54 protein-coding genes and 1 tRNA gene (1 of these 55 only partly in view) are annotated in these 52,655 nt (G+C 53.8%); 46 read left to right on the top strand and 9 right to left on the bottom strand.

Annotation, left to right across the window (positions count from 1 at the left end; translation table 11 throughout):
• The first annotated feature begins 445 nt into the window (after positions 1-445).
• From VFA09_18230 to VFA09_18220, 3 genes are all read left to right on the top strand, one after another.
• Complete coding sequence (locus tag VFA09_18230) at positions 446-1,003, top strand: hypothetical protein (protein ID HZU69220.1); 558 nt, start codon at positions 446-448, stop codon at positions 1,001-1,003.
• Between the two features lie 407 nt (positions 1,004-1,410).
• Positions 1,411-1,944: a hypothetical protein gene (locus VFA09_18225; protein ID HZU69219.1), complete on the top strand. Its 534-nt coding sequence runs from the start codon at positions 1,411-1,413 to the stop codon at positions 1,942-1,944.
• Positions 1,945-2,056: 112 nt separating this feature from the next.
• Complete coding sequence (locus tag VFA09_18220) at positions 2,057-2,734, top strand: RecX family transcriptional regulator (protein HZU69218.1); 678 nt, start codon at positions 2,057-2,059, stop codon at positions 2,732-2,734.
• 277 nt (positions 2,735-3,011) lie between these two features.
• On the opposite strand, the gene VFA09_18215 is transcribed toward VFA09_18220, so the two are convergent.
• Complete coding sequence (locus VFA09_18215; GenBank protein HZU69217.1) at positions 3,012-5,132, bottom strand: serine/threonine-protein kinase; 2,121 nt, start codon at positions 5,130-5,132, stop codon at positions 3,012-3,014.
• A gap of 412 nt (positions 5,133-5,544) precedes the next feature.
• Between VFA09_18215 and coxB the strand changes: the two genes are divergently transcribed.
• The 22 genes from coxB (at position 5,545) to VFA09_18105 (ending at position 23,427) form a co-directional block, all read left to right on the top strand.
• Positions 5,545-6,645: a cytochrome c oxidase subunit II gene (gene coxB / locus VFA09_18210; protein ID HZU69216.1), complete on the top strand. Its 1,101-nt coding sequence runs from the start codon at positions 5,545-5,547 to the stop codon at positions 6,643-6,645.
• Between the two features lie 45 nt (positions 6,646-6,690).
• Entirely contained in the window at positions 6,691-8,379 is a 1,689-nt protein-coding gene (gene ctaD, locus VFA09_18205) for a cytochrome c oxidase subunit I (protein ID HZU69215.1), read from the top strand.
• 86 nt (positions 8,380-8,465) lie between these two features.
• Positions 8,466-8,687, top strand: a complete 222-nt coding sequence (locus VFA09_18200) for a cytochrome c oxidase subunit 4 (GenBank protein ID HZU69214.1) — start codon at positions 8,466-8,468, stop codon at positions 8,685-8,687.
• Between the two features lie 171 nt (positions 8,688-8,858).
• A complete protein-coding gene (locus VFA09_18195; protein HZU69213.1) occupies positions 8,859-9,464 on the top strand; it encodes a heme-copper oxidase subunit III in 606 nt (201 codons plus the stop codon).
• Between the two features lie 250 nt (positions 9,465-9,714).
• Positions 9,715-10,134, top strand: a complete 420-nt coding sequence (locus VFA09_18190; protein HZU69212.1) for a hypothetical protein — start codon at positions 9,715-9,717, stop codon at positions 10,132-10,134.
• 76 nt (positions 10,135-10,210) lie between these two features.
• On the top strand, positions 10,211-12,202 hold the full coding sequence (locus VFA09_18185; GenBank protein ID HZU69211.1) for an ATP-binding protein: 1,992 nt from the start codon (positions 10,211-10,213) through the stop codon (positions 12,200-12,202).
• A 222-nt stretch (positions 12,203-12,424) separates the two neighbouring features.
• On the top strand, positions 12,425-13,078 hold the full coding sequence (locus VFA09_18180; GenBank protein HZU69210.1) for a hypothetical protein: 654 nt from the start codon (positions 12,425-12,427) through the stop codon (positions 13,076-13,078).
• 183 nt (positions 13,079-13,261) lie between these two features.
• On the top strand, positions 13,262-13,828 hold the full coding sequence (locus VFA09_18175; GenBank protein HZU69209.1) for a type 1 glutamine amidotransferase domain-containing protein: 567 nt from the start codon (positions 13,262-13,264) through the stop codon (positions 13,826-13,828).
• A gap of 28 nt (positions 13,829-13,856) precedes the next feature.
• Positions 13,857-14,042: a hypothetical protein gene (locus VFA09_18170; GenBank protein ID HZU69208.1), complete on the top strand. Its 186-nt coding sequence runs from the start codon at positions 13,857-13,859 to the stop codon at positions 14,040-14,042.
• A 13-nt stretch (positions 14,043-14,055) separates the two neighbouring features.
• The gene (locus VFA09_18165; GenBank protein ID HZU69207.1) at positions 14,056-14,286 is read left to right on the top strand and encodes a hypothetical protein; all 231 of its coding nucleotides are present in this window, start codon (positions 14,056-14,058) and stop codon (positions 14,284-14,286) included.
• Positions 14,287-14,480: 194 nt separating this feature from the next.
• Positions 14,481-15,113, top strand: coding sequence for a redoxin domain-containing protein (locus VFA09_18160; GenBank protein ID HZU69206.1), 633 nt, complete (start codon positions 14,481-14,483; stop codon positions 15,111-15,113).
• Between the two features lie 117 nt (positions 15,114-15,230).
• Positions 15,231-15,689: a CopD family protein gene (locus tag VFA09_18155; protein HZU69205.1), complete on the top strand. Its 459-nt coding sequence runs from the start codon at positions 15,231-15,233 to the stop codon at positions 15,687-15,689.
• 14 nt (positions 15,690-15,703) lie between these two features.
• The gene (locus VFA09_18150; GenBank protein HZU69204.1) at positions 15,704-16,168 is read left to right on the top strand and encodes a cytochrome c maturation protein CcmE; all 465 of its coding nucleotides are present in this window, start codon (positions 15,704-15,706) and stop codon (positions 16,166-16,168) included.
• A gap of 16 nt (positions 16,169-16,184) precedes the next feature.
• Complete coding sequence (locus VFA09_18145) at positions 16,185-18,293, top strand: heme lyase CcmF/NrfE family subunit (GenBank protein ID HZU69203.1); 2,109 nt, start codon at positions 16,185-16,187, stop codon at positions 18,291-18,293.
• Positions 18,290-18,832: a cytochrome c-type biogenesis protein gene (locus VFA09_18140; protein ID HZU69202.1), complete on the top strand. Its 543-nt coding sequence runs from the start codon at positions 18,290-18,292 to the stop codon at positions 18,830-18,832. The genes VFA09_18145 and VFA09_18140 overlap by 4 nt, the downstream gene beginning before the upstream one ends.
• Positions 18,832-19,248, top strand: coding sequence for a hypothetical protein (locus VFA09_18135; GenBank protein ID HZU69201.1), 417 nt, complete (start codon positions 18,832-18,834; stop codon positions 19,246-19,248). The genes VFA09_18140 and VFA09_18135 overlap by 1 nt, the downstream gene beginning before the upstream one ends.
• Before the next feature lie 28 nt (positions 19,249-19,276).
• Positions 19,277-20,611 (top strand): hypothetical protein, encoded by a 1,335-nt coding sequence (locus tag VFA09_18130; GenBank protein HZU69200.1) that lies wholly within the window; start codon positions 19,277-19,279, stop codon positions 20,609-20,611.
• On the top strand, positions 20,608-21,330 hold the full coding sequence (gene ccmA, locus VFA09_18125; GenBank protein ID HZU69199.1) for a heme ABC exporter ATP-binding protein CcmA: 723 nt from the start codon (positions 20,608-20,610) through the stop codon (positions 21,328-21,330). Before VFA09_18130 ends, ccmA begins: the two co-directional genes overlap by 4 nt.
• On the top strand, positions 21,327-21,989 hold the full coding sequence (locus VFA09_18120; GenBank protein ID HZU69198.1) for a heme exporter protein CcmB: 663 nt from the start codon (positions 21,327-21,329) through the stop codon (positions 21,987-21,989). The genes ccmA and VFA09_18120 overlap by 4 nt, the downstream gene beginning before the upstream one ends.
• Positions 21,990-21,993: 4 nt before the next feature.
• On the top strand, positions 21,994-22,737 hold the full coding sequence (ccsA, locus tag VFA09_18115; GenBank protein ID HZU69197.1) for a cytochrome c biogenesis protein CcsA: 744 nt from the start codon (positions 21,994-21,996) through the stop codon (positions 22,735-22,737).
• 17 nt (positions 22,738-22,754) lie between these two features.
• Positions 22,755-22,919, top strand: coding sequence for a CcmD family protein (locus VFA09_18110; protein ID HZU69196.1), 165 nt, complete (start codon positions 22,755-22,757; stop codon positions 22,917-22,919).
• Positions 22,912-23,427 (top strand): DUF3054 domain-containing protein, encoded by a 516-nt coding sequence (locus VFA09_18105; protein HZU69195.1) that lies wholly within the window; start codon positions 22,912-22,914, stop codon positions 23,425-23,427. Before VFA09_18110 ends, VFA09_18105 begins: the two co-directional genes overlap by 8 nt.
• Positions 23,428-23,528: 101 nt before the next feature.
• Here VFA09_18105 and VFA09_18100 read toward each other — a convergent pair whose 3' ends face one another.
• Both VFA09_18100 and VFA09_18095 read right to left on the bottom strand, forming a co-directional pair.
• Entirely contained in the window at positions 23,529-23,915 is a 387-nt protein-coding gene (locus VFA09_18100) for a hypothetical protein (GenBank protein HZU69194.1), read from the bottom strand.
• Positions 23,916-24,157: 242 nt separating this feature from the next.
• Complete coding sequence (locus tag VFA09_18095; GenBank protein ID HZU69193.1) at positions 24,158-24,334, bottom strand: hypothetical protein; 177 nt, start codon at positions 24,332-24,334, stop codon at positions 24,158-24,160.
• A gap of 205 nt (positions 24,335-24,539) precedes the next feature.
• Here VFA09_18095 and VFA09_18090 point away from each other — a divergent pair, with 205 nt between their 5' ends.
• The 4 genes from VFA09_18090 to VFA09_18075 all read left to right on the top strand — a co-directional run bounded on the left by VFA09_18090 (position 24,540) and on the right by VFA09_18075 (position 27,512).
• Positions 24,540-24,920, top strand: a complete 381-nt coding sequence (locus VFA09_18090; protein HZU69192.1) for a VOC family protein — start codon at positions 24,540-24,542, stop codon at positions 24,918-24,920.
• A gap of 139 nt (positions 24,921-25,059) precedes the next feature.
• A complete protein-coding gene (locus VFA09_18085; GenBank protein HZU69191.1) occupies positions 25,060-25,428 on the top strand; it encodes a metalloregulator ArsR/SmtB family transcription factor in 369 nt (122 codons plus the stop codon).
• Positions 25,425-25,991 (top strand): SRPBCC family protein, encoded by a 567-nt coding sequence (locus tag VFA09_18080; protein HZU69190.1) that lies wholly within the window; start codon positions 25,425-25,427, stop codon positions 25,989-25,991. The genes VFA09_18085 and VFA09_18080 overlap by 4 nt, the downstream gene beginning before the upstream one ends.
• 186 nt (positions 25,992-26,177) lie before the next feature.
• Positions 26,178-27,512, top strand: coding sequence for an Nramp family divalent metal transporter (locus VFA09_18075; protein ID HZU69189.1), 1,335 nt, complete (start codon positions 26,178-26,180; stop codon positions 27,510-27,512).
• A gap of 30 nt (positions 27,513-27,542) precedes the next feature.
• On the opposite strand, the gene VFA09_18070 is transcribed toward VFA09_18075, so the two are convergent.
• From VFA09_18070 to VFA09_18060, 3 genes are read right to left on the bottom strand one after another with little or no spacing between them, the layout of a single operon-like run.
• Entirely contained in the window at positions 27,543-28,595 is a 1,053-nt protein-coding gene (locus VFA09_18070; protein ID HZU69188.1) for a hypothetical protein, read from the bottom strand.
• A 28-nt stretch (positions 28,596-28,623) separates the two neighbouring features.
• The gene (locus VFA09_18065) at positions 28,624-29,217 is read right to left on the bottom strand and encodes an HD domain-containing phosphohydrolase (protein ID HZU69187.1); all 594 of its coding nucleotides are present in this window, start codon (positions 29,215-29,217) and stop codon (positions 28,624-28,626) included.
• 14 nt (positions 29,218-29,231) lie between these two features.
• Positions 29,232-30,035 carry an inositol monophosphatase gene (locus VFA09_18060; protein HZU69186.1) on the bottom strand — a complete coding sequence of 268 codons (804 nt, stop codon included), beginning with the start codon at positions 30,033-30,035 and terminating at the stop codon, positions 29,232-29,234.
• Between the two features lie 938 nt (positions 30,036-30,973).
• On the opposite strand from VFA09_18060, the gene accC reads away from it, so the two are divergent.
• From accC to VFA09_17990, 14 genes are all read left to right on the top strand, one after another.
• Positions 30,974-32,329: an acetyl-CoA carboxylase biotin carboxylase subunit gene (accC, locus tag VFA09_18055; GenBank protein ID HZU69185.1), complete on the top strand. Its 1,356-nt coding sequence runs from the start codon at positions 30,974-30,976 to the stop codon at positions 32,327-32,329.
• Positions 32,330-32,375: 46 nt separating this feature from the next.
• Positions 32,376-33,614, top strand: coding sequence for a beta-ketoacyl-ACP synthase II (gene fabF, locus VFA09_18050; GenBank protein ID HZU69184.1), 1,239 nt, complete (start codon positions 32,376-32,378; stop codon positions 33,612-33,614).
• Between the two features lie 76 nt (positions 33,615-33,690).
• Positions 33,691-34,170 (top strand): biotin/lipoyl-containing protein, encoded by a 480-nt coding sequence (locus VFA09_18045; GenBank protein HZU69183.1) that lies wholly within the window; start codon positions 33,691-33,693, stop codon positions 34,168-34,170.
• Between the two features lie 744 nt (positions 34,171-34,914).
• Positions 34,915-36,858, top strand: a complete 1,944-nt coding sequence (gene mgtE, locus VFA09_18040; protein ID HZU69182.1) for a magnesium transporter — start codon at positions 34,915-34,917, stop codon at positions 36,856-36,858.
• Between the two features lie 89 nt (positions 36,859-36,947).
• A tRNA-Asn gene (locus tag VFA09_18035) sits at positions 36,948-37,022 on the top strand.
• Positions 37,023-37,334: 312 nt separating this feature from the next.
• Positions 37,335-38,918 carry a VCBS repeat-containing protein gene (locus VFA09_18030; GenBank protein HZU69181.1) on the top strand — a complete coding sequence of 528 codons (1,584 nt, stop codon included), beginning with the start codon at positions 37,335-37,337 and terminating at the stop codon, positions 38,916-38,918.
• A 420-nt stretch (positions 38,919-39,338) separates the two neighbouring features.
• Positions 39,339-40,325 (top strand): GAF domain-containing protein, encoded by a 987-nt coding sequence (locus VFA09_18025; GenBank protein HZU69180.1) that lies wholly within the window; start codon positions 39,339-39,341, stop codon positions 40,323-40,325.
• 56 nt (positions 40,326-40,381) lie between these two features.
• The gene (locus VFA09_18020; GenBank protein HZU69179.1) at positions 40,382-41,245 is read left to right on the top strand and encodes a class I SAM-dependent methyltransferase; all 864 of its coding nucleotides are present in this window, start codon (positions 40,382-40,384) and stop codon (positions 41,243-41,245) included.
• A 10-nt stretch (positions 41,246-41,255) separates the two neighbouring features.
• Positions 41,256-41,855 carry a GNAT family N-acetyltransferase gene (locus VFA09_18015; protein ID HZU69178.1) on the top strand — a complete coding sequence of 200 codons (600 nt, stop codon included), beginning with the start codon at positions 41,256-41,258 and terminating at the stop codon, positions 41,853-41,855.
• An 11-nt stretch (positions 41,856-41,866) separates the two neighbouring features.
• Positions 41,867-42,985, top strand: a complete 1,119-nt coding sequence (locus VFA09_18010) for an ATP-binding protein (protein ID HZU69177.1) — start codon at positions 41,867-41,869, stop codon at positions 42,983-42,985.
• Positions 42,986-43,434: 449 nt separating this feature from the next.
• The gene (locus VFA09_18005; GenBank protein HZU69176.1) at positions 43,435-43,824 is read left to right on the top strand and encodes a response regulator; all 390 of its coding nucleotides are present in this window, start codon (positions 43,435-43,437) and stop codon (positions 43,822-43,824) included.
• 14 nt (positions 43,825-43,838) lie between these two features.
• Positions 43,839-44,396, top strand: a complete 558-nt coding sequence (locus VFA09_18000; protein HZU69175.1) for a chemotaxis protein CheW — start codon at positions 43,839-43,841, stop codon at positions 44,394-44,396.
• Entirely contained in the window at positions 44,389-46,731 is a 2,343-nt protein-coding gene (locus VFA09_17995) for a response regulator (GenBank protein ID HZU69174.1), read from the top strand. Before VFA09_18000 ends, VFA09_17995 begins: the two co-directional genes overlap by 8 nt.
• A gap of 209 nt (positions 46,732-46,940) precedes the next feature.
• Positions 46,941-47,633 carry a MerR family transcriptional regulator gene (locus VFA09_17990; protein ID HZU69173.1) on the top strand — a complete coding sequence of 231 codons (693 nt, stop codon included), beginning with the start codon at positions 46,941-46,943 and terminating at the stop codon, positions 47,631-47,633.
• 76 nt (positions 47,634-47,709) lie between these two features.
• Here the strand turns inward: VFA09_17990 and lgt are convergent, their stop codons facing one another.
• The gene (lgt, locus tag VFA09_17985; protein ID HZU69172.1) at positions 47,710-48,753 is read right to left on the bottom strand and encodes a prolipoprotein diacylglyceryl transferase; all 1,044 of its coding nucleotides are present in this window, start codon (positions 48,751-48,753) and stop codon (positions 47,710-47,712) included.
• A 263-nt stretch (positions 48,754-49,016) separates the two neighbouring features.
• On the opposite strand from lgt, the gene VFA09_17980 reads away from it, so the two are divergent.
• Both VFA09_17980 and VFA09_17975 read left to right on the top strand, forming a co-directional pair.
• The gene (locus tag VFA09_17980; GenBank protein HZU69171.1) at positions 49,017-49,934 is read left to right on the top strand and encodes an EamA family transporter; all 918 of its coding nucleotides are present in this window, start codon (positions 49,017-49,019) and stop codon (positions 49,932-49,934) included.
• A gap of 65 nt (positions 49,935-49,999) precedes the next feature.
• On the top strand, positions 50,000-50,698 hold the full coding sequence (locus VFA09_17975; protein HZU69170.1) for an alpha/beta hydrolase: 699 nt from the start codon (positions 50,000-50,002) through the stop codon (positions 50,696-50,698).
• Here VFA09_17975 and VFA09_17970 read toward each other — a convergent pair.
• Together VFA09_17970 and VFA09_17965 are read right to left on the bottom strand one after the other, a co-directional pair.
• Positions 50,673-51,170, bottom strand: a complete 498-nt coding sequence (locus tag VFA09_17970) for a DinB family protein (GenBank protein HZU69169.1) — start codon at positions 51,168-51,170, stop codon at positions 50,673-50,675. The genes VFA09_17975 and VFA09_17970 overlap by 26 nt on opposite strands.
• Before the next feature lie 14 nt (positions 51,171-51,184).
• The gene (locus tag VFA09_17965; GenBank protein ID HZU69168.1) at positions 51,185-52,312 is read right to left on the bottom strand and encodes a CoA transferase; all 1,128 of its coding nucleotides are present in this window, start codon (positions 52,310-52,312) and stop codon (positions 51,185-51,187) included.
• Positions 52,313-52,505: 193 nt separating this feature from the next.
• On the opposite strand from VFA09_17965, the gene VFA09_17960 reads away from it, so the two are divergent.
• Positions 52,506-52,655, top strand: the 5' end (the start) of a protein-coding gene (locus tag VFA09_17960) for an AMP-binding protein (protein HZU69167.1). Its footprint extends 1,596 nt past the window's final position; 150 of the gene's 1,746 nt are visible here — the first part of the coding sequence; the start codon lies at positions 52,506-52,508; the stop codon falls past the right edge of the window.

Below are 52,655 nucleotides of genomic sequence, written 5' to 3'. Positions count from 1 at the left end.
CTTGCTCGCTGCTGAGAGCAGGGAGGACACATTGGCGTGCGATACACTCCATGAGAGGCAACTCCTTGAGACAAGATTTGATGGATATCGCTATCTTCTCTCTCGTGAGAAGCCTCTCTCAGCAATCATTCACAAGCCCTGGTACCGATTGCGCCTCATGGCTGTTTTATTAGCAACCGTCACGGGTTGAAGCTATCAAAATTCATATTTGCCTCATCTGTTAGTTTCATATAAGTAATCTGCTACGAGTATCAGTCCGAAATTTGATGGGTAGAAAGAGATTTTTTATTGAAAGATGTTCGAAATAAAAAAGAATGATAAAAAATTTAAGTATAAAAAAATTTCATCATTTAGGTCTTGACAAATCTACGCTTTCTTGGTTATTATTAAATTGCAGACTTTATTACGTTGATTGCCTACCCTGAAGGAGAGGGAGGTAACACCTATGCAGATGAAGCAGCCTGGCAATCTTCGCCCAACAGCTTGTTCCATTCTAGGCGATAGCTCTATCACGGCCCTGTTTGTATTGTTGTTATTCCTCGGCTCATTTTTTCTTTTCACCAAATCAGCCTTAGCGAAGGCCACCACCATGACACCTCAGAATCCTCTGAGTGGGCTCTGCAGTAAGCCTATAGAAGGACACTGTTATGCTATCATTGATTGGTATGGAAATACTGGTGGAACTAACACACTTATCAATCCTTATGGGGCATTGAATTGCCAGGGCTGCAGTGGCTTCATTAATGATGAAATGTGGTTTTCAGATACTAAAAGTTCACAATGTCTGGCTGTTGGTACGTGCTGGGTAGAAGCAGGAGTATCTACCTGGCCAGCAAACCAGGAACATAATTGTAATCAAGGGCATGATTCTACATGCCTCTTCTGGGCGGACAATCGACCAGGTGGAGGAGGATACCATCAATGGGGGAATATGTATTACTTTGGTGCAGATGGAGTAGAACGATCTTACGCCATATCTTATCTATATTACTATCGTCAATAATGACTCATTTTCTTCAAGTGGTTCTAATTGGGATGTGGAAACAAATATCTATAAGAACGGAAGCTATGTCGCTGGACCTGGTGCAGAATCGAAAAGTAATAGCATGAATGTTAATGATATTACCATTGGTTCTGAATTAGCAGATTCGAAAGCATCTGCCGGGACATTCTACTTTCAGTATAATCAGTGGATGGATGGCAGCGGTAATTGGAAGTATCAAACGACGGCAGGAAAGAATAATAGTACTCCTCCCCCTCCTCATGGGTTTTGGGAGGTCTACCCTTGTAGTTGCCAGGGTAACACTGGCGGGTCATGGGGAACATATGATTAGTTGAAGCACGGAACTTAATTGAGAAGAAAATCGTCTTTTTATTGAGAGAATATTCTTAGGAAAGGAGGGTGAGAATATGTTGCGGTTCAGATTAGTTTGTGGTGCTGGCATCTTGCTTGCTCTTGCGATTGTCGGAATTGCGTGGTTTACGAATGCAGCCACAGCTACTTCTGTTAAACCTCCAGCTCCGCCACCTGTCCACCGTGCGTTTCAAATTTCGCAGACCTATCTTGCCGGTGATCCTGCTATCCATCCACATTTGGCACAGAACGGATCGGGGCCAGCCTTCACACAAGATGATGTCATTGCTTTTTTCAATACAAATGGGTTCTTTGCCGGGCCTGTCGTGCCGGGCGCGCACTTAAAAATCTTGACTATTCAGTTTGTAACTGCCAGACAAGCCAGCCAATTGATGCGTGGAGAGAGTGTTGGCCGCCCTGATAACGCCTTAGTCTGCTATGTCAAAGTCCAGGGACCATTTCTCCTCACTAATATACGTGGAGCGCCACCTCGGCCAAATGTCAAAGCCCCAACGACGGCAGAGTACGGTGATGCAGTTTTTGATGCCCATACCGGAAATCTACTCATTTGGGGTGTTTATTATCAATAATAAAATCCTCTGTTGCGCACGCGGCTCTACATCTTCTATTTTATACATACATAGCCGCATGTGTTCTGTTGGTTTCTCCTCATCCTGCACCGCCATGTGATAGAATACTTTCATGCGTATAACAGCTATTGAACCACAGGCTCACGATGCTGAGCGTTTCAACCTCTACGTTGACGGGCGTTTCCTGCTCGGCGTCAACGCTTCTATCGTGATGCAGATGGGACTGCAAGTACAGCAGGAATTGCTCCCCGAACAACTGGAGCAGCTGCACAGCGCCGAGCTTGAGCAACAGGCTGTGGACCGCGCCCTGAACTACCTCTCATTTCGACCGCGCAGCCGCGAAGAGGTCAGGCGTTACCTGCGCCGCAAAGAAACTCCGCCCGAAATTATCGAAGTGGCGCTGGCCCGCCTGGATCGTCTCGACTTCGTCAATGATCGCAACTTCGCCTCGTTCTGGATAGAGACACGAGAGCAGTTCAATCCCCGTGGCGCCCGCGCGCTCAAAAACGAGCTGCGTATGAAAGGCGTCAACCGCGAAATGGTTGATGAACTGGTGGATGACGAACAGGACGAGGAACGCGCCTTGCGCGCCGGTCGCAAAAAGGCTCTCTCGCTCGTCAACATCCCCGGCATGGATTACACCACGTTTCGCAACCGCCTCGGTTCGTTCTTGCAGCGACGCGGTTTCGGCTACCAGGTCTCTACCCATACCGTTCGCCAGCTCTGGCAAGAATTGCGCGAAGATGAATCAGCAGAGCCGGAGAATGATGACGCGGCGGATCCAGATTGAGGGCTGCATTCCTGTAAAGGAGGGATTGCGCGCGCAATCCCCTTCAAAATTTGGCGAGAATAGTGTATAATAGTAGTAAGACGAAAAAATTCCAGGATTGCACCGTTCGGGGTGGGCTATGCTTCGCCCCTGCAAAGAAGATGTTTTTGGCTTCGTGCCGGTTTAATGGCCCCATCCCAGGGCGCGATGAATCCGGCTCTACGCCTTGACAGACCTTTCGCTCATTTGCAGGGGTGTGAAAGCTAACCCACCCTTTTTTCCGCGCTTAATCCAGTCCCTATCCTCCTCCCGCGGTGGGGGTACTCGCGGGTGTGGCAGGCGCCGGGATAGTTTGCAAATCAAAGCTGGGGTAGGTCGTAGGCTCAGTATCTTTCACGCTGATATGCTGCGCATCCGCCGGCAGCGTTGTACTGTATCCCTGCGTAAAGTGGATCATAATTGTGTTGGGATCAATCCCGGGTTGTCGCGCAATATAGGCCTGGGCCGCGCTGACTGTCAATCCCTCCAGGTGCCTCTGAATATCATGTACCTCAGCCTGCGGCAAAGCGTACAGTTCGGCTCCGCCGGCTGCGATCTTGATCCTCACTACCCCGTTGTTGTCTATGCCCTCGATCACAGGCTCACCGATCTGGATAGTGGAATCGATGAAGTGATAGCCCTTGTTCACCTGCCGGCTCAGCAATTGCCGCGCCAGCTCCTGCGCGTCCTTCTTCGCAATATAGCCTACCGTCGCCTGCTCGACCAGCGTCACCGTTACCGTTTTGCCTTCTGAGCCTACATTCGGATTCGCCGACGACGAGGCATCATTGAAAGAGATGGCACCTACCTGTATGCCACCTGCCGCCTGAATCTGGTTCTGCAGATCTTGCGTCAGCTTTGGCATCAGGTTGGAATGTATTGCTGTCTCCAGCTTGCTGACATCAGTGGTTGAGACTGCTTGCTGGCAATCGATAAAGCCAAGAATACAATTGATCTGCCCGGTCGTCATCCCTTGCATCATACCCTGCTCGTGGACCTGGGCCGGCTTTACAGGAATAACTTTGGAAGCGACATTTATGCTGGTTGCCTGTGCTGTAGCCGAGATGGTATAGACCTGGTTAACTACCGAAATTTTCGGGCCAAAACTGACGGAAACCGCGGTTATCGCGATAGACTGGTAGCCATAGTACAGGATACCTGCGATGATAATCAGCGTGGTAACCATCACGATAAAAATCGGAACCAGCAGCGAGCGGCCGCGTCGTTTGCGACGGCGCTTTGTCGTGGGCGCGGGTTTAGCCGCCGCTACCGGCGGGCTGTGTGGTTTTGCCTGTACCTGTTGCCTGGGAGGCTCGAAAGCCGTTGTGGGCGCGCCGAAATCGTTCTGCCCAAATTCCCCGGTTGCTTCCAGCTCGAGGACGGGTATCTCGTCCTCGTTCAAGAGCGATACGTACTCATTCTCATCTGCTGTCGCTAACTCGGAGTCGTCGAATACCTGCTGGTTATGTACTGCCGACCTCACCGGCGAACTTGGAGAGTTTCTAAACCGCCCCTGCGATGGCCGTGAGACTCCGACGGCAGCTGCTGGAAGCACCTGTTGTGGTGGTGAGGCGATCAGTTGCTGGTAGGCGCGTTCGAATGCTTGCAACAGCTCTTCCGCGGTCGCGAAACGGTCCTCCGGGCGAGGAGCGATGCTGCGCCGCACCACGTATTCCAGCTGTTCTGGCAGCCGGTGATGCATCTGTGGCGTTGGAAAATGCCCGGTGAGCATCTGGTAGAGGATCACGCCAAGCGAGAAGATGTCGTTGCTCGGCGCGGCCACGCCGGAGAGCCGTTCGGGGGCCATATACGCGACGGTGCCTAGCTCATGCCCGGCGGTGGTCAAGGGCGCGCTGGCTAACTGCCCTTGCAGCGAGGCGATGCCGAAATCGATCAAGCGCACGTATATTTGCCCATCCTGGGAGTCGAGCAGGATATTGGTTGGCTTGAGGTCGCGGTGGATGACGCCGCGCCGGTGAATATAGGCCACAGCCTGCGCCAGCGGCACAAACAGGTGATGCACTTCTCGCAGTGATAAGGGGCCGCTCTGCAAACGGCGTGCCAGCGTTCCGCCCTCAATATAAGGCGTCACCAGAAAGAGCCGGCCCTGGTCTTCGTTGAACTCGATGAGTGGCAGGATATGTTCATGCTGGAGGTGCGCGCTGACCTGAGCCTCGCGCAGGAAACGCGCGCGTGCTGTGAAATCATGCACCAGGTCGGAACGAATAATTTTAAACGCCACCTTGCGGCCAAACGCTGACCGCTGGCGCGCCAGGTAAACCTCGCCCATCCCTCCGACGTCAATACGCTCGATCAGGTCGTAATTGCCGAAACGCAGGCTGCTCGGTTCTTCCATCATTGGCCCATGTTGCTCTCTCATAGGTCTGCTCTCAATATGGGCGACGACTTGCCTCGCCCTGGAACGGGCATCTCTATATTAATAGACGTTCATACGCCTGATTTTGTCAAATGTTGTGATACGTTCTCATGCAAAGATGTATAGCAGACCAGGATGAAATACGCTGACAACGTATCGAGTCGAGCAAAGTATAGCATTTATCCGCTGTACAGGCAAGGGAAGTAGTTCACAAAACACGTGTGATCTTGTTGATAAATCCATGGAGCGGAAGATTTACATTCAGGTCATTGTAAGGTCATGATCAAAAACCGCAAGTCCCATTTCAGGGACGCTCACTACACTACGAGGCATACAATGGTAAGAGTGTCACTATCGGTACGACGCTATTGTCCATCTCTTAACCAATTACTATTTAGGAGAATGAGCAGTGAGGATGCCTTTATTTCGCGGCAAGAAACCAAAACGCTGGGGCCTGGCGCTCACAGCCCTGGTTTTTTTATCGCTCTTTCTTGCATCTTGTGATCAGTATACTCCATCGATATTGAATCCCCAGGGGCCGGTGGCTTCTAAAGAGTCTGGCCTGTTCTGGTTCATCCTGGTCGTCGCCACCATTGTTTTCGTGGCCGTCGAGGGCATGCTGATCTATTCCATCATTCGCTTCCGCGAGCGTCCAAATTCGCCCACGCCGAGGCAGATTCATGGTAATAATACGCTCGAAATTGCCTGGACGGTTGCTCCCTCTATCTTCCTGTTCGCCGTGCTGATCGGCACTATCTACACGATGTTCAGCCTCGCGCAGCCTGCCGGGCCAAATGTCGAGGTAAAGGTGGTTGGACACCAGTGGTGGTGGGAGTTCGATTACGTCCACGAGAACTTCGTTACCGCCGATGAGCTGGTCGTTCCCCAGGGGACAACCATCCAGCTAGACCTGTACTCAAGCAACGTCATTCACAGCTTCTGGATTCCGCAGTTGACGGGCAAGACCGATGTCATTCCCGGCCACAACAACCACATGTGGTTTGAGGCGGATAACGTCACCACCACGCCCTATCGCGGTGAATGCGCCGAATTCTGCGGCGACCAGCACGCGCACATGGACTTCAGCGTGACCGTCCTGCCAAAAGATGCGTACCAGACCTGGGTCAGCTCCCAACAGCAGGCAGCAGCGGCCAAACCAACCGACCCAACAGCCCTTGCGGGTCAACAAGTCTTTTTAGGTGCGGGTGGATGCCAGGCATGCCATGGCATTGTCGGTGTCAACCTGACGAGTTTTAATGATCCCAAAGCGCAATCGCAGATTGGTCCAAACCTGACTCATTTTGGCAGCCGCCACCTGATAGCGGGTGGGGTGCTGACATGGGACCCATCAACCTGCCAGGTCGTCAACGGCAAGCTGGTGAATCAGAACTCCTGCGGCCTGTATCAATGGCTGCATGATCCGCAGGGCATCAAGCCGTTTAGCGATATGGTTATCGGGCAACTTACAGATACGCAGATCGCCCAACTGGTTGCATACCTGGAGACTTTAAAATAAGCTGTGACCCCTCTCAAATGGGGCTGGATTTTGGAGGAATTGCCCATGGCAACCCGCACAGTCGTTGAAGGCGTCACGCTAGAACGCCGGAGACGCTTTAGCGAAACCTATTTTGGCGAGTGGGTCATGACGACCGACCATAAGAAGCTCGGTATCATGTACATCGTCACCGCCTTCTTCTTTTTCCTGGTAGGCGGGATGGAGGCCCTGCTTGTCCGCACCCAGCTGGCGGTGCCGGATGGAAAAGTATTGAACGCCGAACAATATAACCAGGTCTTCACCATGCATGGCACGACCATGATCTTCCTGTTCGTCATGCCCATACTGGTCGGCTTCGGCAACTACGTCGTGCCGCTGATGATCGGGGCGCGCGATATGGCGTTCCCGCGCCTGAATGCGTTCGGTTACTGGATCGTCCTCTTCGGCGGCTTCTTCCTGACTTCGAGCTTCCTGTTCGGGCAGGCGCCCAACGCCGGTTGGTTCAGCTATGCTCCTCTGACCGAACTGACCTCTAATTGTGGTCCCACGGCGGTTCGCTGTACGCCTGACCTGAACATGGACTTCTGGGCGCTTGGTATCCTGATGCTCGGTATCTCCTCGATTTCGGGTGCGCTCAACTTTGTCGTGACCATCCTCAAATTGCGCGCGCCCGGCATGACGATCAACCGCATGCCGCTGTTCACCTGGATGACGCTGGTCACCTCGTTCCTGCTGCTCTTCGCCATTCCGAGCGTGACCGCTGCTGCCCTTTTGCTGCTCCTCGACCGTCACCTGGGCACGCACTTCTACCAGGCCGGGGCCGGAGGTGATCCGCTGCTGTGGCAGCACCTGTTCTGGTCGTTCGGCCATCCAGAGGTATACATCCTGATCTTACCGGCCTTCGGCATGATCTCGGAGATCTTACCCGTCTTTTCGCGCAAACCGCTCTTCGGCTATACTTTTGTGGCATGGTCGGGCGTGGCTATTGGCTTCCTGAGCTTCACCGTCTGGGCGCACCACATGTTCGCCGTCGGTCTGCCGCCGGTAGCGCAGGCATTTTTTGCCACCAGCACCACGTTGATCGCCATTCCCACGGCGGTAAAAATCTTCAACTGGGTGGCGACCGTTTATGGCGGCAAGCTGAGCTTCAAAGTGCCTATGCTCTTCGCGCTTGGCTTTGTAGCTATGTTCCTGATCGGCGGCCTGAATGGTGTGGCGCTGGCCGTGGTGCCGTTCGACTACCAGGTGACGGACTCCTACTTCGTTGTCTCGCACCTGCACTATGTGCTCTTCGGTGGCACTGTCTTCGCCGTCTTCGCGGGCATCTTCTACTGGTTCCCCAAGATGACCGGCAAATTGCTCAACGAGCGCCTGGGTCAGATACAGTTCTGGCTGATGCTCATCGGCGTCAACCTGACATTCTTCCCCATGCACATCCTGGGCCTGCTGGGCATGCCGCGCCGTATCTACACCTATCCGGGCAACCTTGGCTGGAATGAGTTGAACCTGCTGGCGACGATTGGCGCCTTTATTATTGCCGTTGCCATCCTGGTCTTCCTGTGGAACTTCATCATCACGCTGCGCAGCGGCGAGCCGGCCGGCGATGATCCCTGGGATGCATTCACGCTTGAATGGGATACCTCATCTCCGCCCAAGCCGTACAACTTCCTGGTGCTGCCCGTTGTGCGCAGCCGCCGCCCGTTCTACGACAAGAAGAACCCGGAAACTGCCGACTGGAAAACGGCAACGCATTAATTCTAAACGAACGTATTCGCCCTGTAAGGAGAGCGTCTTGGGCCTGTCCTCGCGGGGTTCCAGGATACTAGAAAACGAGGAAGGTTGTGGCCGAGGAACAGGCCCAAAGCAAACAGGTACGCAGCAAACAAAGGCGCCTGGCGGCCGTAGAAGAAACGAGCGGTCCTCAGTTGAGCTACTGGCCCTTTGTGCTGGCCGTGGCGCTGATGATCGCCTTTGTAGGCATTGTGATCCACCCTATCCTTTTAGGCATAGGGGTGGTGCTGACCGCTGTGGCAGTCATTGGCTGGGGGCTTGAACGTCGTTGAGCGTGGCGGGCCGATCAATCGGCGGTGTGTACGGTGAACCAGCCCCTACGGCTTCGCCGTGGTGTATTCATCGCCCGGCGGTGTCGTAGGCCCCGATTGATCGGCCCTGGAATTAACCGATTCATTTGTTAAAATCGATTAGCCCTTATTTGAGCGATAGGGAGAAAAAATATGAGCGTCACACATGGCGAGCAAATCAGGACACTGGAGGAACACGAAGCGCCCGGAAGAAGTCTGGGCTGGTGGGGCATGATCTTCTTCATCGCCTCAGAAGCGTTGATCTTCGCGAACCTGATCGCCGCTTACCTCTACCTGGAAATTCGCAACGGTAACTGGCCGGTGCCATCGGAACTCTGGTTCCCGCTGGTCAATACAATTATCCTGCTCGCCAGCAGTTTCCCCGTACACTGGGCAGGTACCAGCGCGGCAAAAGGCAATATGCGCAATGTAAAACTTGGCTTTCTGGCGTCAATCATTATGGGCGCTTATTTCCTGGGAGGCCAGATTTATGAATATTCCGGGCTGTTCGGCAAACATTTTACGCCGCAGTCCAGTGTCGCCGGCTCGGCCTTCTTTACACTGACCGGGTTCCACGGCGCGCACGTCACCGTCGGACTGATCTTCTTATTCATTATCTGGCTGCGTACCATGCGCGGCAACTTTACCGCCAAGCGCCATTTCCCCATAGAAGCTGCCGAAATGTACTGGCACTTCGTCGATGGCGTCTGGGTCATTGTGTTCAGTACCGTCTACCTGCTGCCACTGCTACGCGGGTAGCAATGATGCAAGGGATAAAGCAAGGAATTCCTCGATGCCCGCCGCGGCGGGCATCGAGGAATTCCTTGCTTTATCCCTTGCATTTGCGCAATTTTCGGCCTACCCGATTTCTCCCGCAAATTCCTCTTACTACCACAGATTTATTGCGAAGAATGTGGTAGAATCAAAACAGAAATTGGTTGATTAGCTGCATGTTTGTTCCACATAGAAGAAGAAGAGTGAAAAACGGGCAGAGAAAGGATAGCGAGCGGTGAAAGATACGATGCATGGCGGTGAGCCAACTGTCCAAACCCAACGAGGTAATGCACGCAAGCTGGGAAGACGTATTACCGCCCGCTGTTCAATTTGTACGCATTATACCTGGTTTACCGCGGTTCCTATCGTGGAACCGCCAGGGGCGCCAGAACCCCGGCAGGTCTGGACACTCTGCACCGAATGCCACGCGGCGCTGCTCGAGGAGATGCGCCGTTCGCCAATTCGCTCCCCACTCCGCCTGCGCATTGCCATGGGTCTTGTTGCCGCCGAACGCGCTCCCCAGTCCCAGCCGCCTTTAGAGGGCGGTGCGATGAGCGACCATCGTTGGATCGTCGTCCTCGCCTGGGGTTTCGGCATCGCGATGGTGCTCCACCTCATCTTGATCGTCATGCTCGCCTATGTCGCAGGGCACTGATTCCCCAGCCTTGACCCATTTGTTAGAATATCAATAGCACGAGCTAGCTGAACAAACGGGAAAGGTATTTGTCGGTATGGATCTGACCACAGGGAATGGGTCGGATACGGATAATGATAGCTGGTGGCCTGAAGAGAACGCTTTACCCACACCACCTACTTCATCAGAGACAGCGCGGGGAACCGGAGAGCTTTATGCCCTGTCGAAAGACTTTGAACAGGAGCATTCTATTCTCACAGGCATCGCGGCCAATATGCGTAGCGGCTTCATTCTGTTGAATGCCGCCGAACAGGTTGCCTATTCAAATCCAGGCGCGGAGCGGCTGCTGGGCATCAATGGCAGTATACTCCGGCAGCAGGGAAGTTTTGACGTGCGCAAACGGCTCGTCTCCCTGGCCGTCGACCCCAATAGCGCACAAACCGAGCTTGACCGCATCTGGCATCATCCAGAGCAAGAGGGTTTCACCGACCTGGCACTGGCCGATGCCGCCGTGCGCTGGCTGCGCGTGCTCAGCTTTCCGGTGCGTGATGATCCCGGTCGATTGCTGGGCCGCGGCGTCCTGCTGGACGATATAACACTCGAACGCGCGGCCACGCAGACGCGTAACGAGACGCTGGCCCTTGCCGCCCACGAATTGAAAACCCCCTTAGCCATCATCAAGGGCTGCGCCACGACGCTGCTGGGCAGTTCTACGCGCTGGGACCCATCTATGCTGCGCGAAATGCTGCAAATGATCGATACTCAGACCGATCGGTTACACGACATACTCAATACGCTATTGGATGTCTGGAAGCTTGACGCCGGGGCGCACAACCTGAGACTTTCCCAGGTAAATATCGCCTGGTTGCTCAAGCAGGTCATAGAGGGATGGCACAAACACGCGCCCGGCCATCGCTTTGTCCTGCGTGTGCCAGAGGAAGATATACTCGTTCACTGCGATGCCCTGCGTATTGAGCAGGCGCTCCACCACTTGCTCAATAACGCCGTGACCTATTCTCCCGCTGGCAGCGTCATCAGACTTGAGCTGGAAACGAACGATATCGAAATTCGTATCAGTGTCAAAGATCAGGGCGCCGGCATCGCGCCTGAACATCTTGAGCGTATCTTTGATCGTTTCTATCGCATCCCGCGTGGCGAGGGTTCCGGCGCCGGCAACGGGCTGGGGCTGTCGGTAGTACGCGTGACCATAGAGGCGCATGGCGGCAAGATATGGGCCGAGTCACCTGGCAGCGGTCAGGGAAGCACTTTTTTCTTCACCCTGCCCTTCACACCCTCATTGCAGGCCGCCGGGTTGCCACAGGCCGGAATAAATGCGTCAACTGCCGCGTCGCGCAGCCCCTTGTCCTCATCTCGCGCAGGTCTCCTGCACCAGGGCCAGCGTGTTAAAGTGCTGGTTGCCGAAAATGATGCGCGTATAGCTCGCTACCTGCGCGCGCATCTCGAAGAACAACAATATCGTGTTCATGTCACCGCTCATGGCATACAATTTCTGCGCCAGCTCGATCTCGAAGATTTCGATATCCTGATGCTGTCGGCGCGCCTGGCCGATATGAGCGGCCTCGAATTGCTGCAAAGGCTGCGCGAATTTTCCCAGGCCCCCGTCATCATGCTCTGTGACGAGTGCGACGAAGACGAACGGGTGCGCTATCTCGATCTTGGAGCCGATGACCTGGTTAGCAAGCCTTTTCACATGCAGGAATTACTGGCCCGCGTCCGTGTCCTTTTGCGCCGCAAAGCGCCGGATAGAGAGCAGCCGGCGAGCGAGGCGATCTTTACCACCGGCGAGCTCACGATAGACTATGCCCAGCACCAGGTATTACTGGAGGATCGCCCGGTACAGCTCAGCCGCACCGAATACAAGTTGCTCAGCACACTGGCCCAGAACGCTGGCCGCGTCATGACCCACGAACTCTTGCTGGAGCGTGTCTGGGGCGCCGAATATAACCGCGAAGTCGATTTCATCTGGGTCTACATCAGCCGCCTGCGCCGGAAAATCGAGGACGATCCGCGCCACCCGCGCTATATATTGACGGTGCCGGATGTAGGGTATAAGCTGGCGAAGCTATGAGCTGCTAAATGTAGTTCTCAGCAAGTTTGCAAGCTGCTCTATTCTCCCGCTCAGCAAGCATTCACAGACCCTGTTTTCTAGTGATTATCCTCCATTCAGGTCATTGTAAGGCCTGCGACGATTTTATCAAAGGAACCGTAATGTATAACAGGTATGCTTCCGGCAAAGCGTAGTTAGAGGTTTGCGAGGATTGATTCGCCATTTTCATCCACGGAGAAACACATGCAGCACCTGACCGGGGAAACTATCCTCCTCATTGAAGCCGATGCCTCGTTGCGACGTTTAATCACACTGGGCCTGCAGCAGCGCGGCATGCACGTAATAGGCATCAGTTCTCCTGAAGCGCTTCCCATGCTCGAAACATTGTCACCAGGCCTGGTGGTACTCGACATAGATGGCGAAGCAGGCAGTGATCATTCTTTGCTCACCGTCATTCGCGAAACTCCCGCTTTATGTGATACTCCAGCAATCGTGCTGGCCTGGGATTGCCTGCTACCGGAAACCATTCCGCAAGATAGATCACAGGCGCAGCTAACCTGTCTCACCAAGCCCTTTGATGCTCGCACGCTGCACACCACTATTGAGCGCATACTGGCGGCAAATAAAGCCGGAACCGTTGCGAGAGAACAGGGAGTATTACTGGCGGCCCGTTCAGCAACCCCGGCTCCCAGCATCTGGCCGCTTGTGACGGCCACGGGATTGCTCCTGCTCATCATCGGACTCATGGTTCAAATCGCTATTGCCGCCCTGGGATTGCTTGTTGTCCTCGTTGCTCTGCTTTTATGGACGCTTGGCTCAAAGCCCGAACAGAAGCCAATCGCGCTTGAAGTGCGAGAGGCATGGCGCGGGCAGGCTCCCCCCCTGCATATTAGTTAAAACCGCTCTCCTGTCTCAAAATCACTGGCTGATACGTGTAATACATGTCTCAGTCGAATCGATTAGAAATCTCATCCTTTCCATCAATAGGCAATGAGATTTTGCATTTCCGCGGCATTTCACGGGGAAGATGTCGCCTGATCAGGCGGCATCGATGCATGTTGTAATGGAGTTGAAAGGAGAATGATGATGCAAGGAAAACAACTGAACGGTTTACGTGTTGCAATAATGGTGGCCGATGATTTCGAGCAGGTTGAGTTGACCGAGCCGAAGAAAGCGCTTGAGCAGGCGGGAGCGACCACGAAGATCATATCCACGCATAGCGGGCAGGTCACCGGCATGAACCACGATGTAAAGGCCGATTCTTTCAATGTAGATATGACGTTGGACCAGGCGAATCCCAACGACTTTGACGCGCTCATGCTTCCAGGGGGCGCTCTAAACGCCGATAAACTGAGAATGGAGCCGAAGGCCCGCCAGTTTGTGCAGGAATTCCAGAAGGCGGGCAAACCGATGGCCGTCATTTGTCACGCGCCCTGGCTGCTCGTCTCATCGGGCGTAGTAAGAGGCAGGACGTTGACCAGCTACTATACCATTCAGGACGATATCCGCAATGCCGGTGGCAACTGGGTGGACCAGGAGATGGTGCGCGACGGCAACCTGGTGACCAGCCGCAGTCCTAAGGACCTGCCCGCGTTCAACCCGGCGATGATCCAGCTGTTCTCTGAAGCCAGGGTTCCACAGCGCTAGAAGGCGCCAGGTAAGGGAGGAAAGAACTATGGCCGGAGGCAAGACACAAAGGGAAGTCCAGCAGGCGCAGGAGAAAGAAGGAACGGTCAACAAGGTAAAGACCAGGCCGGAGAAAGGGAGGAAGAGAAAGAGTACGGTTTATGCACAGGTTGGGGAGAAAAACGAATTTCTCCCTGATGATGTGCAGACAACTCCCAAGGAAACAGAACACTAGAGGAAGGTCAGTTATGAATCAGGGAAAAAATCACCGGCTCGAACATAAACCGGCTGGTGTGAGGAAAGAAAAGACCAGGGGTATCCAGTTCAGGAACAGGCACCGGCCCTCCCAGAACATTTTTGAGAACGGAGCAAATGAACAAAGCGCGCACGCCCGGCCATCTAACGAGGTGACCGAGCGCGAGAGGGTTCACGACCCGCGCTATGTTCATGATATCGAGGTCAAAACCGAGAAACACTAAAACCGTTCCATTCAAGAGACAAGACGGGCAGCACCGCGATTGTGCGACGCACAATCGCGGTGCTGCCCGTCTTGTCTCTTGAACATTCAGGCTCTTGTAAGGTCTCCTTCGCAAGCTGCAAGCCGGTTATCAGGCACAGGCACAATAATCACTCTGATATCATCTCTACTTATTTGCGGGAACACGTAGAAAATATGGAAGTCAAAGATAGAACCGGTCTGCCTGGAGAAACGGCGATAGAATCAGAAAAGCGTGTGGAGAAGCCAAAGCGCAAAGGTTCGCGCAAGCGCAGCATTACCATCTTTGCGATTGTGAGCGTGGTCAATGTGGGACTGCTGGTCTTTCTCTGGACGCAGCTGCTCACGCCTGCTTCGAATACGAGTGGTCAGGACCCGTTAATTGGTCATGCCGCCCCGAATTTTACGCTGGCCTTGCTTGGCAGCCGTTCAACAGCGGCAAGTATTTCTACGGCCAGCTACAAAGGGAAGCCGTTCATCGTCAATTTCTGGAACTCGACATGCGGCCCATGCATCGATGAAGCGCCGCTCTTACAGCAAGAGTGGACGCGGTTGCAAAAGCAGGGGATTGGCCTGATCGGCGTCGATTTCCAGGATACAACGAGCGGTGGCCTTGGCTTTTTGCAGAAGTATGGCATTACGTACCCGAATGTCATGGACTCAAGCGGCTCGACAGCCATCAACTATGGTGTAACGGGTACGCCGGAGACGCTTTTCATCAACCGCCAGGGGATTGTTGTGAGCCGTGTAAGCGGCGAACTCTCCCCGCAAACCTGGCAGCAAAACCTGCAATTAATGTTACAATCCTGAACGGGTTCAGGAAAGGACCTGGATTCTGCTGCTTTCCTGCCGGGACAGTAGAGCGGCCAAACCCGAACATAACAAGTGTAAATGCGCTAGTAGGGAAACAGGTGGGCTTGCAGGTGCATGTTAGAAATTCGAGTCATTGTGCGGACGCTGCATATTCTGGCCGCCACGGCATGGGTAGGTGGAAACATCCTGTATCTTGTCGCCATCGTGCCAGCCTTGCGCGGCGCCGGTCCGGCTCCGGGAGTAGCAGCGCAGATCGCAGCCCATTTCCGCCGCCTGGTCAATATCTGTGTAGGGGTGCTGCTGCTAACCGGAGTCTACCTGGCATTCGACCGCCTGACAACGACCAACCTGGGCTGGCCCTACCTGGTCGTGTTGGGAGTGAAAATAGTTATCGCGCTGGCAATGTTTATGCTGGCAATCTATATTGGACAGAGTAATATACGCCGGCTGGCCAAACGCACGACGCGTTTCTCGAAGGCCGCGCCACAGCTTGTGCTGGCGCTTGGAATACTGGTATTTTTGCTGAGCGCGCTGCTTACCGGTCTCTTCGAGGCCAGTATCGCGCCGAATTAACCGGAGGTTGTATTGTGCAACCGGATGTGACTACACTGGATGAACCAATTGAAGAGGAGAGACCATCGCCATCGCGCAAGCGCAGGCGACGCTGGCCAATCAGCTTTGTGATTGGCGGGCTTGTCATTCTAGGTGCGGTGGTCTATCTTATTTATGCCAATACGCAGGCCAATGCCATGTATTATATGACCGTCTCGGAGCTGCACCACTGCACCATCTGTACCACGCAGTCGGTACGCGTTGCCGGAACGGTGCAGAAAGGAACGGTCGTGCATAACGGCACGCAAATCCGCTTTGTGATCTCCGATACCAATGGGCAATCGCTTCCGGTCGTTTATAGCGGTATCGTGCCGGATATCTTTGCGCCCGGCATCCAGGTCGTAGTAGAGGGACACTACACGGGTCAAGGGCCATTTCAAGCACAAACGCTGCTCGCTAAATGCCCCTCGAAGTTCACAGCCGCCACGCCGACTCCATAAAGAATAAGGAATCATCGTGCATTTCTCAGACTTAGGCAGCATCTCACTCATATTAGCGTTGGGGTTCGCCATCCTGACGATTGTGGTAGCCGTACTTGGGGCGACGCGTAACATACCGCAACTGGTCGCGAGCGCGCGGCGCTGCGTCCTGGTCGTTGCTTTCTTCCTGGTGCTGGCCTCGGCATCCCTCATTGCCTCGTTTCTCACGCATGATTTTGGCCTGACCTATGTCGCCCAGCATTCGAGCCTGTCGATGCCCTGGTACTATACGACCGCGGCTTTCTATGGCGGGCAGGAAGGCTCGCTACTCTACTGGGCGATGATGCTCTCGGTCTTTTCGGCCATATTCGTCTTCACATCGCGGCGAGCCCCTGCCATGCTGGTTCCCTATGTTATGGCTACCCTGATGGGTATCGAGACGTTCTTTTTAATCATGTTGACGACCATCTCCAGCCCGTTTGTGCGCCTGCCCGTCCCGTTGCCGGATGGCGTTGGGCTGAACCCGCTGCTGATGGACCCCGGCATGTTGATCCACCCACCCATACTGCTGATGGGCTACATGAGCTTCTCGCTGCCTTTTGCTTTCGCCGTCGCCGCCATGATAACCGGCAAACTGGACAGTGACTGGCTGCGCTCGATCCGGCGCTGGACGCTGGCGGCGTGGTCGATTCAGACGGCGGGCCTGGTGCTTGGCGCGTGGTGGGCCTATCATGTACTCGGCTGGGGTGGATACTGGGGCTGGGACCCGGTCGAGAATGCCGCCCTTTTCCCCTGGCTAACATCAACCGCGTTCCTGCACTCCGCAATGGTTCAGGAGCGGCGCGGGATGCTCAAAGTATGGAACCTTGGCCTCGTCATTGCCTCGTTCGCGCTCTCGATCTTCGGCACCTTCGAGGTGCGCAGCGGCCTCATCAGCTCGGTTCACTCGTTTGCCTATTCCGCCATTGGTGGCTATTTCCTTGGTTTCCTGTGCATTGTCATCCTCTTCAGCACCGGCCTCTTTATCTATCGCATGCCCAGGCTGCGGCCCGAGCACGAATTCGAATCCGTAGTTTCGCGCGAAGGCAGCTTCCTGCTCAACAACCTGCTGCTGGTCGGCATCACCTTCGCTACCCTGTGGGGCACGCTTTTTCCACTGATCTCACAGGCTTTGAGCAAGCAGACGCAGACGGTAGGGCCGCCTTTCTATAACTCGGTTGATGGGCCGCTCTTCATAGCGCTGGTACTTGCCATGGGTATCGGTCCGCTGCTCGCGTGGCGGCGTACATCGACGCGCACCCTGTGGCGCAACCTTGGCATACCCGCGCTTGCCGCTGCCGCCTGCGCCTCTATTCTGCCGCTTGCGGGCATTCGTGATATCTGGCCTAACGTTGCGTTCGCCGTCTGCGCGTTTACTGCCGGGGCCATTCTCTACGAAATCTGGCGCGGCGTGCGCGTCCGGCACAGTCACGGCGAACCGTACCCGCTGGCGATCTACATGCTCATTCACCGCTATCGCCAGCGTTACGGCGGCTATATTGTTCACCTGGGATTGGTCATGCTGGCCGTGGGCGTTATCGGCTCGCATTTCTTTCAGGCGCAGGCAAGCGCTACGCTGAAACCCGGACAGGAAATCGATATCGCCGGCTATAAGCTCGTCTACTTCGGCAACATCGCGCAGAAATATCCGAATGTACAGGTAGAGACGGCCCAGGTCCAGGTATGGAGCAACGGCCAGCTACAGGAATATATCTATCCCGGTCGCGAATTCTATGCCAACTACAGCAACGAGCCTTCCAGCCTGATTCCTATCACCACCTTCGGCCTGACCGACCTGTACGTTTTCCTGGACAACTGGAATGGCCCGGCCCAGGCAACCTTCGATGTCTTTGTCAATCCGCTGGTTCCCCTCGTCTGGTATGGAGCCCTGCTGATGCTGCTCGGCGGCATCACCTGCTGGTGGCCCGAAAAACGCAGGCAGCGCATCGCCCGGTCAATGCCATCAGAAGCCATTCCCGCTACTGTAGGGGTGGGGGTGGAGACGGGTGGAGAGGGAACCATTGTGGTCGCCCGTCTCGGCCAGATCGAGGAAATCGACGCTGACCCTGTTGAGGAGCGCAGTAGTGAGGAGGGAGCCATCACATGAAACAAAAACGCTCGCTCCTCGTCATTCTTGCAGTCGTGGCTATTTTAGGAGCCACCTGGTCGCACGTCCTGCTGACAACGCCGCCGCAAAAAACGCTTGACCAGGAAGCGCAGGATGTCGGCTCGCAATTGAAATGCCTCGTCTGCCAGGGTGAATCGGTCGCCGACTCGCCCGCTTTGCTGGCCCAGCAAATGCGTGTCGTCATTCGCCAGCAATTGCAGTCCGGCAAATCGGAACAGGATGTGATCCAGTATTTTCAAGCGCGTTACGGCGATAAGATACTCTTCGCTCCCCCGCAGCGTGGCTTCGATCTGCTGGCATGGCTGGTTCCTATAGCTATGCTGCTGGCCGGTGCGCTTTTCCTCTTCTTTGTAGTACGCGACTGGCATACCAGTTCGCGTGGTGGGGCCGCGGAGGAGGATTCAGATCTCACAGACGTGGATGAGGCCGAACTGGAACACTATCGCCGGCAACTGGAGCAGGAGTTAGCGGAGGACGACCCGTTATTTGCCCAGACCAGGATCGAGGAGGCAGGTTGATGCAGGTGTTACCGTTCCTTGTCGCGCTACTATTAGGGCTTGCGGCGCTGGCCTTTGTACTCTATCCACTCTATCGCGAGAATTTTGTCAGGGCATGGCCGGGGCATGAAGAAGAAACTGCATTGAGCAATGGCACGTCGCAAAATGGCGCTCATGGCATCGCCTCAGGCTCCATAGTCAATGCGGCAGAGCGCGAGCAGATGGCCAGGGCTGCTTTACAGGAGGTCGAACTAGATTACCAGCTCGGTAACCTGGAAAAAGCCGATTATCGTTCATGGAAAGAGCGCTATACGCGCCGGGCAATTCTGGCTATGAAGTCACGCCAGAATCACGAACAGGAACTCGATCAATTGATCGAGGCGCAGTTGCGGCGTATGAAAGAGGGAAAAGTCGCGGAGGAACATGATGAGGAATGATATGCAAGCAAGGCGTAGGGGCCAGATCATGCCGTTTGATAAAATATTGCGGCCAATGCTGGCTCTCTCTATCACTCTGGTCGCTCTGTTCTTTATAATATCTGCTTTCATAGCATTTCCTCTCCCTGCCTCAGCGCACTCCTACGCAAACGGCACGGCAACAGGCCGCATCTATGGTCAGCTATTGAATGGGACAAAGAAAAACGCGCCGGTCGCGGGACAGAGCGTTACTTTGCAGATGGCGCAGGGCAACAATTCCAGCGATCTCACAAAGGTGACCACGGACGCGCAGGGCAGGTATTCGTTTAGCGACCTGAAAACGGATAAGGCCATCAATTATGCCGTTTACACCCTCTACCAGGGGGCGCAATATGTTACGGATTTGATTGATCTGAGTAGCAAGCCTGTTCAGCAGGTCAACCTGACCGTCTACGATGCCACAACCAGCACCGGCAACATTGCCGTTGTGCAGGCCAGCGTCCTGGTCGGGCAAGCGAATGCGCAAAATGGCCTTATCACTATTTCGGAAAGTTTCTTTTTTGAGAATCTGGGAAATACAACCTATGTGGGATCGCTGCAGGCCAGCGGGGGGAAACCGAACGCGCTGCGTTTCGCGCTGCCAGCGGGGGCGCGCAAATTAACACTGAGCGATGGCTTCGCCGGTTACCAGGTTATCCAGGTTGACCCCGGTTTCGCGACCGATGCCGCTATTCCGCCGGGCACGTCGCAGTTCGCCTTCTCGTTCCAGGTGCCCTATACCTCAACGTCCTACGATTTCAGCTACACGGCGGTCTATCCTACTGTGTACTTCTCGCTGCTGCTGCCACTGGACATCCATGCCACTTCTAGCGGGTTGAATTCTGAAGGCCCGAAAACTACCCAGCAAGGCACCTTTCAATTGCTCGACACCAAAGAATTGACGGCAGGTAACCAGGTTCATGCGACCCTCGATGGCCTGCCGGCTCCCAAAACTGCCCCCGCGTCAACTTCATCAAGCCAGAATTATCTCTGGATCATCGCGGGACTGTTGATTATGCTGGCAATCATCGTCGTAACTTCTTTCGTGTATCGCGCGACGCGCCGCCAGCCACATGCGCACCAGAAACGTGCAGCGGCAGGTAAAGCAGGCTCGCACAAGCAAAAATCTTACGTTCAACCAGCTTCTAAGGGGGCCAGAAAGAGAGAGGAAGCGGCACAGGATCGCCAGCAGGCCCTCTTACAGGAACTTTTAGAGCTTGATACAGCCTATGAAGCCGGTAAAATTAAAAAGGCCGAATACCAGGAGCGCCGGGCCAGAACCAAAGCCGAGTTGCGCGCATTGATGAGCATGGAGACGCAGAAGGCGGGCAAGGGAAGATCATGAGCTACCTTTCCATCAAAGGTCTCAAAAAAAGCTATACGTTTAAACCCATTTTGCGCGGCATCGACCTCGATCTTTGCAAGGGCGAGCGCCTTGCCTTGCTGGGAGCGAACGGCACGGGCAAAACTACCCTGCTGCGCATCATAGCCGGCCTCACTAAACCGGGCGCCGGCAGTATCACCATCAACGGACTGGATATCGTCCAGAATGCCCAGCAGGCGAGGCAGCTCGTTGGTTTTGTCGCTCACCAGCCCTACCTGTACGACGAACTGACCGCGCTGGAGAATCTGGTCTTCTTCGGTCGCATGTACAATGTGAAAGAGGCGCATGAGCGCGCAGCCGCATTGCTGGAAAGGGTTGGCCTGGCCAGGCGTGCTAAAGAGCGCGTCAGTGCCCTCTCGCGCGGTCAGGTGCAGCGCCTCTCGCTTGCCCGCGCCCTGCTGCATTCGCCCCAACTGCTCCTGCTCGATGAGCCTGATACCGGTCTTGACGAAGATGGAAACGAACTGCTGGCGGATATCTTGCATGAACACAGCGAACGCGGCTGCGCAACGCTGTTCACCACGCACAACCTTGAACATGCCTTGACATGGAGTGGTCGCACCGCGATTTTGCATGCTGGACGCATAGTATATACTCGAGAGACAGAAGGGCTGGAACTGGAAGACCTGCAAGAAGCCTACCGCGAGGTCCTGAAGCCCAGGGCGAAGATTTTATCATGATTTTTCTCAAACAGGTACTGACAATTCTATGGAAAGACATACGCTGCGAGCTGCGCAGCAAGCAGACCTGGATGGGCATGGGATTGTTCGCGCTGCTCGTGCTGGTGATCTTCAACTTCGCCTTCGACCTGCGCGTGGATAACAAGGCCGCGATTGCCCCGGGTGTGCTGTGGGTGGCGTTTGTTTTCGCCAGCCTGTTGGGATTGGGCCGTACTATCGCTGCCGAACGCGAAAAAGGCTCGCTGGATCGCCTGTTGCTCTGCCCGGTGAACCGCAAGGCCATCTATCTTGCAAAACTGCTGGGCAATTTGCTATTTATCGGAGTAGTAGAAATTGTAGCGTTGCCAATTTTCGCCGCGCTGTTCGACGTACCGTTGTTTGGCGCGTTGCTTCCCATCGTCCTGCTTGGAACATTGGGCATAGCAGCCGTCGGCACGCTGTTTTCGGCTATGGCAGCGGCGACCCAGGCGCGAGAATTATTGTTGCCGGTACTCGTATTTCCGTTGATCGTGCCGGTTGTTATCAGCGCCGTCCGTGCCACCGGTACCCTGATGGTGCCTGCGGCGAACGAGCCGCCCTGGTTAGGCCTGATGGCGGCATTCGACATCATTTTCCTGAGCGCATCGATGCTCACGTTTGAATATGTGATTGAGGAATAATCATATGGCATTAGTCAATCAAGAAACTGGCCTCACACAGCAAGAGGCTGCCGTAAAAACAAGGCCGCGAGGGCCAGGCTTTCCAGTAGCCTCGCTGGTACTCGGCGCGCTGTCGCTGATCGGCATGATGATCTCTATCTGGATGATCTTCCTGTATGCGCCGACCGATGCCATTGAGGGGCAGCCGCAGCGCATCTTCTATTTCCACGTGCCCATAGCCTGGATCGCTATGCTGGCTTTCGTAGTGGTCGCCGTGGCGGGTATAGGTTACCTGTGGAAGAAGGATGAGCGGTGGGATTGGGTAGCGCGTGCCGCCGCTGAACTCGGCACGGTCTTCGCCACGCTTACCCTTATCACCGGCTCCATCTGGGGCAGAACCACCTGGGGCACGTGGTGGACGTGGGATGCACGACTGACCACGACCCTGATCCTGTGGTTCATCTACATTGGCTACCTGATGCTGCGCAGCTATATGGGACGTACCCACGAGAGCGCGCGAGCGGGCGCGGTGCTGGCGATCATCGGTGTTATCGATATCCCCATCATTTACGAATCCGTCAACTGGTGGCGCACGTTGCACCCGCAGGCCGAGGTCGGCACGCCGGGCGCTTTACCGCCGTCCGTTGTGCTGACTCTGATGATTTCGCTGGCTACGTTTACACTGTTTTATAGTTTCCTGATGATCCAACTGTACCAGCTACAGCGCATACAGGCCCTGGCTCAGCGTTTGCGCGCAGGCATGGAATAAAAAAGGATGGTATACTTATGCAAGGAGTTTCTTACCTGGTCGCGGCCTACGCTATCGTCTGGCTGGGCCTGTTCGCCTATATAGCATTCGTCGCGCTACGTATCCGCAGTGTGCGCACCGAACTCGCTGCCGTCGAAGAACTTGTGCGCGAACAGAACGAAAAACAGGATTCACATGCCTAAAATACGAGAGACAAAGAACCAGGCAACCGCCGAGGGCGCTCCTGCTGCCCAAAAAGATGCGTACAAACTGAATCCAATGTCGCCCAGGCGTCGTGTGATAACGCTGGTGGTAGGCGATATCTTCGTCTTCCTTGTCTTTGCTTCGATTGGCCAGAACAGCCACGGGGAAGCGCTTTCCATACCCGGCATCATCTACGTTGCTCTGCCGTTCGCGCTGGGCTGGTTTCTAGTTGCGCCGTTCGTAGGAGCATTTCGCGGCGATATCGTCTCGAATCCGCGCCGCATGGCGAATCGCACTATTCAGGCCTGGTTTCTCTCGTGGCCGGTCGCGATGCTGCTGCGCTGGCTGCTCGTGGATCGCACGCGCAATACCTCGCTCACCGGTTTCCTGACGTTTGCTTTTGTTGTGTTGACGGTCAACGTCGTACTCTTACTGCTATGGCGCTGGCCCTTCGCTTTCAATAACAGTATTCGAGAGCGCGAGAGACAACAGCGCGAATCCGCATGACGTTGTCATGTCAAGAAGCCAGGGCGAGCGCCCCAATATCCTTACATAACCGCCTAGGTCCCCTGGCGCAGGCCTTTCCGGGTTGCTAATGAATGGAACCTCTAGTCATCCGGCTGCACTGTGATAGTCAGGTTCATCCCCGGCATCGTTGCGCTGGTGACGTTATAGGTGCCTTCGAGTGTGAAGACAACATCTGCTGCCTGGCCTGGGGCAATGCGCAGACCTGGCCCTTTCAACGCCGGTGGGTCGAAAGCGTACCTGCTGCACACTTTATCCTCGCCCAGGCATAGCATCTGGGTAACACCTGTAGATGGATTCACGAAATGGACGGTATCGCCCGCCTGGATGGTGATGCTGGTCTGCGAGAAGCCATGAGGCGTCAAATCTACCTCTGGCGGTTTCTGATTCGCTCTATTGATAACCGCTACCGCACCGATGGCAAGCATCACGCATATGAATACAATAGATATGATGGTCGACTTTTTCATCGAAATGCCTTCTTGGTGTTCATGAGAATAAATATCCTGACGTAATGTTAGCATGGTTCGGTATTTTCGGCAACAATGGAACCGGGGCATGTCATTCTGAGTATGGCGCTTTCCAGCCACCTGGCACGTCTCATTTTTCGACAACAACGGAACCGGGGCATGTCATTCTGAGCGCAGCGAAGAATCTCTCATGCGCTCCTAAGACAGCGCAGGCTCCTCTCTTCCTGGTGACTGCCTAGCAGTCACCAGGGGTTCGTTCCAGCCAGGGGCAAACAAAACGTAAAACATGCTCCCTGCCCTGGCTGGCTCTCTACTGCTTTGACGATGCTTTCCTCAATCACCATGGGGCTGCGTGCCAGGTAGAGCTGACCGGCGCGGATTTTTGTTGGAAAAGGCGGGAAATTCCAGGTAATTACCATCGTATATGCCTTGACAAGTATATACCCTATGAGGTATACTAAGAGAGTGGAACACATGTTTGAATTCGTTGCGGATATATGCGGATATATTCGAACGCCACTTCGACCGCATGGATCAAGCAATGCCAACGAAAAGGAAGATCAGGAGAAGACGACGCGGCTCAAACCGCGAACGTGACAAAGGAGAAATGAAATGAAAATCAAATTGACTAGTGTATACGTAGACGACCAGGACAAGGCCCTGCGCTTCTATACCGAGGTATTGGGCTTTGTCAAGAAGACCGATGTCAGCCAGGGTCCATATCGCTGGCTGACCGTGGCCTCGCCTGAGGAACCGGACGGCACTGAGCTGCAGCTGGCGCTGAACAACAACCCGGCAGCCAGGGCGTACCAGCAGGCGATCTTTCAACAGGGCCAGCCTGCGGCCATGTTTTTCACTGACGACATCAAGGGCGACTATGAGCGGATTCAGGCCCGCGGCGCTGAGTTCACGATGCCGCCTACCGGCGTGACCGGCTCGACCATTGCGATGCTGAACGACACCTGCGGCAACCTCATCCAGCTCACCCAGCTCACACGCTATTAAAGGCGACTGTTCAGCAGGATGGCAGCCCGGCGGGCGTCGACGACCGCAGCCTAAATGGTGGCCGCCGGCGCTCCTGGTGCTGGACCATCCAGGGATTCACCGGTCGCCGTGGACGATCTAAGGAGTGTACTATAAGAGCATGGAATCCGTGTTCGAAATCATTGCGGAACCGAACCGCCGCGCGATATTGAGCCTTCTGGCCTCGTCACAACAGTCGGTTGGAGAGATCGGGCGCCAGCTTCATATGTCGCAGCCAACCGTGTCAAAGCACCTGCGCGTGCTGCGCGAGGCCGGGTTCGTGGAAGCCACAGTGGACGCGCAGCGCCGTCTCTACCGGCTGAAACCGGAACCGCTTCAAGAGGTGGATTCCTGGCTGGCCCCGTTCCGCCGGTTCTGGTCCGCGCACGTGGATGCGCTCGAGCGCCACCTCGACCACATGGATCAATCAACCCCAACGAAGCCGCGTGAATCACTACCAACGAAAAGGAAGGCAAGGAGAAGACAATGACCAATCGCGAGCAGTACACGCCAGGTCCTGCCAGCGGAGCGCATGTACGAAAGGACGGAGAGAAGTGGACGCTCATTCTCGTGCGAGAACTGCGCCACCCGCCGGAAAAAGTCTGGCAGGCGCTGACCGACCCTGCGCACCTGCGCGAGTGGGCTCCTTTTGAAGCCGATAGGAGCCTGGGTACGGCTGGAGTCACAGTGAAGCTCACCAACGTGGGAGCGCCCACGTCGCCGGTTTCCGAAACAAAAGTGACGCGAGCCGACGCGCCTTCGGTGCTTGAGTACAACTGGGGCGGCTACGCTATGCGGTGGGAACTCGAAGCCTTTAATGGTGGCACGCGCCTGACGCTGTGGCACGACATCAATCGCCGCTTCATCTCAATGGGTGCTGCCGGGTGGCACATTTGTTTGGATGTTCTGGATCACCTTCTCAGCGGAACTCCCATTGGCCGCATCGTTGGTGGCGAGGCGATGAAGTTCGGTTGGTCCCGGCTCAATGCGGAGTACGCCCAGCAATTCGGTATTGAAGTTCCGAGCCCCCCACCCAACGTCGCCCAATCCTGAAATGGTTCAAGCGCAAAATTACCATATCCGGAGAATCCCCCTGGAGAGCTGGAGTTCCACATTCCGGCTCTCCAATAGCTTGCCCTGACCCCCTCTGGCGTGTTACTATCCTTCAGGAAGAATAGTTTGCGATAACCAAATAGCTCAGATTATCTGCATAACCACCCATACCCGGATGGATTCCTGATGAAAACTCCAGATCAGCAAGCACCAGCAACCAGCTTACAAGACCGCGCTCAGTCCAGAAGACGCGAACGCTCCCGCCCGCGTTTTCGTCGCATGTCGCCCATTTTCCGGCTCTTAGCCATTCTGGGGCCAGGCATCATCGCCGCCAACGCGGGAAATGATGCCGGCGGAGTAGCAACCTATTCCTCGGCAGGAGCCAGCTATGGATACAATCTGCTGTGGGCGCTCGCGATCACCGCCGTCTTTGTGGGCATCGTACAGGAGATGTGCGCGCGTATGGGGGCCGTAACCGGCAAAGGGCTATCCGACCTGATCCGCGAGCAGTTTGGAGTCCGCTGGACGGTGCTGGCAATGCTGGCGCTACTGGTCGCCAATACCGGCGTAACAATCTCAGAGTTTATCGGAATCGCCGCCAGCGTCCAGGTACTGGCGGATGACCCGTACACGCCGCTTATTTACCTGGTCGTTCCCCTCTCCGGACTGATACTCTGGTGGCTCGTCACGCGCGGAACCTACCGGCGTGTAGAGATCGTTTTCCTGATTATCTCGCTTGGTTTCCTGGCCTATATTCCTGCCGCTTTTGCCGCGCATCCCAGCTGGCACGAGGTTGCTAAAGGATTCATCGCGCCCCGCCTCAGCATGGATGCAAACTACTGGCCTACCACGGCTGCCCTCGTTGGCACGACGCTCAGTCCCTATATGCTCTTTTACCTCCAGTCAGCCGTTGCCGACAAGGGCATCCGCATGGAAGAGTACGTGTATGAGAAAGTTGATGTCTATAGCAGCACCATTTTCTCCAATATCATCTCGGCATTTATGATTATCGCCACCGGCGCGACGCTCTTCGTTGCCCACCAGGTTGTCAATACCGCTGCTGACGCGGCATTTGCTCTGCGCGCATTCGCCGGCCAGTACGCCTCGCTGCTCTTCGGGCTGGGCCTGTTCGGAGCCTCGCTGCTCGCCGGCGCAGTGTTACCGCTCACCACAGCCTATGGTATCTCTGAAGCATTTGGGTTTGAACGCGGTGTATCGCGCAGCTTCCGGGAAGCACCTGTCTTCCAGTCCATCTTTACCGGCATGATCGTCCTGGGCGTGATCGTCTCGCTCATTCCAGGCCTGCCATTTATCCAGGTACTCATCATACTGCAGGACGTGAATGCGGCCATGATGCCGATCCTGCTCGTCTTCGTCATCCTGCTCATAAACAATCGCCGCCTGATGGGGCGTCGTGTCAATAAAACCGCCTCCAATATCCTGGCCTGGATCACGACCATCTCCGTCACATTTCTGGTGGTTTTGTGGCTGTTGAATGCGATTTTCGGGGTAGCGATTTAATGGGAAAATAGACAAGTATCAAATACCTGGTCAATTTTTACCCAGGAAATTTTCCCTAAATTGCGCAGCTTTATTGCGCAATTGCGATAACCGTCCAACATCACATCCAATCTGTATGAGGATTTTGAGAAGGTCCTGTTCAGTACTTCTTGAGTTAAAGGGTATTGATATGGGTGCAAGATCAAAGGTCTGATTAAAATCTGTTAAAAAAGCTGTATAGAAAAAACTGCCTTTATTGTAAAGGTAAGTAGTAGGAAAAGCAGTTGGCATCTTATCTGTGAAGTAAGAGATAAAGACCTGATCGTCAAAAATTTCTGTTCGATAAAAGATTGGGCCATGATACATTTTAATATCGATAGAGGTCCATCGTGCCTGGTCGAATAAATCTACGATGGTCATAAAGATTTCTTCTTTGACCCTTTTAACACGTTCTGCCATATCGGTATTGCCTATATTACCGCCGAATCTATCCCTGATATAGAGATGTAATAGATCTTCATTAGCTGGATCTATCAATAAAATTTTGCAGGTTAAATTGTGGTGGTTCACTACGGAAAGCCTGGCAGGAATAAATCTGCCCGTCACGCCCTTAAACAAATATAAATGGCTTTTTGATAATGCAGTACTCAGAACATTATTGAACCTCGGATCAGGCTCATTAGACGGTGGGAAATAATCTGATGGAATAAGCTCTCGGAAATGAAGTGCGATTTCATGAGAGTAAGTACTCTGGATCTCCGCTATTTTCGTTAAAGTTAAGTCAGTGATTCTTCTAATATTATCCTGTTGAAGTTCCTTCATCTCATTTACAGCATCTTTGACACTGATGGATAGCTCATTATTTATTACCCGCATGTGATGGTGTTCAACTACAGAGCTGTAAATAAGGGCAAAAATAAGAGAGGCGAGCAAAGAGGTAGAAACAGAGATGAACACGGCTTGATAGCTGGGCACAAGCAGTGGGCCGAAATAAAATAAAATGAAACAAACAAGAACTATCAGCAACGCGAAAATCCGTGTTGCATATTTCTCAAGAAGAGCAACTAAGTGATGAGGATTCGGTGTGGGCGCCTTATCTTGCATTGTATTGGTCTTGTCTTTTTAAGCACTATTACCAGTCTCTGGCAACATGGACAAACACGTCAAATAGCTCGCATTTCCAACGTCTACCTTTCATCTCGGTCATAATTTCCACAGCTTTGTCGGAAGAGAATCCTAAGCGTTCCTTGTACTTTCTTGGATGGCTCAGGGCCTCATATACATCGGCGAGTGAAACTACCTGTACTTCGTCAGGCAATGCGTCTCCTTTCAGTCCGAATGGGTAGCCGCTACCATCGATCCATTCTTGATGATAAAGGATATAAGGTTCAACAAAACTAAGAGAAGGCCAGCCCTTTATGAGTTCAACACCTTTTAGCGTATGAGACTCAATGATTTCTCGCTCCTCTTCAGTAAGAGAAACCCCTTGCTTTTCTATGATCGTATCAGGCCAATAAATCTGCCCGATATCGTGTAGGAGGGCTCCAAGCTGTATTTGTTCCAACATTTGTTGTTGCCAGCCAGCAGCCTCCGCAATTTGTACTGCATAGGAAGCGACACGTATACTGTGACCAAAAGAACAGTTCCGAGCATCGATAGCTGATACTACTGCTTCTACAGCATCCAACAACGTTATTCCAGGCAAGATTCCTCTAGTCACGATCATATGCATGTAATCCTTTACGTGTAATGCTCACTTACCAATTGCAATAATTGGTCGTGCAGCAACGAATTACTTCCAACAATACATCCCGTATTCTTGTATTCGAATGTACGATTTTCGAAGTCTGTTATCTTCCCTCCAGCTTCTTCAAGTATTAAAGTCCCTGCATCTGGATGTAAGGGATTTCCGGCTACGCTTACAACGAAATCAGCTTTCCCATTTGCAACCAGGCACCAATCGAGAGCGGGAGACCAGGTATCCAACACTCTTCTGCACTCGTAGTAAAGCTTGTCTCGCAGGCAGGCTGTCTGTCGCATTCGTTTGGTCGCAAAATCTGGAATGAAACACGCCCTGGCACGTTTCAACTCAACTTCATTAGAAACATATATCCGTCTTCCGTTAAGAAAGGCTCCATCACCTTCTTTAGCGGTGTAAAGATCATCGGATACCGGGTTATAAACCACAGCAATTATCGGTTTGCCCTCCTCACACAGGGCAATACTAGATGAGAAATAGGGAATGCCGAGAACAAAGTTTTCTGTCCCATCAAGCGGGTCTATGAGCCACTTATACGAAGACGATGTGGACACCGGGCCCCGCTCTTCGCTCTCTATGCTATGACCCGGGAATCTACTAAGGATTTTATCTATGATTTCTTTTTCCGACTCGAGGTCAGCTGTTGTCTGCAACGAAGTATCCTGTTTCCATGCCGTTCTATACATGCCCTCCCTGTAGTGCTTCAGAAGGATTTCGCCGGCCGATTTCGCAGCATCGATGGCTACATCCATTGCAAGGTCATTTAAGGTCGCTACTTTAGCCAATATGATTCTCCTTTTTTCAGCGGTATACAATGCAAGTAAAGCTCATCCTGAGTGATATGCTGAGCTTTATTTGCATTATATCCTGGAACTTCATAAAATACAATTGAATTATACTTACTTCGAGAAAATAAAGAAAACTCTTCAACCAAATATTCCTAATAAAGAAGCAGTCAGAGTACTATCTTAACTTTCTCTCTTGATACTAAGACGTAAACAATTAAATTTTATAAAATTCGATTGAGCGAATGCTTGTTGCTACTACGATGTTCAGTTGTAATAGAAACTTTGTTCAAATTCATGATATTTTGATGCTCAACTACTTTTGACTATTCATCTCTGACTTGACATTATTCCAATTCTTCTCTATCTCCCTGGTTGTTTTTTTCGCAGCACGCTATTCGGTTGGCCTGCCCATTCATCCACAAGCAGTTCGCGGGCATTAAAAAATTCCACAGTTTTCCTGTCACTTTTCTACTGAGTTTTTCGTGTTAATTAAGGAAGCGGATAGCGTTTTCCCCACTTCTTCCCACACCACGCTAAACGCTTCCTCTCCTTTTTGACAGAACGGGCTTCCCATGAGCCTCCTCTTGCTTTCCTCGCTCTTTTCATACGTTGGATGTATTAGCTTGATCGATATGAAAACAAGAGCTGGAACCCTTTAAACTTTCTCCAATTCTTGAGAATGAAAGGCGAACATAAGTACTAAAAGAAGATTGGAACCAGGGAGAGTTATTCTTTCCAGGAGATTCTTCGCTGCCCTCAGAATGACACGATGAAGGAGGCTCCTTCATCGTGTCATTCTGAGGGCAGCGAAGAATCTCCATCGGGGCGGCAAAGCATCTAGCCCCTTGTCGCGTTCTCATGGTATAATAGCATACACTTCCCATCTCTTGATGGGAGTATCTTGCAGAGGAGCTTTGTGGAACCCACAATCATCTATGTTTCGTAAAATTTTGATCGCCAACCGGGGCGAAATAGCGCTGCGCGTCATACGAGCATGTCGCGAAATGGGTATTCCCTGCGTGATTGCCCACTCTGAAGCTGATCGCGATTCCTTGCCTGTATTGATGGCGGACGAGCATATCTGTATCGGGCCAGGTGCCAGTGGCAAGAGTTACCTGAACATTCCCAATATCATCAGCGCGGCCATGATAACCGGCGCGGATGCCATTCATCCCGGGTATGGCTTTCTTTCGGAGAATACCAGCTTTGCCCAAATCTGCGCGGATGCGCATATCACGTTCATCGGCCCTTCCGCCTCGGTTATGGCGCTGATGGGCGATAAAGTATCGGCGCGTGAGGCAATGGCCGAGCTGGGCTTGCCAATGCTGCCGGGGACGCCTGTGCTGCGTACCCTTGCTGAAGGCCTGGAAGCGGCAAAGGAAATCGGTTTTCCTTTGATGCTCAAAGCAGCAGCCGGCGGCGGCGGACGCGGCATCCGCCTGGTGAAACGCCCGGACGAGTTTGAGCGCGTCTTCACGACAGCGCAGAACGAGGTGCGCGAGGCCTTTCGCGATGATGGCCTCTATCTTGAGCGCTATCTTGCACGGGCGCGGCATATCGAGATTCAGGTGCTGGTCGACAATTTTGGACACGGCGTCTACCTGGGTGAGCGCAACTGTTCGTGTCAGAGGCGTCACCAGAAGGTACTCGAAGAGTCTCCCAGCCCGTTGCTCTCGCCGGAACTACGCGAGGAAATAGGCACGAAGGCCATCCGCGCCGTCGAGCAAATCGGCTACCGCAATGCCGGAACGCTCGAATTTCTGATGGATGAGCAGGACCGCTATTATTTCATGGAGATGAATACGCGCCTGCAGGTAGAGCATCCTGTAACCGAGATGGTGACGAGTACCGACCTGGTCAAAGAGCAGATTCGCATTGCCGCCGGAATGCCACTCCAGCTTGAGCAGGAAGACATACACCTGCGTGGCCATGCCATTGAATGTCGCATCACGGCAGAGGATGCGGAACACGATTTCCGGCCACAAACCGGCATCATAGAAAAGTATTTGCCGCCCGGCGGGCCAGGGGTGCGGGTCGATAGCCATCTCTACGCGGGCTACAGCGTTCCGCCGCATTATGACTCGCTGCTGGCAAAGTTGATCGTGTGGGCCGAAACGCGTGAAGCAGCCATTGCTCGCATGCAGCGCGCGCTCGACGAGTATATTATCGAGGGCATCACAACGACCATTCCGTTTCACAAGCGTTTGTTGCGTCACGAAGGCTTCATTCGTGGAGAAACCTATACTCGTTTCTTACAAGAAGAGGCCGCATCATTAGGAATAAAAGAGTAGTTGGGGCGTTTGCAGTGCGCCATTTTATCAGAGGGAGGAAAACACTATGTCTCGAGTAGTTGTGACGGGTCTCGGCTTAGTCACCTCGGTTGGAAACGACCTGGCTTCGAGCTGGGAAGCGCTTTGCCAGGGCAAATCCGGCGTGGCCGAGATCACCGGATATGATACGAGCCAGTTTCGTATTCATTTCGGTGCGCAGATCAAGGACTTTGATCCATCCCTCTATATGGACCGCAAAGAAATTCGCCGCAGCGACCCCTATGAGCATATCGCTATCGCAACCTCTAAGCAGGCGCTTGCCCAGGCGGGCTTGCAGATCACCGAAGAGAATGCCAACGACATCGGCGTGTACATCGGCAGTGGCATTGGCGGGCTGGTCACGCTGCATGACCAGTTCAAAGTCCTTTTTGATCGAGGACCTGACCGCATCAGCCCATTCTTCATCAATATGATGATCATCGATGGAGCGCCGGGGCTTGTCTCCATTATGACGGGCGCGAAAGGGCCGAACTGGGCTGCTGTATCCGCCTGCGCGACCAGCGCCAATACGGTAGGCGAAGCCTGGGAAACCATTCGCCGTGGCGATGCCAAAGCCATGATCGCGGGCGGGTCTGAAAGAGGCATTACACCGATAGCCATGGCCGCTTTCGATAATATGCACGCGCTCTCGCGACGCAATGACGACCCGCAGGGAGCCAGCCGTCCTTTCGACGCCACTCGCGACGGCTTTGTGATGGGCGAAGGCTCCGGCATGCTGATCCTGGAAGACCTGGAATTCGCGAAGGCGCGTGGAGCGCATATTCTCGCAGAAATGGTAGGTTATGCTTCTACCGGCGATGCCTATCACGTGACCGAGCCTGCGCCTGAAGGTGAAGGCCTGGTACGAGCCATGCGCCGCGCCCTGCAAAAAGCGAACCTGCGTCCCGAGCAGGTTGACTACATCAATGCGCATGGCACCTCAACCCAGTACAATGACCGGACGGAGACGCAGGCCATCAAAACCTGCTTCGGTGAGCACGCCTATCACATGGCTATCAGTTCAACCAAATCGATGCTGGGCCATACGCTGGGAGCGGCAGGGGCAGTCGAGGCCGTCATCTCTATCATGGCCATCCTGACGGGCGTTATTCCGCCGACTATCAACCTGCACCACCCCGATCCTGAGTGCGATCTCGACTATGTGCCAAACGAGGCGCGCCAGGCTACCGTAAACGTAGCCATGTCCAACTCTATGGGCTTCGGTGGCCATAATGCATGCCTGATTTTTAAACGCTACGAACCGTAGGCGAGGGTGGGCTTCGAGGAGGGAGGGGACCCTTGTGGTCGTCCCTCCCCACATCAAAATATGCGAGTAAGATAAGATGGGAACACGTGAGCATGAAGAGCCGTGGATGAAGCGTGTCGAAGAGCTGGTAACGCTGCTCGAAGGCACCACCATTGGCGAACTGGAATTAACTGAAGCAGGCACCGAGATCATTATCCGGCGGCGACCGGATATGATGATGGTCTCCATGCCTGCTGAACAAACAGGCTTTAACAATAGCGTTGCGCAATCCCCTGCCATTACGGTAAAGCCGGTGAAGCCAAAAAAAGAAGATCATAGTATTCCCATCGTCGCGCCGCTCACCGGCGTCTATTACTCTTCCCCTTCACCTACAATGCCCCCTTTTGTCTCTCCCGGGGATATCGTACACGCCGGCCAGGTCGTCGCACTTATTGAAGCGATGAAAGTGTTCAACGAAATTCAGGCCGAAGTATCAGGGCGCGTCGTCGCCTTAGTGGCAAACAATGGGGATGTGGTGCAGAAAGGGGATACGCTGATTCGCGTCGAACCGGTGTAGTGAGTAAATTGTCCTACATACACTATCACCCTTGCCCAAATGCACTCCCGCGTGCTATACTCTCTACAGAGATGAAGTTTTCTTGTTCTACCCACAGTAATGATGGCGCACCAGCAGAGGTTTCAAGAGTTTTTTCGACGTCATGTGAACGTCGTCCACTGGTACAGTTCATCAACTGGTTCGGGCAAAGGAGGTGAGGGACATGGACGCTGGCCCCAGTCATAGTAGGCCTGTGGTTTTCGCGTGCCTGCTTTTGGGAATGTTCTTCGCCTCATTGGGTATGGTAGCAGGATAAGCAAACGCATCGCTCGTCTTTGTAGTGCGTTTTGATCGAGTCTTCATCTGCCCCGGTGTTTTCCCACCTTTTCCTTTCTCAATGAGTCTGTATTGCATCGTGAATTGTGGCAATACAATGCTAGCCTTTATAGTTGGCTGAAGAGCTTTCCCCCCTGGCCAGCTGTAGTGGTACTCTCGCGAGTACCCTACTCGATGTCTGCAAAGACATCCATACAGCAGTCCCCCATATTGTACAATCAACGCATTTTGCATGGAATGCATAATCCGCCGCTACAGCAGTTACGCAGGATTTAGATTGTATTCCCTTGCGAAAGTCTTTGTATTGTTACGGTCGTTACAAGATTGAAACGCTTATCCACTTATCCACAGAGATGTGGATAAGTTTAAGCTGTAAAGTTTCATCTGGAGACTGCATCAGGATATCCTATACCTTTGTGAGAAAGGACGGTGATACCATTGATTTTTTTAAGCACACTTTTACGCCGGAGCGTTTATGATATCGAGGGGCGGCGTCTGGGCTCGTTGCATGATATATCCGTCTCCCTGAACGAGACATTTCCCCTGGTTACCGCTCTCATTGTGCGTTCTCTGCTCAGCAATAATGAGATGATAATTCCCTGGTCCCAGGTACACAACCTTGAAGAAGAGCAGATACATCTCACTGTTAGCCAGCAGCGTATAGCGTCATATACACCGCGGCCAGACGAGCTATTACTGAAAAGAGATTTATTAGATAAGCAAATTGTCGATACGCAGGGTTTTCGCGTTGTCAAAGTCAATGATTTGAAATTGGCGCAAATTAAGGGCACGGCCCGGCTGGTTGGTGTAGATATCAGCTTCAGCGGGCTGCTGCGGCGCTTAGGTGTGCTTGCGCCCATAGAAGTATTGAGTAATATTGTACCAATCCAGCTTTCTGAACGCACAATAACCTGGAACTATGTTGAGCCAATACAGGTGGTCACGGCCGGTACAGGGCAGCTGACTCCGGCCATGGCCGCGGCAGGCGCCGGAGCGGCCACCGTTGGAAGCCCAGGCGTGGTGCCACGTGTCCAGTTGAGTGTCAGTCATACCAAGCTGTCTGATCTCCATCCAGCCGATATCGCCGATATTCTCGAACAGCTTGATGTTGAGGACGCGGAGGCAATGCTTGAGCGACTGGATACGGAGACGGCCGCCGATGCTTTGAACGAGGTCGAGACGCCTTTGCAGTCGGAACTGCTTAGCGAACTCGAGCCAGAGCGCGCCTCTGAACTGTTGGAGAGGCTTGCGCCGGACGATGCCGCCGATATCCTGGCGGATATTTCGACCGAGGAGGCCGAGCAGATTTTGAACCTGATGCCCGCCGAAGAGTCACGGCAAATCCGCGAATTGCTGCGCTATGGAGCGCAAACGGCCGGCGGCATCATGACCACCGAAGTGCTGTCGCTCTCACAGGAACTGACTGTTGAAGAGGCGCTGGCCTACCTGCGGCAACACTCCGAACACCTGGAGATGATCTATTACCTGTACATCGTCGATGACGAACAACACCTGGTCGGCGTCGTCTCCCTGCGCGAGCTGGTCGTAGCAGAGCCGGGCACACGGCTCAAAGAACTGATGGATCCGGATATTATCAAAGTTACGACTACGACTGATCAGGAAGAAGTGGCGCGCGTCATTGCCAAATATGACCTGCTGGGCGTTCCCGTGGTGGATACCGACAATCGCCTCGTAGGCCTGGTGACCGTCGATGATGTCATCGATGTCATTCACGAGGAACAGGCGGAGGATTTTTCGGAAATGGCCGGTGCCAGCGTCGAGGAGTTCGAAGAAGAGGAGCATTTTTCGCTGCGGGCCGTTCTGAGTCGTGCTACATGGATAGGTGTGAATGTAGTTGCCGGTTTTCTGCTGGCGCTGGTACTCTACCAGATTTTCGGCACGACAGGTATTCAGGGCACCCATCTTGTAGCGGGGCTGCGCTCTTCTGTTGCCCTGAATGGAGTGGTTTGCCTGGTTCCCATGCTGCTGCTGACCAGTGGCAGCGTCGGTTCGCAGGCGCTGGGCATTGCGGGCTGGCAATTGCGTTCCACGCATGGAATCGACTTTTTGCGTGGTATCTTCCGCGAGTTGCGCCTGGGGACTTTCGGTGGCATCATGGCCGCCATTATCGTGGGTTTGCTGACCTGGGCGCTCTTCCACTCCTGGCTGCTGGGTGTGGCCATTGGCCTGAGCGCGGGTTTCACACTGTTAATCGCGGCCCTCTGCGGCCTGGTTTTGCCGACTATTTTGCAGCGCCTGCGCATGCGCGGCAGCCTTGTCAGTGCCCCGCTGCTGGACCCCATCATCGCCGTCATCAGCCTGGCTTTTTTCCTGGCTGCTGCGTTGTGGCTGGCCAGCATGATGCATGTGTGAGAGAAAAGGGAATCACCAGAAAAAGGTATTGACAAAAACGGCACATCCTTGATATACTGCTTGCGTGAGATGAGCCAATCGGCGATCCTTCCTCGATAGCTCAACGGTAGAGCGGCCGGCTGTTAACCGGTAGGTTACAGGTTCGAATCCTGTTCGAGGAGCCAGAAGCCCAGGAAGAAAGTTCCTGGGCGTTTTTTATTGCAAACAAGAGATGTTCTCCGGCCCTGCCGTTGCTGGAAAAGTGGCTTTCTGGCCAACCGGCTTCTCAGGCAAAACAAATCATCAAACAGAAGGCCAAATTATGACAAATTCGGCTTCAGCACCCCCGCAAAAATTCTCAAAGGCTACAGCCATAAAAATCATGTAATTGCCTGTCTGAAAAGCAGTTACATGTTTTAACTTCATACGTTTTCTGAAAATAGTGACGTTATCTCTGCAAACTGAACAGGGCAGGACGGCAAGTTTAGGAGGCAATCATGTTAGACCGGTATCAAGGCATGAGCAAAGCGGTAGTCAATAACACAACGCCAAATCGACACATTATTCCAGGTTGGTCTGGTCTCCGGAGCCTGGTCCTCATCTTTTCCTTTATATTGGTGGCGGCTCTCACTCCAGCAGTCGCCGCAGCCAGTCCAGGCCCAATCGTCCATAGATTCGCCTACCGGTCTCCTCTCTCAAAAGGGAATGATCATGACGGCAAGATGTCGGGGCCATTGGCAGGGAGGGTATCCATTATGCCAGGCTTCCCGGTGATGACGACGGAAACTCCTGGCACATATCACGCCGGCCCCGGCATCAATGTGCTGGTAGGCGACATCACCGGCGACGGCAAACCTGACTTCCTCGCTTCGGCATTGGCCAATGGCCCCCTGTATGCCTGGGAACCTGATGGGAAGGTCATTCCAGGATGGCCCGCGACGCAGTTTACGGGTGCTGCCTATGCCGCCCTGGGAAAGCTATCTAAGACCATCCCCGGCCTGCAGGTAATGGTTGGTTATATGAGTGGCGGGCAGTCTTACCTGGCGGCTTTTGATGGACATGGTCACCTGCTGCCCGGCTGGCCGATCCCGGATGACAATTACACTGCTACACCAGCAGCGCTTGCTGATATTAATGGAGATGGTATCGACGAGATCTTTGTTGAAGAAGAGGACTGGACGCTGGCCGGTTATGACGCTCATGGTAATCCCTTACCGGGTTGGCCGGTCCATGTTGATAGCGGTCAAACGTTGTATACCCCTACAATTGCCGATATTGATGGAGATGGCAAGCCGGAGATTATCTCTGCCAGTGAGAGTCTATCCCCAGGAGGGGTAAAAGTCTACGCGTGGCATGGTGATGGTACTCTTGTAAAGGGCTTTCCAATAAGTGTCTCAAGTGGACTTGAAGGGACCTTCCCGGTCGTGGCGGATGTGCTTGGTCTGGGAAAGCCGCAATTGATCTTTGCTACCTACCCAGGAGGTAACAATACCTCGGTGCTGATTTACTCCGGCGCGGGAGTGCTTTTGAAGACGATTACCATTCCAGGCATGACCGCATACGGAAGAGCACTCGCGATAGCCAGGCTGGACAATTCACCGAACCCGGAAATCGTGGTGCAAACCGACACGACTCTGGCCGCGGTACATGGAGATGGGACCTACGTATCCGGCTGGCCCCAGAATCTTGGTTATAACTCCACAGACAACTCATCGCCGGTTATCGGTGATGTGACCGGTGATGGCGTGCCGGACATCGCGATTACAACCAACCAGGGGAGCGGAGATCAAGGGTTTTTGTCGGTCTACAGCGCTACAGGTACTCTGGAACTACAGATGCAGCTAGAAATTGGCAGTGGCGGGGTGCCGGCCATGGTAGATCTGCTCGGCAATGGTCGCAATGATTTGCTGGTTACCGGCGATCCCTGGGATGGAAGTGTACATAAGTATCCCAAGGTCTGGGCATTTGACTTCCATGGCGCCGGGCCCTATGGGCAAGTACCCTGGGCACAGTTTGGTCGTGTTCCCGAACACCACAGTTGCTTCTCAACTGATACTATCTCTAGCTTCTGCCAGGGCTGAAAAGGCGCGATATCTGGCCTCTCCTTTAGCTCGTGTGAGGTGGCCCGGCTGAATGACAGGGCAGAGATTCTTCGCTGCGCTCAGAATGACAGGCCCCCGACATGGATGGACAGGCCCGCGCGCGGGCCTGTCATTCTGAGCGCAGCGAAGAATCTCTCGCGCACTTATGTGGAATCACCGGTTGATGTAAGTATTGTTATTGAGCTTTTTCCTGTGCTATACTGTACCGGAAGATAGTGGCGAGTTGACCCAGTACAGTTATGATTCCGGTCTTTTCATTATTCTGCATGCAGAAGGGAAACCATGCTTTCCGGCACGCGGACTTCCTTCCTGGTGATTGATAGAGGCGCATAGTACTGCTACTCTACTACAATGAGCATGAGGCGCATTGAGAGCAGCAGGGAATTCATAGGTAAAGGAATGCAAGAACCTCAGACGTGGCGTGATTTGCTTGGGCAACGCATTGAGAATCTCCAGGAACGCCAGCGCCTTGCTCATGTCCTGCAGGTTAGCCCTGTCACTCTGACGCGCTGGGCAAGCAAGGAATCCACTCCCCGCCCGCAGCTCCTACAGCGCCTGTTGAGGGCGTGGCCTGAAGAACGCGAGCTGCTTTTGAGGCTGATTCGAGAAGAGTTCAAGGACTTTCCCGCTTTAAGCGAGTATGAGACGGTAGTCGAAACATCACTCACTATTCCCGCCGAATTTTATACTCGTGTTCTGCATACCCTTGCTACGCTTTCCAGGGACCTGCACTTCTGGTCGCTTTGTGATCTCATCCTGCGGCAGGTTCTCTTGCAATTCGACCCGCATCGCCTGGGCATGGCGGTAATCGTCGTGCGCTGTATGCCGCCCTCTGATGGGAAGATGGTTCGCAGTCTGCGTGAGGTATATGGATGCGGAACACCGCCCTGGCCGAGTACACTGGATAATGATCTCATGTTCCTGGGAATCGAATCGCTAGCTGGCTACGCGGTCAGTACGGCTCGCCTCGTAGAAAACCAGAATCTTGGGCAGGAAGCGAATCGCGCTCCTGGCTATGCTGGGAAATGGGAGGGGAGCGCTGTTGCCGCTCCCATCATGTTTGCCGGCAACGTTGCCGGCTGCCTGCTCATCTCAAGCACCCAGGCAGGCTACTTTGGTGAGAGCTATTACTCGCTCATCGAAGGCTATACCGAGTTGATCGCCCTGGCTTTTGATCGCCAGGAGTTTTACACCCCGGAGCAGATCGCGCTTGGCGTGTTACCCTCGTATGAGGTGCAAAAATCCTCGTTTTCGGGGTTTCGACAACGTACCATCGATCTTATGAGGCAGGCCTCGATTAACCGGCATCCGGTCACAGCATTAGAGGCGGAACAGCTTGCCTGGCAACAATTGGAGCAAGAACTCCTTCAGTCGCCATTTCGTTAATCGACAATAGATAACCTGGCACGTTTCTTTCCGAGCAAAAGGAGAACATAAAAGTAATGGCAACACCCGATAAATCTTCCGAAGGCGGAAATGTCTACTTCAATGATCCCGAGAGCGGGGCGGAGATGGCACGCCTGCTCGCGCAGGATCGTCTCGTCACCAGGGGCATGGGCGGCCTCTTCTCCGAGCGCTCAGACCTTTCCGGCATTCATCGCATCCTCGACGCGGCCTGTGGCCCGGGCGGTTGGGCGCTGGAGGTCGCTTTCACCTACCCTGATATCGAGGTGGTTGGATTTGATGTCAGCCGGGCGATGATCGATTATGCGCGCGCGCAGGCACGGGTGCAGGGCCTGAACAATGCCAGTTTCCATGTTCTGGATATCCAGAAACCGCTAGATTTCGCCGACGAATCCTTCGACCTGGTCAATTCCCGGTTCATTAATTTTCTTCCCACTACCGCCTGGCCAGGAGTCATGCAGGAATTTGGGCGCATCACGCGACCTGGAGGAACTATCCGGCTCACGGAAAGCGAATGGTGGTACTTCACGAACAGTCCCGCGCTGGAGGAACTGAACTCCATGGTTATACGCGCGCTCAAGCTGCAAGGCGCGAGTTTCACCGAAAGCGGCCGCTTTACCGGCGTATTGCCGATGTTAGGAAAATTCCTGCTCGATGCCGGCTGTACGAGTGTCAACTACCGCGCGCACGTCATCGATTACTCTTATGGAACCGAGGCCTATAATGGCTTTCGGCATGATGCCGCTGTCGTCTTCAAACTCTTCCAGGGCTTCATCGTCCGGATGGGAGTCGCCACCCAGGAGACGTTAGACCAGTTGTACGAACGCATGCAGCTCGAGATGCTAAAGGAAGACTTTCGCGGCCTGATGTTGCCGATTACGGCGTGGGGCGAGAAGGGGTAGGGAAATTGTCATGGGTCAGACGCGCATCACTATTCGCCCACTTCGCTTGAGTGACGCCGAGGACATTAATGAAATCATGCACATGCCTGGTGTCCTGTGGGGGACCGCGCAGCTTCCCTCCAAAAGCCTCGAGACGTGGCGCAGGATCATTGAAGGCTGGCTGAACGACGAACATGTACATGACTTTGTGGCCGAGATCGGGGGCAAAGTCGTCGGAGCCATCCATCTCAAAGTTGGCGAGGGACGCGAACGTCATGTCGGCACTATCTCTATGGCCGTCCACGATGCGTACCAGGGACAGAGCATCGGCAAAATGCTCATGCTCACCATCATCGATCTCGCCGACAACTGGCTCAACCTGCTGCGCTTGCAATTGGAAGTCTATACCGATAATGAGCGCGCCATCAATCTCTATAAGCGTTTCGACTTTGAAATCGAGGGGAGGAAGCGCTGCGATGGTTTTCGTGCAGGAGCCTATCTCGATAGCTACGTCATGGGCCGCCTGCGTGCTCAAACCCAAAAATCGACGAGCTCTTCCGACTACACGGCCACATTCGCGCCTCCCGCGCGCACGCCGCAGGCGCCGGATACTCCCGATGGTGCGCAATGAGGTGATCCACAGTGTCTAATCCGGCGCCGATCAACTTCGAACACTTCTTCTTAAAGCTGCTTGAGGCTTCCTACTGGCCTATTGTGATTATTGATCGCACCATGAGCGTGCGGTTTTACAATCAGCGCGCCGTTAAACTACTGGAAAGGCCGGAACCGTGGCAGGGCCTGAAGCTGGATCAGCTCATTCCCGATCTCGCTATCCTGCAACTGGTGCAGGAGAGTCTTGAGGCGGGCACTCCTCTCAGTGGCGAGTATTCAAAAGCCAATGGGACGATTTTCTGGAAAGTATCGGTCTCTCCGGTGGAGCATACACCTTTGCGCAAGTCGAGCAGGCAGGAAGACGCCGAGGCGCAGGCGCGGCGCTACCAGTATTTCGTGATTTTGATCGAGGATTTAACCGAGTTGCGCCGCCTGGAGCGGGTGCGGCGTGATTTCGTTGCCAATATCTCGCATGAACTGCGCACCCCGCTGGCCTCCGTTCGACTGCTGGCAGAGACATTGGAAGATGCTATTGAAACCGATCCTGAGCAGGCGCAAATCTTTGTTGAGCGCATCGAAAACGAGGTCGAACACCTGACAGACCTGGTGTCGGAACTGCTTGAACTCTCACGCATCGAATCAGGCCAGATGCCTATGCTCATTGAACCCGTCGAAGCCGAACTGCTGGTACGTGAGGTGATGGCGCGCATGATACCGCAGGCGCAACGCTATCGCGTAACCCTGCGTAGCGAGATACAGGACGGGAAGACGCGCGTTGCGGCGGACAGCAAGCAAATAGTGCGTGTGCTTGTCAATCTTGTACATAACGCCATCAAATTTACTCCATCGGAAGGAACTGTCGTCGTTGGTACGAAGCTGCAAGCCGGAGGGGAGGCGCAAATCTTCTTTGTGCGCGATACGGGCGTTGGCATTCCGGCGGAGGACCTGCCGCGCATCTTCGAACGATTTTACAAAGTAAACCGCTCGCGTTCGAAAATGTACGCCACCGGTCCTGGTGGAGGCGGCAGTGGGTTGGGCCTGGCTATTGCTCGCCACGTTGTAGAGGCGCATGGGGGTCGCATCAGCGCCGAAAGCGTGGTCGGGCGTGGCAGCACCTTTACTTTTACCCTTCCAGTAGCAAACACGTAGGGGTCGATTATGATTTTTGCTAACCCGCGATAGCCGATGAATCGGCGCTGGGCGCGATCAATCCGCCCCTACCGGGACCGGAAATCGACCGACCCGCGGGTCGTAGGCCCCGATTCATCGGCCATATCCCGGCGATATCGAAAAATTTAATTGTTTCTTTATACCAAAACGTTGCACTCCGTACACTTGTATGATACTATTTGCTTTAGATTCATATTTCTGCCTGGGTTACATGAATTCTCTTCGATGGGCACGACACCGACCATTACAAGGGCAAGTACTTGTGACGGGCTATTTCGTTGGCTCCGGCCGATGGGTGATCTATCGTAATAAACTCAGGCGGCACTCTTAATAAGGACGTGACGAGAGCTGGATCATGCATGTATGTATGCCGGTATGCGTATGATCTGGCGCTGGATGGTAGTGTGGAGAAGAGAGAGGATGTTAACATGAGTAAACTGGTGATGGTCATTGACGATTCTGTAACGGTTCGTAAGATCATAGAAACCAGCCTGAAGCGCGAAGGCATCGAATCCGTGAGTTATGAGGATGGGGTTGAGGCCTTGCGCGCGCTAAGTGAAAGACGACATCGCCCACCTGACCTGGTGATATTAGATATCAATCTACCTAAAATGGACGGCTATACAGTAGCCCGTTATCTCAAGACAAAGCACCAGTTTAATAATACCGTCATCGTCATGCTTTCAACGCGTGACGGGGTAATTGACCGCATCAAGGGTCGTCTTGTAGGAGCAAAGGACTATATTACGAAACCGTTCAAAACACAAGAGATAATGTCTGTGATACGCTCTTACCTGGGTGCTCCGTCACTTTCATAAATTTTCATATTTTCATGGAAGAACATATCACAGACGATGCACGGCTTCAGCTGCCCCGGCGCCACATAAACCCACAAAGCCTCGAGTTGATGAGCGACGAGGAGTTCTGGGATTATGCGCGCGAACGGGCCAACGCTATTTCCAGCGTTTCTCCTGGTGAAGAAATACGCTCGCCGCAATACCTTGAATGCAAGCTGAACTGCGGAACATTCCTCATCCCGCTGCAGGCCGTTTGCGAAGTTCTGGATGCGCCGCGACACTTTGCCCTGTTACCGGACATTCCACGATGGATGCTGGGCATTATGATGTGGCGCGGCCAGGCCATTGCCGTTCTCGATCTGAATGCCTATCTGTGTGAGACGACCACCGGCCAGGTCGGCATCGATCCTGCTCGTGGTATGCTACTTGTCGCCAATGATCCACAGCTTCCCGATGTCAGCGTCGGCCTGCTTGTGCATCTCAGCGGGGGGATCGAGAACCAGGTGTACAAATCTGACTTGCCCATCATAAATATGTCGATGTTACTTGCCGATGTCGTGCGGCAGATAGGAACAGCCGCTCATCATGGATGAGATTTTCCCCTTTTCCGAAGAGAACAAGCTTTCGCCTGAAGACCAGGCAGTCCTCGATGCTTTCCTTGCTATGGAGGATATGGAACCCGTACCGGCCACAGCAGAAGCCCCGGCTACTCCCTCAATTTCCGCATCTCCTGCTCAGGCACCGGATTCGAATTCCATAGAAGAAGACATGCTCGTGCTGTTCGTCACCGAAGCCGGGGAAGATATTGGTAGCATGCGCCAGGCCCTTCCGCAATTGCAACAAAACGAGCAACTGGATGCGCCTGCTTTTACATTGATGCAGCGCGCGGCCCATAAGCTGAAAGGGACGGCAGGCGCAATGGGCTGCAATGCGCTATCCGCCATTGCCCGTCATATCGAGGTGGTCATCAAGCAGGTCAAGAATCGCTCAATAGCATACGAGGCAGGCCTGCTTGCGTTGTCACATGCAGTGCAGGCCCTGGAGACAACGCTCGAAAGTGTTGTCTCCGAGGGCAGTGAGAACCAGGCGCCCCTTATTGAGCTTGAAGAAGAGTACAGGAACCTGAGTACCGCCATATCTGATGTTCCGGTATCAGGCATAGAGCAACCGGCTATAGCCAGGAATATAGAAGCTTATCCCGCTGCTCGCTCACTTGCTCTTGCTCATATCAATAGCCAGCATCTGGACCGGCTTAGGCTGCATACTGAACGGATACTGGAGTTACAAACGCCCCTGGAGCGCGCCCGGCAGGAGGTTGAGGCAGCGCTCGCCGAATTGCAGAATGCCCAGGCCCGTCTACGCCGTCTAGAGACGATGTATACTTCTTTCGCTACGAGAGAAGCAGATACCACGGGGAATATACTTGAAGACCAGCCGGCGTCCTCGCTTATAGAGCGCATTCTGAGCGAATCCATGCAGCGCACAGGGCATGCTCGTAAGTTCAAGGTTGCGTCATCCTCGCAACACATTCCGGCTATGCATGCATTGGCTGACTGGGATGAGATGGAGGTTGACCGCTTTAGCGAAAGCAATGTATTTGCGATTTCGCTCAATGAAGCGATTGCCGATGTTGCCACTGCCGCTGCCCAGCTACGCCAGGCATTCGCGCGGCTGAACTCCCTGCTTAAGCAGCACAAGGAACAGGTCATCCAGATACGTAATGATGCGCTCTCGCTGCACACAGCCCCATTTTCTCTCCTTGTGGATCGCCTGAGAAGCGCCGCCCGGAGCATCACAGGGGAAAAGCACATTATCCACTTTGAAGTCTCCGGCGAGGCAACAGACATTGACCAGGATATCCTGGATGCGCTGGCAAATCCTTTGCTCGACCTGGTGACCGGGGGCGTCCTCGCCGCTATGACGGCGCAGGTACACGCGGCAGAGGCCGGAAGAATTACGCTTGCGGCTCATTCTAGCGATCACGAAGTGGCAATTGACGCGGGTTTTTCGATTCCGGTGCCGGGTGGCATCATTGAAGCACTCAACAGCGCCATTCACAATTTACATGGCTCTATCACACCGCGCCGCGACTCAACGGAGGGCATCGCATTTCAGATGCGCTTCCCTCGTTCGCGAAGCATGGTGCAGGGACTGCTTGTCCGCACCGGTAATCAATCAGTTGTGATACCGTTCTCACAGGTGGATCATATCGATTACAGCCAGCGCGAAGTCGCCAGGCTCTATGACCTCAATGCGTTGTTGGATTTTCCCGTGGCAAGAAGTATCCCACAAACGATTCACCCCCGGCTAATTCTTGCGCAACAGGCAGTCCAGGTGGACGAAATACTGGGGCAGGTAGACCTGGTGATGAAACCTCTGGCGGACTATTTGCAGCGGCCAGGCATTCTAGGGACAGCTGTCGATGGTACGGGCAATATATTGCTGATCGTCGATTTGCCTGAGCTCATCATGCACAGTGAGAAGGCGCAAAAGCAAAAAGAGCCGGTCAAAGTATCATTGCCATCAGCGCAGGCACAAACGCAAAACCATCCAGAGCTGGCCTATGCGAAAATCCTGATCGCCGACGATTCCGTCTCCATCCGTCAATCCCTTCGCCACACCCTGGGGCGCGTGGGCTATCAATTATACGAAGCCCGTGATGGTATGGAGGCGCTAGAGCTTATCCAGGCGCACTCGCCCGACGTGCTATTGCTGGACGTAGAGATGCCCAACCTGAATGGCTTCGATCTCCTCACCATCATACATACGCATCCGTCGTTCTCCAAACTCAAAACTATTCTGTTGACCTCGCGTTCGGCGGACAAACACATACAGCAGGCCTTTGCTCTGGGCGCGTATGATTTCCTCTCCAAACCCTGTCCCGCCGACACGTTGCTAAATGCTGTGCAGGCGGCGCTGGACTCGTAATGCGGCCCCAGTAGCGGTAGGAGTAGTGGTGGTCGCTGGGTAGGGGAGCTTGCTCCGCCCATTGGCTCTGCTCGCTGAAAGCATCTTCTGAATATGACAGTATATATGTTACAATATCTCAGGCACAGCTAAAACGGTTACAACACCTCTAAAAACAACACGGACGGACGAATAGCTGCACAGCTGTTACAATGCGAGGTACAATTTTCATGTCACAGAGCATCGATGATTTGCACACTATTGATGAGCTTGCACACCTTTCAGGCATGCCCAGCCGCACTATCCGCTTTTATAATACGCAGGGCATGCTGCCAGCGCCGATTATGCATGGTCGTGTCGCCTATTACAACCAGGAGCACCTGCTCGTACTGAGCATTATCAAAGAACTCAAGGAGCAGCAACTCCCGCTGGAAAGTATCAAACAATTGCTGGAAGTGCGCGCCAGGCATGGCGATGTGCAGATGAACCTGGCGCTCAAACAGCGCCTGCTGCGTCCCCTGACTTCAAATGCTCAGGATGTACAGATCTCGAAAAAGGCTCTGATGCAGCAGTCGGGCGCATCCGAAGCGCGAATCGACGAACTGGTGGATCAGGGACTGCTCTTCCCCACGCGAGCAGGAGATAATGGAGAGCCACTCTTTACCGGCGACGATATTCTACTACTCCAGCTTTATGAGCGCCTCGAAGACCTGGGCCTACCTGTAGCGCTTCCCGCCCTGATCCGCTTTCAGATGCGCCAGCTCGTGCGCAGCGAACTGGCGGCTTTCGCGCAGCACGTGCAACCCCGCTGGCAAGAGGAGGGCCTATCAGCTGAGCAGCAGGCCGAACAATTCGAGGCGATTCTTACGCTGACCGATACACTGATATCGGTCTTGCACCGGAAGATGGTTTACAGCCTCTAGTCAGGAGGTGAGATTAGCTTTCAAGCCCTGAATGCGCTCATAATCTTTTCTATTGCGACCGAGTAAATTGAACTCTCTATCCTTCTATCTTTTCACGTGTTTCCCTGGGCATTTCGCGCCTTTCATCTACTACATCCCCATCTTTTACTTGCTGCGCTTGACTGTCATCCTCTTTATGCTCCTCGACTGCAGGCTTTGGCTTTTGCGGAATGCCGTAGGTCGCGGCCACAGCACCTTTTGGAACTGGCTTTGAATAGCGGAATACCAGGTAGGTGATGGGAAGCAAGATGATGAAGACCACCAGCGAGGTCCATTGTGCCTGCTTCAGACCCCAGTTGAGGCCCAGGAAGGTGACGACCACGTTATCGCGCACGAAAAAGAGCAGGAATTGCGTGATAACGTAGGCATACAGGTAAATCAGCATCAGGACGCCAGGCCTGCGCAGTCGATAGGCCAGGTAGAACATCAAGATCATCACGGCTATATTGGAAAGCAATTCATAGCCTGCTGCCGGTTGAACAGGTACATTACAGGTATTTGCCGCGGGATTCAGGCAGGCAAAGCTGTTGGGATTCTGGTAGACGGTTGACCAGGGCAAGGTACTGCGGTAGCCGATGATATCGCCGTTGATCAGGTTGCCGATACGCCCGAAGATCTGGCCCACAATCGCGAATAGCACACCGGCATCGATGGCTACAAGTGGATTGATACGCTCAACACGCGCGCGCCAGAAAATCGTAGGAATAACAAGGAAGATGGCGCCGAAGAAGGCCATGCCCCCTTCCCAGGTCGCGAAGATGTGCTGTGGTTGCGCCAGGTAGTAGGAAAAAAAGTTCGGCTGCTGCACTACGAAGTACAGCCTTCCGCCGATCAAACCGGCCACCAGGCACCACCAGAAGATGCGGTAAACAATGTCCTGGCTAAGACCCTTGCGTTCTGTATAATGTCGAATAGCCCACAGACCGATCACGATGCCCACGACATACATCAATCCATACCAGCGCAGGGCTACCGGCCCGATCTGCACAATAACGGGATTGATATTGATATAAATGTATGGCGGCCCAATGCTCAGCCAACCCCAGTTAATAATATTGGCTAAGATGAAGGAAGTTTGCATGAGATGCTCCGATTCTTTGACTATGACCTATCTTTTTTTTCGTATCTTAGTATTCCTTTAACGTAAGTGCAAGCAGGGAAGTCCTGGTGATTCCTCAGAAAGTTGGGTAGAGATTCTTCGTTTCACTCAGAATGACAGGTCCTGGAGACCAGATTGGTTTCTCTCGTCCTGGGGACCGCCAGGGAATACCAGGAGAAGTAACTACGATATCGTATACTAACTTACGGAATGGCAAACACAAATATCTCAAAGGCTTTCGCTGCATGCAAACAACTTCGTCTACACCGCGCCTTATCATCCTGCTCAATTTTATCGCTATGGTGCTGGTCTGGGGATCGTTTCCGGTTGCCGCTAAAATAGGTGTCGAGCATGCCCCGCCCCTGTTGCTGTCGGGCGTGCGTTTCTCGCTGGCTTTCTGCATCATGGCATCCATCGTGCTTATCCAGCGCAAAAAGCTAGCGATAACCTGGCGGCAGCATCTACAGGTCTGTATCATCTCGTTGTTGATGGTTGGTATTCCGGGCAGTATATTTTTTGCCGCCGCCCCATATGCGCCCGTCGGAGTGCTGACCGTCATGTGGTCCACCACGCCTATTTTTACTTCGCTCTTCACCTTGCGCGATGCGGGCGAGGTACACGGTTGGAAACTGGTTTCCAGCCTGGCGATAGGCTTGCTGGGTGTATTGATCGTCTTGCTGGGGAGGCTGCCATTCCTTCCCGCTCCTAGCGGCAGCGCGCAACTATTTGCCAGCAGTGGGCCTGCCCTGGCCGGCGAATTAGCCGTTCTTGGTTCGGCCGTCATTTATGGCCTGGGTATTCGCGCCGCCAAGCATAGCAGCCCGGATATTCCCGTGCTGGTGCTCACCACGTGGCAGGTCTTTTATAGTGGCGCGTTCCTGCTTATCATGAGCCTGCTATTCGAACGTGGTTATCCGCTCGATCCCACCCTGGCGACCCTTGGCGCCCTGCTCTATCTTGCCATCTTTTGTAGCTGCATCAGCTTCTTTCTCACCTTCTGGCTTATTCGTCATATCGGAGCCATTCGCACAGCATATGGTGATTTCATCATTCCAGGCGTCACACTGGTTCTATCATATTTTCTGTTGGGCGAAAGCCTGACGCCGGCGAAAATCATTGGCCTGGCGCTTGTAATCCTGGGAGTGATTCTTGTGGAAATGTAACAATGGGGTTGGATAAAAATACAGCAAGGGACACACGTCTTTTCATAACTAAGGAGGAATAAAGTATGCCAACTGTAAAACTGAACGATATCACTATGTATTATGAAATTCACGGCGCAGGCGAACCGCTGGTGCTGATTGCCGGGCTGAACAGCGACCATAAGATGTATAGAGGAATTTTCCCTCAGCTCGCTACAAAATACCGGGTCATATTGTTCGACAATCGTGGAGTAGGGCAAACCGATAAACCGGATATTCCCTACTCCATCGAAATGATGGCCGAGGATACTGTCGGCTTGCTGTATGCGCTGGGTATTACACATGCGCATATTCTCGGCACATCTATGGGCGGGCGCATCGCAGTAACCTTAACGCTCAAGCATCCTGAACTGGTCAAAAGCCTGATCCTGGTTTCGACAGCCATGAAGATGAAAGGGATTCCCATGACCTGGCGGCGTCGCATGCTTCCACTTATGCTTAGAATACCGGCCATCAGAGGCCCGCATCCGTATTATGCATTCGCTCATCAGCTTCAGGCATCGAGAAACTTTGACTATACGGACAGGCTTCGCGAGATACAGGTGCCAACGCTTATCCTGCATGGGAAGCAAGACAAAAGCGCTCCTTACTGGTTAGCTGAAGAGATGCATAAAGGTATCAACGGCTCAAAAATGATTGCCTTTAATGGCGGTCATTTATTTTTCATTTTGAGGCCCCAGCAATTTGTGGATGCGATATTTAGCTTTTTGGATGCATTGTTTTGACAACGCGCTCGATCTGCTTGACGTGTGGTCGCTCATGAGTAGCCAGCCACTGCGCATAGAATAGTACGGTTCGTTCAAGAACCTTTCCCGCTCCTGTCACTGTTGCCGAACGTTTCCAGGCATCAACCGGTAAGGGTTCGAGAACTGCCAGGAGTTCGGCACGCTGCGTAGCAAAGGCGCGCAACGAGAGGTGGAAATCCAGTTCGAGGTAGTTCGTCCGCTTGATCCAGGCGCGAGGATTAATCGCTTGCAGCACCGGCTTATCCTCTGCGAGTATCGTCACAATGCAGTTGCCCCAGACATCAGCGCACGCTCGCAGGTGGGCCAGCACCTCGTTGGCGGACCACTCATCGGAAGTGGGCCTTGCCTGCAACACTTCTGGTGAGAGATCGGTGGTAAGCGCAGCGAGGCGCATTGGCGTGGCTTGCAGCAAGGTCAGAACTTGCTCAGTCGTGAGCGGTTTATCCGGCATGGAATGTTATCCTTTTACAGCGCCTCATCGTCCTCCCCCAATAGTGGCGGCGCTTTATAGAGCCGTGGGGGCGTCTCAGAGAGGCGAATGGGCGAGCCAGAGAGCCGTATTGTGCCGGCAGTCGGATGCTCGCATTCCCAGACCAGTCCGCGGGCCTGGATTTGTGGGTCATTGAATACCTGGCTCACCGTATTGATAGCGCCGCATGGTATGCCCGCGGCCCGCAGTTCCGGCAGCCAATCGGCGGTATCGCGCCGCAAAAATTCTTCCTGCAAGGCCGGCACCAGCTCTTCGCGGTTGCGCACGCGCTGCGGATTGGTCGCAAAACGCGGGTCCGCCGCCAGGTCAGCGCGTTCCAGCAACCGGCAGAGTCCCTGGTAGAGCCGGTCATTGCCGCAGGCCACTACGATATAGCCATCGCGCGTGCGAAACGCCTGGTATGGCACAATATTCGGGTGCCCGTTGCCATAGCGTTTCGCCTCTTCGCCCGATATCAAATAATTCGATGACACGTTGCTGAGCAGCGAGACGGTCGTCTCCAGCAGCGAGATATCGATAAACTGGCCTTTCCCCGTGCGGTCGCGCACGCGCAGCGCCGCCAGGATGCCCATGCAGGCGAACATACCCGCCGAAAGGTCACCCACCGGCACGCCCACGCGCATCGGCTCTCCATCGATCTCGCCCGTCACCGACATGATCCCCGACTCTGCCTGCGCCACAAAATCATAGCCCGGGCGTGATGCATACGGACCCGTCTGCCCATACCCGCTAATAGAGCAGTAAATCAATCCCGGATTCATTGCTTTCAGCGCCTCATAGCCAAGCCCCTGCTTCTCCAGCGTCCCAGGGCGGAAGTTTTCCACCAGCACCGTCGCCGTGCGCACAAGCTCTAATAGCCTTTCCCTGCCCTCCGGCGTGCTGAAATCCAGCGTAATGCTGCGCTTGTTGCGGTTGAGGCCCAGGTAATAGGCGCTCTCCCCGGCTATATAAGGCGGACCGAAATAACGTGTATCATCTCCCTTGCCCGGCTGCTCAACCTTTATCACCGTCGCGCCCAGATCGCCCAGCATCATCGTACAATACGGCCCGGCCAGTACGCGCGAAAGATCGATCACAACAACATCCGAGAGTGCAGCTTCCATGTTACCTCCTGTTGTGGCTGTCTGAAGAATCAAGGAGATTTTCCCTACAAAACTATATCATATTCCCTTCCGAAAGGCTTGCAAATAATCGCGGCAAATAGTATGCTTCCTCATAGCGTGATCCCTGGTACAATCTCACCATATTTGCCTGGAGACCTTTGTTCTATCTTCAACTTTCAACGGGAGAGCAATCATGGGCATGACCAATGATGGGCTGTCATATTGGCAGGCCGAAAGCGAGGGCGTTTCTCTTCTCAACACGACTGTTGGTGATCTTTTAGATCGTCGCGCGGATGAGATTCCGCAGCAAGAAGCCGTGGTCTATTCCTGTTATCCTGAGTTT

The sequence above is a fragment of the Ktedonobacteraceae bacterium genome (genome assembly GCA_035653615.1).
Classification (GTDB): domain Bacteria; phylum Chloroflexota; class Ktedonobacteria; order Ktedonobacterales; family Ktedonobacteraceae; genus DASRBN01.
The sequence above is the reverse complement of the archived record's forward strand: the minus strand, read 5'-3'. Positions and strand labels throughout refer to the sequence as shown.

What these genes read in the sequence shown, in the direction of transcription:
- VFA09_18230 (HZU69220.1), top strand. Translation starts at nt 446, where the DNA reads ATGCAGATGAAGCAGCCTGGCAATCTTCGCCCAACAGCTTGTTCCATT.
- VFA09_18225 (HZU69219.1), top strand. Translation starts at nt 1,411, where the DNA reads ATGTTGCGGTTCAGATTAGTTTGTGGTGCTGGCATCTTGCTTGCTCTT.
- VFA09_18220 (HZU69218.1), top strand. Translation starts at nt 2,057, where the DNA reads ATGCGTATAACAGCTATTGAACCACAGGCTCACGATGCTGAGCGTTTC.
- VFA09_18215 (HZU69217.1), bottom strand. Translation starts at nt 5,132, where the DNA reads ATGAGAGAGCAACATGGGCCAATGATGGAAGAACCGAGCAGCCTGCGT.
- coxB (HZU69216.1), top strand. Translation starts at nt 5,545, where the DNA reads ATGCCTTTATTTCGCGGCAAGAAACCAAAACGCTGGGGCCTGGCGCTC.
- ctaD (HZU69215.1), top strand. Translation starts at nt 6,691, where the DNA reads ATGGCAACCCGCACAGTCGTTGAAGGCGTCACGCTAGAACGCCGGAGA.
- VFA09_18195 (HZU69213.1), top strand. Translation starts at nt 8,859, where the DNA reads ATGAGCGTCACACATGGCGAGCAAATCAGGACACTGGAGGAACACGAA.
- VFA09_18185 (HZU69211.1), top strand. Translation starts at nt 10,211, where the DNA reads ATGGATCTGACCACAGGGAATGGGTCGGATACGGATAATGATAGCTGG.
- VFA09_18180 (HZU69210.1), top strand. Translation starts at nt 12,425, where the DNA reads ATGCAGCACCTGACCGGGGAAACTATCCTCCTCATTGAAGCCGATGCC.
- VFA09_18175 (HZU69209.1), top strand. Translation starts at nt 13,262, where the DNA reads ATGATGATGCAAGGAAAACAACTGAACGGTTTACGTGTTGCAATAATG.
- VFA09_18170 (HZU69208.1), top strand. Translation starts at nt 13,857, where the DNA reads ATGGCCGGAGGCAAGACACAAAGGGAAGTCCAGCAGGCGCAGGAGAAA.
- VFA09_18165 (HZU69207.1), top strand. Translation starts at nt 14,056, where the DNA reads ATGAATCAGGGAAAAAATCACCGGCTCGAACATAAACCGGCTGGTGTG.
- VFA09_18160 (HZU69206.1), top strand. Translation starts at nt 14,481, where the DNA reads ATGGAAGTCAAAGATAGAACCGGTCTGCCTGGAGAAACGGCGATAGAA.
- VFA09_18155 (HZU69205.1), top strand. Translation starts at nt 15,231, where the DNA reads ATGTTAGAAATTCGAGTCATTGTGCGGACGCTGCATATTCTGGCCGCC.
- VFA09_18140 (HZU69202.1), top strand. Translation starts at nt 18,290, where the DNA reads ATGAAACAAAAACGCTCGCTCCTCGTCATTCTTGCAGTCGTGGCTATT.
- VFA09_18135 (HZU69201.1), top strand. Translation starts at nt 18,832, where the DNA reads ATGCAGGTGTTACCGTTCCTTGTCGCGCTACTATTAGGGCTTGCGGCG.
- VFA09_18130 (HZU69200.1), top strand. Translation starts at nt 19,277, where the DNA reads ATGCCGTTTGATAAAATATTGCGGCCAATGCTGGCTCTCTCTATCACT.
- ccmA (HZU69199.1), top strand. Translation starts at nt 20,608, where the DNA reads ATGAGCTACCTTTCCATCAAAGGTCTCAAAAAAAGCTATACGTTTAAA.
- VFA09_18120 (HZU69198.1), top strand. Translation starts at nt 21,327, where the DNA reads ATGATTTTTCTCAAACAGGTACTGACAATTCTATGGAAAGACATACGC.
- ccsA (HZU69197.1), top strand. Translation starts at nt 21,994, where the DNA reads ATGGCATTAGTCAATCAAGAAACTGGCCTCACACAGCAAGAGGCTGCC.
- VFA09_18110 (HZU69196.1), top strand. Translation starts at nt 22,755, where the DNA reads ATGCAAGGAGTTTCTTACCTGGTCGCGGCCTACGCTATCGTCTGGCTG.
- VFA09_18105 (HZU69195.1), top strand. Translation starts at nt 22,912, where the DNA reads ATGCCTAAAATACGAGAGACAAAGAACCAGGCAACCGCCGAGGGCGCT.
- VFA09_18100 (HZU69194.1), bottom strand. Translation starts at nt 23,915, where the DNA reads ATGAAAAAGTCGACCATCATATCTATTGTATTCATATGCGTGATGCTT.
- VFA09_18095 (HZU69193.1), bottom strand. Translation starts at nt 24,334, where the DNA reads ATGGTAATTACCTGGAATTTCCCGCCTTTTCCAACAAAAATCCGCGCC.
- VFA09_18085 (HZU69191.1), top strand. Translation starts at nt 25,060, where the DNA reads ATGGAATCCGTGTTCGAAATCATTGCGGAACCGAACCGCCGCGCGATA.
- VFA09_18080 (HZU69190.1), top strand. Translation starts at nt 25,425, where the DNA reads ATGACCAATCGCGAGCAGTACACGCCAGGTCCTGCCAGCGGAGCGCAT.
- VFA09_18075 (HZU69189.1), top strand. Translation starts at nt 26,178, where the DNA reads ATGAAAACTCCAGATCAGCAAGCACCAGCAACCAGCTTACAAGACCGC.
- VFA09_18070 (HZU69188.1), bottom strand. Translation starts at nt 28,595, where the DNA reads ATGCAAGATAAGGCGCCCACACCGAATCCTCATCACTTAGTTGCTCTT.
- VFA09_18065 (HZU69187.1), bottom strand. Translation starts at nt 29,217, where the DNA reads ATGATCGTGACTAGAGGAATCTTGCCTGGAATAACGTTGTTGGATGCT.
- accC (HZU69185.1), top strand. Translation starts at nt 30,974, where the DNA reads ATGTTTCGTAAAATTTTGATCGCCAACCGGGGCGAAATAGCGCTGCGC.
- fabF (HZU69184.1), top strand. Translation starts at nt 32,376, where the DNA reads ATGTCTCGAGTAGTTGTGACGGGTCTCGGCTTAGTCACCTCGGTTGGA.
- VFA09_18045 (HZU69183.1), top strand. Translation starts at nt 33,691, where the DNA reads ATGGGAACACGTGAGCATGAAGAGCCGTGGATGAAGCGTGTCGAAGAG.
- VFA09_18030 (HZU69181.1), top strand. Translation starts at nt 37,335, where the DNA reads ATGTTAGACCGGTATCAAGGCATGAGCAAAGCGGTAGTCAATAACACA.
- VFA09_18025 (HZU69180.1), top strand. Translation starts at nt 39,339, where the DNA reads ATGCAAGAACCTCAGACGTGGCGTGATTTGCTTGGGCAACGCATTGAG.
- VFA09_18020 (HZU69179.1), top strand. Translation starts at nt 40,382, where the DNA reads ATGGCAACACCCGATAAATCTTCCGAAGGCGGAAATGTCTACTTCAAT.
- VFA09_18015 (HZU69178.1), top strand. Translation starts at nt 41,256, where the DNA reads ATGGGTCAGACGCGCATCACTATTCGCCCACTTCGCTTGAGTGACGCC.
- VFA09_18005 (HZU69176.1), top strand. Translation starts at nt 43,435, where the DNA reads ATGAGTAAACTGGTGATGGTCATTGACGATTCTGTAACGGTTCGTAAG.
- VFA09_18000 (HZU69175.1), top strand. Translation starts at nt 43,839, where the DNA reads ATGGAAGAACATATCACAGACGATGCACGGCTTCAGCTGCCCCGGCGC.
- VFA09_17995 (HZU69174.1), top strand. Translation starts at nt 44,389, where the DNA reads ATGGATGAGATTTTCCCCTTTTCCGAAGAGAACAAGCTTTCGCCTGAA.
- VFA09_17990 (HZU69173.1), top strand. Translation starts at nt 46,941, where the DNA reads ATGTCACAGAGCATCGATGATTTGCACACTATTGATGAGCTTGCACAC.
- lgt (HZU69172.1), bottom strand. Translation starts at nt 48,753, where the DNA reads ATGCAAACTTCCTTCATCTTAGCCAATATTATTAACTGGGGTTGGCTG.
- VFA09_17980 (HZU69171.1), top strand. Translation starts at nt 49,017, where the DNA reads ATGCAAACAACTTCGTCTACACCGCGCCTTATCATCCTGCTCAATTTT.
- VFA09_17975 (HZU69170.1), top strand. Translation starts at nt 50,000, where the DNA reads ATGCCAACTGTAAAACTGAACGATATCACTATGTATTATGAAATTCAC.
- VFA09_17970 (HZU69169.1), bottom strand. Translation starts at nt 51,170, where the DNA reads ATGCCGGATAAACCGCTCACGACTGAGCAAGTTCTGACCTTGCTGCAA.
- VFA09_17965 (HZU69168.1), bottom strand. Translation starts at nt 52,312, where the DNA reads ATGGAAGCTGCACTCTCGGATGTTGTTGTGATCGATCTTTCGCGCGTA.